Genomic DNA, 57671 nt, shown 5'->3' with positions numbered 1-57671 from the left:
CGCTCGACGCCAGCTACCGGGGCGCGGCCTACGACCTCATCAGCGCGCTGACCGGCCCGCCCGAGAACGGCCAGCCCACCATCGCCTACACCCTGGACACGCGGCGCGCGCGCACCGAGGTCCGCGCGCTGCAGGCCCAGGGCACGCTGCTGCGCGAATTGGTGCATGCCGCGTCCGACCACACCCGGCACGACGCCCGGATCGGCCGCACCCTGTTCAACCTGCTGGTGCCGGTGGAGATGGAGCCCTTCCTCGGCGGCACCAGCGAAATGATCATCGAGCTCGACGCCGGCACCGCCGTCATCCCCTGGGAATTGCTCGACACCGGCCAGACCGGCGAAGAACGCGGCGGGCACGGCACCGGCGAAGCACTGCCCTGGGCGATCCGCAGCAAGCTGCTGCGCAAGCTGCAGCTGGGCAGCCGGCAGTTCCGCGCCCAGCCGAGCGACGCCACGACCGAGGACCACGTGCTGGTCGTCGGCGAGCCATTGTGCGACGCGCCGTACCCCGCGCTGCCCGGCGCACGGTCCGAGGCACTCGCCGTGGCGGCACGGCTCGGCAGCGGTGCCAATGGCCTGACGGCCGACCGGCTCACGGTGCTGGCCAGCGGCCGCGACGATGCACGCAGCGTGGTCGGTGCCCTGTTCGCCCATCCGTACCGCGCATTGCACCTCGCAGGCCACGGCGCCCTGGCCCAGGCCGGCAACACGGGCGGCATGGTGCTTTCGGGACAGGCCTTTCTCGGTGCCGCCGAGGTCCAGGCCATGCGGGTCGTGCCCGAGCTGGTGTTCCTCAACTGCTGCCATCTCGCCGGTCGCACCGCCGAGACCGCGCTCGCCCCGTTCGACCGCGCGGGCTTCGCGGCCAACATCGCCGAGGCGCTGATCGGCGTCGGCGTCCGTTGCGTGATCGCCGCCGGCTGGGCCGTGGAGGACGGCCCGGCCGAAATCTTCGCCACCACGTTCTACGAGGTGCTGCTGCGCGGCGAACGGTTCATCGACGCCGTGGCCGCCGCGCGCAGCGCCGCCTGGCGCGCCAATCCACAAGGCAGCACCTGGGCCGCCTACCAGTGTTATGGCGATCCTGGCTGGACCTGGCGCCGCAGCGATGCCGGCACCGACACCCCGCGTGCGCCGCCGAGCCTGGCCGAGGAATTCGCCGGCGTGTCCTCGCCGGTGGCGCTGACGCTGGCGCTCGAGAACCTGGTGGTGCGCATGCGTTTCGGCGGTGGCGACCCGGCGCTGCAGCACGGCAAGGTGGCCTTCCTCGCCCAGCGCCACGGCGGCGAGGCCAGCTTGGAGGATGGGCTCGACTGGAGCAGCATGGGTGCCGTGGCCGAATCCTTCGGCTTGGCCTTCGCCGAGGCGCAGGACCTGGACCAGGCCATCGCCTGGTACCGCCGGGCCCTGGCCGCGCACGACGGCAGCGCCTCGCTGCGCGCCGCGGAGCAACTGGGCAACCTGCTCGCGCGGCGCGGCGAACTCAGTGTGGATCTCGACACCGCGCGCAAGGACATCGCCGAGGCCCTGCACCGGCTGCAGCAACTCGCCGCACTGCAGCCCACGCCCGAGCGGCACAACCTGCTCGGCTCGGCCTGCAAGCGGCAGGCCATGGTCGCCAACCGAGAACGCGACACCCAAGCTGAAATCAAGGCCCTGCGCGAGATGGTCAGGCACTACGGCCTGGCCGAAACCACGGCCGCACCGGGAAATGCCGGCTTTTACGCGGCACTCAATGGCATGGCGGGCGCACTTCGGTTGGCCCTGCTCGAAGGCCGGCCGGCCCGGATCGCGGCCGACCGGCTGACGCAGGTCCGCGCCGCGCTCCAGGATGCCGCTGAACGGCGGCCGGATTTCTGGAGCGTGGTCGGCGGCATAGAACTGCGGCTGCTGCAGGCGCTGACCGACCGGACGCTGGTCGAAGCTGCCGATGCGCTACGGCACGACCTGCAGGACCTGAAGACCCGTGTGAGCGCGCCGGCCATGTGGGCCTCGGTGTACGCGCAGGCGCGGTTCGTGCTCGGCCCCTACCGGGCACAGGCCGGAGCGCCGGACGCCAGGGCCGCCGACGACCTGCTGAGCTCGCTGGAGGCCATGGCCGCGGGTTGATGCCATGAGCGACATCGCCGACGTTTTCCTGAGCTACGCCCACGACGACCGGCCCACCGCGCGGCGGCTGGCCGAAGCCCTGCAGGCGCAAGGCGTCAAAGTGTGGTGGGACAGGCATCTGGCCGCCGGCTCGGAATTCGCGCAGGAGATCGAAAGCCGGCTGCAGACCGCGCGGGTGGTGATCGGACTTTGGTCGGCCGAGTCGGTGCGCTCGGCCTTCGTGCGCGACGAATGCGGCCGGGCCCTGCGTGCCGGCAAGCTGCTGCCACTGCGCATCGCGGCCGTCGACCTGCCGCTGGGCTTCGGCCAGAGCCATACGCTCGACCTGATCGACTGGGATGGCGACCTCGACGACGAAGCCTTCAGACAGCTGCTCGACGAAATTCGCCGGCACCTCGGGCAGGCGCAGGCGTCGCGGACCTTCGCGCCTCAGACGCGCGCATGGACCAGGCGTCGGTGGTCGCGCGGCGCCATCGCGCTGGCCGTGGCCCTGCTGACGGCGGGCGGCTGGTGGTCATGGCAGCAGCGCCAATCCGAACTGCAACGGATCGAAGCCGACCGCCATTTCCGCGCCGGGCTCGCGCACCAGTTCGCCAAGGAACCCGCGCTCGTGGGCGCGCTCAACGAATACCTGAGCACGCTGGAACTGCAACCCGGCCACGCGCGCGCACAGTACTACCTGGCACACGTCTACGTGCAGAACGGCCGCCCGGACGACGCGCTTGCCGCATTCAAACGGGCGCTGCTGCTGAAACAGGCGCCGCTGGATGCGAGCCTGCGCGCCGACGCTGAAAAACAGATCAAGGCACTCGCGCCCGACCCGGCCGAAAGCCAGGCCGTGGCCCGCAGGCCGGCCGCTGCGCCAAGCGCCATCGACAGGGTGCCGAAGACCGCCGCCACCAAGCCGCTCACCGTCGCTGCACCACCGCATCCGGCTCCAGAGCCCGCCCGGCTCGCCGCCCTGGCCGACCGGGTCGACGCCATCTTCGGCCGCGACCGGGACCAGCGGGTTTCCGCCACCACCGGCCTGATCGTGGACGCGCCCGCGCTGTCCGACGCGGTACCGCTGGCGCTGGACAAGGCCCTCGGCCTGCTGCAGGCCGGCACGCCGCTGGACAACGCGGCGTCATCGGGCATCGTCAACACCCTGGTGCTGCTGCAGAGTGCAAGCCCCGGTACGCTGACGGTGGAACGCGCCGGCGTGGAAGCCTTGCTCGCGGCCACCCGGCCCCTGGGCGAAACCACGCGCGCGCAGGCGGCTCGCGTGCAACTGCTGCTGAACCAGGCCGCAGATCGGCAGCCTGTGGCCTATCTGCAGATCGCCGACGAAGTTCAGCGTCCGCTGGCCGAAGCCCTTGCCGCCCGGCTGCGCAAGTTTGGCTACCAGGTCCCCGGCATCGAGATGGTGGGCGAGCGCGCGCCGGCGGCCACGGAAGTGCGTGCCCAGGGCAAGAGCGACCAGGGCTTCGCGCGCTGGATTTCGCGTGCGGTCGGCGAACTCGGGGGGCAGCCCGCCCGGCTCAGCACCCTGCGCAATGCCCGGCCGACGACCGACACCTACGAGGTCTGGCTCGGCCGCGGACTGTGTGCGCCGGGCACCCCGGCCGCGCCGGGCTGCAAGGGCACCGTGCAGTGAAACGCCGGGCCGGCGGCGTCAGCCGGGTTTCTTCAGGCCGGCCGTGTCGCGCGCGAGCTGCGTGATGCGGCCCCAGTCGCCAGCCTTGATCGCGTCGGCCGGCACGATCCACGAACCGCCGACACAGACGACGTTGGGCAACGCCAGGAATTCGGGCGCGTTTTGCAGCGTCACGCCGCCGGTGGGGCAGAACTTCACGTCGAAGAACGGGCCGCTCCAGGCCTTGAGCATGGCCGGGCCGCCGGCCTGCATCGCCGGGAAGAACTTGAGTTCGGTGAACCCGTCCTCCTGCGCCATCATGATTTCGCTGCCCGTCGCCACGCCGGGCAGCAAGGCCAGGCCGGCATCACGGCAGGCCTGGCCGACGCCGCGGGTGTAGCCCGGGCTCACGCCGAACAAGGCGCCGGCCTTGGCCGAGGCCTGGGCGTCGGCGGCATTGCGGATGGTGCCGGCACCGACCACGGCTTCGGGCACCTCACGGGCGATGCGCTCGATGCAGGCCAGCGCCTGCGGGGTGCGCAGCGTGACCTCGAGCATGCGGATGCCGCCGGCCACCAGCGCACGCGCCAGTGGCACGGCATGGGCCACGTCGTTCAGCACGATCACCGGGATCACCGGTGCGTCCTGCATCACCTGCAACGCGGTCCAGTGGCTGGCGGCCGTTGTGCTCTTGATTACATCCATGAAAGTGCTCCTTCTTCTGCGGTCTTGGCACTGCGTCGCATGCCGGTGAATAGTTCGCGCCCCATGCCGACCGCATTTGCGGCGCGCTGGGATTCGGGAATGGTGGCGAAGGGGCGCTCTGCCCACACGTCGTCGGCCACCAGGGCCTGGAGTGTGCCAGCCACGGCGTCCAGCCGGACCAGATCGCCGTCCACGATTTTCGCCAGCGGGCCGCCGGCCACGGCTTCGGGCGACACGTGGATCGCGGCCGGCACCTTGCCCGAGGCACCACTCATGCGGCCGTCGGTGACCAGCGCCACCTTGTAGCCCTTGCCCTGCAGCACGGCCAGCGGCGGCGTGAGCTTGTGCAGCTCGGGCATGCCGTTGGCCTGCGGGCCCTGCCAGCGCACCACGCACACCACGTCGCGGTTGAGTTCGCCGGCATTGAAGGCCACATGCAGCGCCTCCTGCGAATCGAAGACCCGCGCTGGCGCCTCGATCACGTGCCGGTCTTCAGGCACGGCCGAGACCTTGATCACGCTGCGGCCCAGGTTGCCCTGCAGCAGCTTCAGGCCGCCGGTGGCGCTGAACGGCGCGCCGGCAGGGCGCACGATGCCCTCGTCCTTCGATGCGCCGGCCACTTCCCAGCGCAGTACATCGCCGACCAGCGCCGGCTCGGCCGTGAATTCGCGCAGGCCGCCGGGGCGCACGGTGATCACGTCTTCGTGCATGAAGCCGGCGTCGAGCAGCTCGCGGATGATGTAGCCGGTGCCGCCCGCGGCCTGGAACTGGTTCACATCGGCACTGCCGTTGGGGTAGACCTTGGCCAGCGTCGGCACCACGTCGGAGAGTGCGCTGAAGTCGTCCCAGTCGATGACGATGCCCGCCGAATGCGCCACGGCCACCCAATGGATCAGGTGGTTCGTCGAGCCGCCGGTGGCCAGCAGCGCCACCATGGCGTTGACGATGGCGCGTTCGTCCACCACGCGGCCGATCGGTGCGAAGCGCTTTTTATAGGTAATGCCGAGCACGGTGCGCGCCGCCTCGCGCGTCAACTCATCGCGCAGCGCACCACCGGGCGCCACGAAGGCCGTGCCGGGCACGTGCAGGCCCATGGCCTCGAGCAGCATCTGGTTGCTGTTGGCCGTGCCGTAGAAGGTGCAGGTGCCGGCCGAGTGGTAGGCCGCGGATTCGGCCTCGAGCAGTTCGGGCCGACCGACCAGGCCCTGCGCCGCCTGCTCGCGGACCTTTGATTTGGCGTTGTTCGACAGGCCGGACGGCATCGGCCCGGCCGGCACGAAGACCGTCGGCAGGTGGCCGAACTGCAGCGCGCCGATCAGCAGGCCCGGCACGATCTTGTCGCACACGCCGAGCATCAGCGCGGCGTCGAACACGTCGTGGCTCAGGGCCACCGCCGTGGCCATGGCGATCACATCGCGGCTGAACAGGCTGAGCTCCATGCCCGGCGTGCCTTGTGTGACGCCGTCGCACATCGCCGGCACACCACCGGCTACCTGGGCCGTGGCGCCGAGCTTGCGCGCCTCGGCCTTGATCAGGTCCGGATAGGCCTGCATCGGCGTGTGCGCGGACAACATGTCGTTGTAGGCCGTGACGATGCCGATGTTGGGCGCCTTCTCGGCCACCACCTTGAACTTGTCGTTCGAAGGCATGCCGGCGAAGGCATGCGCGACGTTGGCGCAGCCCATGCGCTCGGCGCCGGGCTGGCGGCCTGCCATGGCATCGAGGCGAGCCAGGTAGGCAGAGCGGCTCTCGGCGCTGCGGGCACGGATGCGTTCGGTGACCGCCGTAACTGTCTCGTGGAGTTTCATCGCATTTTTGGTAACTTAATTACAACGACGCGATGGTACTCCTGAACCATGACCATGGCGCGGGTTCGGGTTACCAGTGGGTTACCAAAAGCACAAAGGCAGCCGCCGCGCGACCATGAAAAAAGCCCGGCGAACCGGGCTTCGGAGATGGCGCCGACCGGCTCAATGCACCGTGACTTCGACGCGACGGGCTTCAGCATTGCTGCCGCCGGCCTGGGTCTGTTCGGGTTTGCTGAGTTCGAGCTTTTCCTCGGCGGCGCCAAGCGCCTTGATCGCGTCGCGCACCGCGATGGCACGCTGCTTGGAGAGCTCGGCGTTCAGCGCCGCGTCGCCCGTGGCGTCGTGGTAGCCGCTGATCGAAGCCTGCTTGCCGGCGGCGATCGCCTTCACGACTTCGGCCAGGGCCTCGTTCGCGCCGGGCGCCAGATCAGCCTTGCCGCTGGCGAAATAGAAAGTGACCACGCCGTTCTCGACCTTGATGCTGGCGGCTTCCGGGTCGACCACGGCCACGGCAACAGGCACGCTGACGCTCACCACGGCCGGCGGCGCCTTGGTCACGGGACGCGACTTGTAGATGCCTATTCCGATAACGGATGCAACAACCAGCAACAAAATACCGAATACGAGCCCCAAAGCAACGCGCTGGTTGTCATCTTCGTCTTGTGAAAACATAATTTGTACTCCAAAAAAATTTGTCGCGATTGTAGAGTGCTCGCATGACGGAAATTGCCGCCCCCGCCGTTTCGCTTTCTCCCAGCCCCCACCCAGCGGCCGCGGCGGCCCCCGACGGCACGCGGTGCCCACAACGCATGCTGGAACTCGCCAAATTGCGCTGGGGCGGCGAGTCGGACCTGTGGGTGTTCGGCTACGCCTCGCTGATCTGGCGGCCCGAATTCGATTTCATCGAACAGCGCCGTGCCAAGGTGCACGGCTGGCACCGTTCGCTGAAGATGTGGAGCCGCATCAACCGTGGTACGCCGGACTGCCCCGGCCTGGTGTTCGCCCTGCTCTCTGGCGGCAGTTGCCAGGGGGTGGTGTTCCGCATCCCCCGCCATGATGTCGCCGAAGCCCTCCCGCGGCTTTGGCAGCGCGAGATGGCCACCGGCGTTTACGACCCCAAATGGCTGCGCTGCCAGACGGACGAGGGCGCGGTCAGCGCGCTCGCCTTCACGCTGTCCCGGCGCAGTCCGAACTACACGCGGGAACTCACCGAAGCGCAGGTACGGCGGGTGTTCTCCGAATCGTGCGGGCGCTACGGCACCTCGCTGGAATACGCACGCAACACCTTCGACGGCCTGCTGCAGCACAACATCCACGACCGCGCACTGGAGCGGCTGCTCAAACTCTCGCCGACGGCTGGCTGAACGCGCCCGGTCAGCCGTAGGCCGCGAGGCGGCGCGTCAGCAGTTGCTCGGCGGCGCAGAGGTCGTCCACGGTGTCGATGTCGGTGATCACGCCGATGTCGTTCAGCGCCAGGTCGACCACCATGTCCCGCTCGCGCTGGGCCTGCACGATGCGCGCCGCGCCTTCCTTGCCTTCGAGATCGAGCAAGGCGTGCATGCAGCTCGCGTCGAACCCCACCGGATGGCCGCGTTGGCCGTCGCAATGCGGCACCACCACCGGCGCGTGGGTCAGCGCCTGGGCCACGGCCAGCAGGCTCGCCGGGCGCACCAGCGGCAGGTCCGCCGGCAGCATCAGCCAGCCCGGCGCGTGCTGCGTGGCCAGCACCCCCGCGCGGATCGAGTCGCCCATGCCGCGCAGGCCCGGCGCGGCCTTGACCATCCACCACGGCAGTCCGCTGGCCCGCACGGCCGCGAGGGTGTGGTCGCGCACCCGCTTGCCGGCCAGCGGCGCCTCGAGCTTGTGGACCTGTCCACCGGACGCGGCAAACCGCTCGCCGCGGCCCGCCGCCAGCACGATGACGACGGGCAACAGGCGATCCTCGAGGTTCGAGAAGACGGAGATCGGTTCGATGCGCGGACTCCAGAATGGGTTGTGCCAAGCCGATTGTGCATCCATACCGCGCCCGGTTGCACAATGCATGCCATGAGCGCCACACCACCCTCCCCGACGACCCCAAATTCAACCCAGCTTGCCGATCTGCGAAAAAGCTATGAACGCGCCGAACTCGACGAAAACGCGTCGAATCCCTTGCCGCTGGCCCAATTCGGCCTCTGGCTCGGCGAAGCGCTCTCGGCGCAGTTGCCCGAGCCGAACGCCATGACGCTGGCCACCGTCGGCAGCGATCTGCGGCCATCGACGCGCATCGTGCTGATCAAGGGCTACGACGAGCGTGGCATCGTCTGGTACACGAACTACGAAAGCCGCAAGGGCCGGGAACTGGCCGGCAACCCCTTCGCCGCCCTGCAGTTCCACTGGGTGGAACTGGAACGGGTGGTGCGCATCGAAGGCGTGGTCGAGAAGGTCAGCGACGCCGAGAGCGACGCCTACTACAAGAGCCGGCCGCTGGATTCACGACTGGGTGCCTGGGCCAGCCCGCAGAGCGAGGTGATCTCGGGCCGCGGCGTGCTGGTGGCCAATGCCGCCAAATACGGCGCGCAGTTCCTGCTGAACCCGCCGCGGCCGCCGCACTGGGGCGGCTATCGGCTCGTGCCGGAGCGTTGGGAGTTCTGGCAGGGCCGCAAAAGCCGGCTGCACGACCGCCTGCGCTACAGCCGCGACGCGAAAGGCGGCTGGCTGCGCGAGCGGCTCGCGCCGTGATCCGGGCGGATCAGCCCATCCACAGCATGATAAGCGACAGCGTGGCGATGCCGATGCCGGTGGATACCGCCACGGCGGCGGTGATCAGGTCTTCGGCGGCCTTGTAGCGCTGCGAGAACAGGAACACGTTGGCGCCCATCGGCAAGGCGGCGGCCACCACCATCACCGTGAGCGGCAAGCCCGACAGGCCGAGCAGCCGCCCGATGCCGAACACCAGCACCGGGTGCAGCAGGTTCTTCACCACGGCCAGCAGCAATGCACCCTTGAAGTGCGTGCCGACGCGGGTATGCGCCAAAGTGACGCCGACCATCACCAGCGCTAGCGGCCCGAAGGCCTGGCCCAGCCACTGGATCGGCTTATCGATGACTTCCGGCATCTGCCAGCCGGTCTGTGCCCATAGCAGGCCGACGATGATCGGGATCGGCACCGGATGGATCACGGCATTGCGCACCGCCCGGCCGACCACGGCGACAATGTGACGTCGCGTGCCCTGCCCGCTCGCGGCCTGTTCACGCGCGAGTGCCAGTTCCACCGCCACGGTGGCCAGCGTGAGCAGCACCAGCGAATGCAGCGACACCAGGGTCAGCAGCGTGACCATGCCCGCCGGCCCGTAGGCCAGGCCGACCAGCGGGATCCCGATCATCGCGGTGTTGCTGTAGGTATTGGCGATGGCCGTGACCACGCTCGTGCGGTCGAAACCCATCACCAGCAGCGTGCCACCGAAAATCACACCTGCGCCCAGAAAGTACGAAGCCACGGGCCACAGGCTCAGTTGCTCGACCTTGACCGTGCTCATGGCATGGAACAGCAGCGCCGGCGACAGCACCAGGAACACCAGGTTGGCCAGATCCTTGACCGAGGTGTCACGAATCCAGCCGCGCTTGCCCACGACCAGCCCGAGGGCGATCAGCAGGATCACGGGCAGGAGGGAGGAGATGACGGTCTGGTTCACAAGGGTCTGGATGAGTGCTTCGACAAGCTCAGCACGGACGGTGGTGGATCAGCCCGACCCATTCCAGGACCACCGCGGAACGGGCCCTTCGACAAGCTCAGGAGAGCCTTCGCCCGGCCGCTGGTTGTGCCCCCTGCAAGCCTGTCCTGAGCTTGTCGAAGCGGGGCGTGGCAGCGACACGTCAGTGCGCGACCTGGAGGTGTTCCCAGCCTTTACTTCTTGTAGTTGGCGATGCCGTCCATGATTTCCTTCTTGGCCGCGTCGATGCCTTCCCAGCCCAGCACTTTGACCCATTTGCCCTTTTCGAGGTCCTTGTAGTGCTCGAAGAAGTGGGTGATGGCCTTCAGGCGCATCTGGTTCACGTCCTCGATCTTCTGCCAGTGGGTGTAGATCGGCAGGATCTTGTCGGTGGGCACGGCCAGCACCTTGCCGTCGATGCCGGCTTCGTCCTCCATCATCAGGATGCCGATCGGTCGGCAGGTCACCACCACGCCGGGAAACAGCGGGTAAGGCGTGATCACCAGCACGTCGACCGGATCGCCGTCGCCCGACAGGGTCTGCGGCACGTAGCCGTAGTTGGTCGGGTAGTGCATCGCCGTGGTCATGAAGCGGTCGACGAAGATCGCGCCGGACTCCTTGTCCACCTCGTACTTGATCGGGTCGGCATTCATCGGAATCTCGATGACCACGTTGAAGGCGTCGGGCGCGTTTTTACCGGGGGAAACTTGGTTCAGCGACATGGTGGTTCTGCTTTGCTGTAGTTGAATGAATCTGCGGTGTCGAATCCGGATGAATGATGGTTCGGCGGAATCAGCCCCCGATTTTGCCTCACAGCTTGACGCGCCCCTGACGCCCCATGAGGACAAACCCTGGTTTTGCGCCGATGCCACGCCCGCGGGCGAGCCGCGAGGTGACGCCGCGCGCGGTTTGCGCATATATTGCCGCTGTTGGCCATTCGTCTCCGTCACTCCAAGTGGCGCGGGAGCACGAGGAAGCAACGCAACGGGAGTGCCGTTTGCGTGGCGCTCGTTCCCGCGAAACAACACTGGAGACACATCTATGACTGGCAACTCAGCGCTGATTCTTGCGCTCGTCTGCGGGCTGATCGCCGTGGCTTACGGCTTTTGGGCGCGCAGCTGGATCCTTTCCCAGGACGCGGGCAACGCCCGCATGCAGGAGATCTCGGCCGCGATCCAGACCGGCGCCGCGGCCTACCTGGCCCGGCAGTACAAGACCATCGCCGTGGTCGGCATCGTGCTCACGGTGCTGATGGGCATCTTCCTGAATGCGGTCACGGCGGTGGGCTTCGTCATCGGCGCGGTGTTGTCGGGCGCCTGTGGCTTCATCGGCATGAACGTGTCGGTGCGCGCCAACGTGCGCACCGCGCAGGCGGCCACCCGTGGCATCGGCCCGGCGCTGGACGTGGCCTTTCGCGGTGGCGCCATCACCGGCATGCTGGTGGTGGGCCTCGGCCTGCTCGGCGTGACCGGCTTCTACTGGTTCCTGGTGGGCAGCGGCCCCACGGCCGAACGGCCCATGAGCGTGCTGCTGAACCCGCTGATCGGCTTCGCCTTCGGTTCCTCGCTGATCTCGATCTTCGCGCGCCTGGGCGGCGGCATCTTCACCAAGGGGGCCGACGTGGGCGCCGACCTGGTGGGCAAGGTCGAAGCCGGCATCCCCGAGGACGACCCGCGCAACCCGGCCGTGATCGCCGACAACGTGGGCGACAACGTGGGCGACTGCGCCGGCATGGCCGCCGACCTGTTCGAAACCTATGCCGTGACGCTGATCGCCACCATGGTGCTCGGCTCGCTGCTGCTGGCCGGCGCGGGCACGCATGCCGTGGTGTATCCGCTGGCGCTGGGTGCGGTCTCCATCGTCGCCTCCATCATCGGCTGCTTCTTCGTCAAGGCCTCGCCGGGCATGAAGAACGTGATGCCCGCGCTGTACAAGGGCCTGGCCGTGGCGGGCGTCCTGTCGCTGATCGCGTTCTACTTCGTCACCACCTGGCTCATGCCGGACGACGCCGTGCGCGCCAGCGGCAGCCAGCTGCGGCTGTTCGGCGCCTGCGCCGTCGGCCTGGTGCTGACGGCCGCACTGGTGTGGATCACCGAGTACTACACCGGCACGCAGTACCCGCCGGTGAAGCACATCGCCCAGGCCTCCACCACCGGCCACGGCACCAACATCATCGCCGGGCTCGGCGTGTCGATGCGCTCCACCGCCTGGCCGGTGATCTTCGTGTGCATCGCCATCTGGGTGTCGTTCGCGCTGGCCGGCCTGTACGGCATTGCCGTGGCGGCCACCGCCATGCTCAGCATGGCCGGCATCGTGGTGGCACTCGACGCCTACGGCCCGATCACCGACAACGCCGGCGGCATCGCCGAGATGGCCGAATTGCCCAGCAGCGTGCGCGACGTCACCGACCCGCTCGACGCCGTGGGCAATACCACCAAGGCCGTCACCAAGGGCTACGCCATCGGCTCGGCCGGCCTGGCCGCGCTGGTGCTGTTCGCCGACTACACCCACAAGCTCGAAGCCTACGGGCAGGCCATCACCTTCGACCTGAGCAACCCGATGGTGATCATCGGCCTGTTCATCGGCGGGCTGATCCCCTACCTCTTCGGCGCCATGGCCATGGAAGCCGTGGGCCGCGCGGCCGGCGCGGTGGTGGTCGAGGTGCGGCGCCAGTTCCGCGACATCCCGGGCATCATGGAAGGCACCGGCAAGCCCGAATACGGCCGCGCCGTGGACATGCTGACCAGCGCCGCCATCCGCGAGATGATGATCCCCTCGCTGCTGCCCGTGGTGGTGCCGATCGTCGTCGGCCTGCTGCTCGGCCCCGCGGCGCTGGGCGGCCTGCTGATGGGCACCATCGTCACCGGCCTGTTCGTCGCCATCTCGATGTGCACCGGCGGCGGCGCCTGGGACAACGCCAAGAAGTACATCGAGGATGGCCACCACGGCGGCAAGGGTTCGGAAACCCACAAGGCAGCCGTCACCGGCGACACGGTCGGCGACCCGTACAAGGACACCGCCGGCCCCGCCGTGAATCCGCTGATCAAGATCATCAACATCGTGGCCCTGTTGATCGTGCCGCTGGTGATGCAGATCCATGGCGGCAAGCCGGTGGCGGCCGCAGTACCGGCGGCCAGCGTGGCGGCGGACGCGGCATCGATCCGGGTCGAAGGCGGCGTGGTCAAGTTCTATTTCGCCACCGGCAAGGCCGAACTCGCCACCGGTGCCACCCAGGCATTGGCCGACGTCTTCACCGCCGTGAGCGCGGGCAAGCGCGCGGTGGTGAGCGGCTACACCGACGCCACGGGCGACCCGGCGAAGAACGAGGAACTCGCCAAGCAGCGCGCCCTGGCCGTGCGCGACGCGCTCAAGGCCGCGGGCGTGAACGAAGACCGGATCGAGTTGAAGAAACCCGAGCAGACCACGGCCGGCGGGCCCGCGGCCGAGGCGCGGCGGGTGGAAGTGACGGTGCTGTAGCGGCTCTTCCGCAGCGGATCAGGCCGCCGTGCGCAGCGCATGCCTGGAAAACATCGGCGACGCCGTACTGGCCGTCGCCAATTCCTTCGCTGTGGCGACCAGTTCGGGGCCCAGCGCCAGCATGCGCTCCTCCGTCATGCGCAGCATCGGGCCGGCCAGCGTCAACACGCCGATGGCTGGCTCGCCGGGCAATTGCACCGGCGCGCCCATGGAAGCCATGCCGGGCGCGTACATGTCGGAGATCATGCTGAAGCCACGCTTGCGGTCGGCCTGCAGGATCCTGGTCAGCGCCTTGATGGTGGTGGGCGCGTTGGGGCCGAAATCCTTCGGGTCGCCGAAACCCTGGCGCGAGACGATGGCGATGGCCTCCTCGTCGCTCAGCGTCATCAACCAGCCGTGGCCAGCCGCGCTGCAGGACAGGCAGACGTCGATGCCGGTATCGGGGTCGTAGCGCAGGCCGAAACGCGCGCCCTGCGCCTTGGCCACGAAGGTGAGGCGGTCGCCGTCGACCAGGGCCAGGCGGGCCAGCTCGCCGGCCACGTCGGCCACGCGGTCGATCAGCGGCTGAGCGATGTCGACGATGCCCGACTTGCTGAGGAAACTCAGGCCCAGTGCCGCCATCTTGGTGGTCAGCGCGTAGAGGCCATGGTCGCGCTGCTGGCGCACATAGCCGCAGCGGGTGAGCTCGGTGAGCAGGCGGTGCGTGGCGCTCAGCGGCAAGGCCAGGTCCTTGGCGACGGCCGCCAGGTTGGCGCCTTCGGGGCGCTGGGCCAGGTATTCGAGAAGGCCGAAGGATCGTTCGAGTGTGCTCATGGTTCTTATTTTCGGATAGCGTCCAGTGTACTTTCCAATGAAAATATTTTCCACATTGGAAATGTTTTCCACAAACTTGCTTATACTTCGCCGAAATCGAAAAGCCGCGAAGACGGCGTGCACCAGCCAACCGAATTGGAGAAGACAACCGTGAACCAGATCGACCTCGGCGGCAAGATTGTCGTGATCACCGGCGGCGCAGGCGGCATCGGCCAGGCCATCGCCCAACGCGCGCTGGCCAGTGGTGCCAGTGTCTGTTCGTGGGACAACGCGCCCACGGCCGCACAAGCCACCGCCGGCATCGCTTCGATGCAGGTCGACATCACCAGCGAAGCGGCCGTCACAGCCGCCTACGCCGACACCATCGCCAAGTTTGGCCGCATCGACGTGCTGGTGAATTCCGCCGGCATCACCGGCCCGACGCTTACCGTGCAGGACTACCCGCTCGATGCCTGGCTCAAGGTGATGGCCATCAACCTGACCGGCACCTTCCTGTGCAGCCGCGCCGTGGTCGGCGGCATGGTGCAAAACGGCTACGGGCGCATCGTCAACATGGCCTCGGTCGCGGGCAAGGAAGGCAACCCGCTGCAGTCGGCGTACTCGGCATCCAAGGCCGCGGTGATCGCACTCACCAAGTCCATGGGCAAGGAGCTGGCCAAGGTCGACGTGCGGGTCAACTGCATCGCGCCGGCCATGATCGAAAGCGCGCTGCTCGACCAGATGCCCGCCTCCAAGCGCGCCGAGAACCTGGCCAAGATCCCGATGGGCCGGGCCGGCACCGTGGACGAAATCGCCGCCATGGCGCTGTGGCTCGCGTCCGAGGAATGCTCTTTCACCACCGGCGCCACCTTCGACGCCTCCGGCGGCCGCGCAACGTATTGAGTCGCCCATGGATTACAAGTTCGACTACACCGCCGTCACCAGCCATGCCTGGGACCTGTTCGTCGGCTGCCTGCTGACGCTGCAGCTGTCGGCCGCAGCCATCGTGTTCTCGCTGGTGCTGGCCATCGGCCCGGCAATGCTGCTGCAGTCGCGGCCAAATTCGCTGGCCGCCGTGCCGATCAAGGTGTTCGTGGAGATGGTGCGCAACACGCCTTTCCTCGTGCAGATCTTCATCCTGTTCTTCGGCCTGCCGACCATCGGCATCCGTCTGTCGCCGAATGTCGCGGCCATCCTGGCGCTCACGGTCAACGGCTGTGCGTATGCGATCGAGATCATCCGCGGCGGGCTGGAGTCGATCAACAAGGGCCAGTTCGAGGCCGGCTTCGCGCTCGGCCTGAGCCGCTTCAAGGTGTTCCGCTACATCATCCTGAAGCCCGCCCTGCGCGCCATCTATCCGTCGCTCACCAGCCAGTTCATCTTCCTGATGCTGACCTCGAGCATTGCCTCGTCGATCACCGCCAACGAGCTCACCCACGTGGCGGCGCAGATCGAGGCGACCACCTTCCGCAGCTTCGAGGTGTATTTCACCGTGGCCGCGCTGTACCTGGTGATGTCGATCCTGTTGTCGGCCATTGCGAACGTGGTGTACCGCACCACACTGACTTACCCCAACCGTTAAGCCATGAGCACCACCCTCACCTGGTCCCATTTCGCCCTGTTCATGCAGGGTCTGCAGTGGACGCTGATCCTGACCGTCATCGGCTTCGCGGGCGGCGCCATCGGCGGCCTGCTGGTCGCGCTGGCGCGCACCGCGCCCTATGCGGCCATCCGCCGCTGCGCCTGGGCTTTCATCGAAATCTTCCGCGGCACGCCGCTGCTGATGCAGCTCTTCGTCGTGTACTACGGCATCGCCCTGCTCGACATCCCGCTGAATCCCTGGGCCGCCGTGGCCATGGGCCTGACCTTCCATGCCAGCGCCTTCCTCGGCGAGATCTGGCGCGGCGGCATCGAGTCGCTGCCCGGCGGCCAGACCGAAGCCGCCAAGGCGCTGGGCATCCACTGGTGGCCGCGCATGACGAGCGTGATCCTGCCGCAGGCCTTCAAGGTGTCGCTGCCCGCCACCGTGGGTTTCCTGGTGCAGTTGCTCAAGGGTACGTCGCTGGCGGCCATCATCGGCTTCACCGAGCTGGCCCGCACCGGCTCCATCGTGTCCAACCTCACCTACAAGCCGCTCCTGGTCTACGCCATCGTCGGCGGCATCTATTTCCTGTTGTGCTGGCCGCTGTCGGTATGCGGCCGGCGCCTTGAAAAACGCCTGGCGGGCAGCGCCCGCTAGTTCCAACGATTCCCCAACCACCTCATGGAGACAGACATGACCTTCAAGCTCAACCGCCGCACCGTCGTCGGCGCCGCGATCCTGGCCCTGGCCCCGGTGTTCTCGGCGCATGCCGACGCGCTGGACGACATCAAGAAACGCGGCACCATCCGCGTCGGCGTCCTGTCCGAGCTGCCGCCATGGGGTTTCGTCGACGCCTCGGGCAAGAACGTCGGCTACGACGTGGACGTGGCCGAGCTCATCGGCAAGAAACTCGGCGTGAAGGTCGAACTGGTGTCGATGAACGTGGCCGCGCGCATCGCCCAGGTGATGACCGGCAAGGTCGACGTGCTGGCCGCGACCATGGGCATGTATCCCGACCGCGCCAAGGTGGTGCAGTTCACCAAGCCGTATGCCGCGCTCAGCATCATCGTGATCGCCAAGAAGGCCGACAACATCAGCAAGCTCGAAGACCTGGCGGGCAAGAAGATCGGCGTGACGCGCGCCGCCGCACAGGACACGGCCATCACCCAGGCGGCCCCCGCCGGTGCCACGATCCAGCGCTTCGACGACGACGCCGCCGTGGTGCAGGCCCTGCTGGCCGGCCAGGTGGACGTGATCGGCGGCAACAACACCTACCTGCTCAACATCAAGAAGGCCATGCCCGACAGCACCTTCGAGCAGAAGGTGGTGATCAACCGGCAATACATGGGTGTCGCCATGAAGCCGGGTCAGAAGGAGTTCAACGCACGCCTCAACCAGATCATCGACGAGATCAAGGCCAGTGGCGAACTCAACGCCATCAGCAAGAAGTGGACGGGCCAGGACCTGCCCGAACTCGTCACCGAACTGCCTGGCGTGCCTTTCACCGTGCAATAACTGCCGCCCACTCCGCCACCGTTCGGGCTGAGCTGGTCGAAGCCGCTGCATTCATGCGTTGGGCGACGGGCTCAGCCCCTTCGAAGCGCTCAGGGCAATCGGATGTGCTTCGACAGGCTCAGCACGAACGGGGTTGGGTTTGACGTTCTGGAATTCAAAATGGCATCACAAAATACGAATCCGTCCGCTCCCATCATCTCGATGGCCGGCGTGCAGAAGTGGTACGGCGCGTACCACGCGCTGAAGAACATCAACTTCGAGGTGCAGGCCGGCCAGCGCATCGTGCTGTGCGGCCCGTCGGGCTCGGGCAAGTCGACGCTGGTGCGCTGCATCAACCACCTGGAAGCCTGCCAGGAAGGCAAGATCCTCGTCGACGGCATCGACGTCTCCGCCGGCCACGGCAAGGACATCGACAAGGTGCGCCAGGAAGTGGGCATGGTGTTCCAGCAGTTCAACCTGTTCCCGCACCTCACGGTGCTGGAGAACTGCATGCTCGCGCCGGTGAAGACCGGCAAGATGAACAAGGAGCAGGCCCGCGCCGCGGCCATGAAACACCTGCAGCGCGTGCGGGTGGCCGACCAGGCCGGCAAACATCCGGCGCAGCTCTCGGGCGGCCAGCAGCAGCGCGTGGCCATCGCCCGCGCCCTGTGCATGGACCCGAAGATCATGCTGTTCGACGAGCCCACGTCCGCGCTCGACCCGGAAATGGTCAAGGAAGTGCTCGACACCATGATTTCGCTGGCCGAAACCGGCGTGACCATGATCTGCGTGACGCACGAAATGGGCTTCGCCAAGGCCGTGGCCGACCGCGTGATCTTCATGGCCGAGGGCGAAATCGTCGAGGAAGCCGCGCCCGCCGAGTTCTTCGGCAACCCGCAGCACCAGCGCACCAAGACCTTCCTGGGCCAGATCCTGGCCCAGCACTGAACGAGACCCCCATGACCCAGACCGTCTTCATCCTCAACGGCCCGAACCTGAACCTGCTCGGCGAACGCGAGCCGCACATCTACGGCCACGACACGCTGGCCGACATCGAGCAGCGCTGCATCGCGCGCGGCAAGGAACACGGTTTCGAGATCGACTTCCGCCAATCGAACATCGAGGGCGAAATCATCAACAGCGTGCACGAGGCGCGCAAGAAGGCCGTGGCCATCATCATCAACCCGGCCGGTTTCTCGTTCACCTCCATCGCCCTGCTCGACTCCCTCAAGGCCTTCGACGGCGTGAAGTTCGAGGTGCACCTGTCCAACATCCACCAGCGCGAAGCCATCTACCACCATTCGCTGGTGTCGAAGACCGCGCATGCGGTGATCGCCGGCCTGGGCGCCGACGGCTACATCCTCGCGCTCGACGCGCTGCGCCGCCGTTTCGACGCGGCGTCAAAGTGAGGATGGACATGACCACCAAGCCCCCTTTGCGCATCGGCCTTCTCGGCGCCGGCCTGATCGGCCGGGAACATGCCACGCTGGTCCTCAAGCATCCCGGCACCGTGCTGGTGGCACTGGCCGATCCATCGCCCGAAGCCGTGGGCTATGCGGCCTCGCTCGGCGTGCCGCACTACGCCAGCTATCTTGAAATGCTCGACAAGGAGGCACTCGACGCGGTGATCGTCGCCCTGCCCAACGCCTTGCACGTGGAAGCCGGCCTGGCCTGCGTCGAACGCCAACTGCCGATGCTGATGGAAAAACCCATCGCCGAAAACGTGGCGGCCGCGATGCGCCTCGTCGACGCGGCAGAAGCCGCCGGCGTGCCGATGCTGGTCGGCCACCACCGGCGCCACAGCCCCGACATCCGCGAAGCCAGGCGCGCGGTCCAGGCCGGCGAGCTCGGCGACATCGTGGCCGTCAACGGCATGTGGCTGGTGAAGAAGCAGGACCGCTATTTCGACGCCGCATGGCGCCGCCAGCCCGGCGGCGGGCCGATGCTGATCAACCTGATCCACGACATCGACTGCCTGCGCTACATGTGCGGCGACATCGAGAGCGTGCAGGCCATCGCCTCGAGCCAGGCCCGCGGCTTCGCGGTCGAGGACACGGCGGCGGTGATCTTCCGCTTCACCAGCGGCGCGCTCGGCACCTTCATGATGAGCGACGTCGTGCCCTCGCCTTTCACCTACGACGTCACCTCCGGCCAGGCGCTGTACTTCCACCACGAACCCGAGAATTGTTATTACATCGGCGGACGCAAGGGCACGCTCGCGCTGCCGATGATGCACCTCTGGGGCCATGAGACCGCGGATGGCGACTGGCGCGACCGCACGGTGCGCCGCGGCCTGCAGCCGGTGTTTTCCAGCGCCTACGTGAACCAGTTGGAGAACTTCATCGCCGTCGCGAGGCGCGAGGCCGAACCCGTGGTGCCGGGCCGCGACGCGATGCAGACGCTGGCTGTGACGCTGGCCGTGGACCGCGCGGCGCGCGAAGGCCGTCCGGTGCCGGTGGCGGAGCTGTTCGCCGAAACCTGACACCACGCCGGTCGCTACACATTCAGTAGCGACCTTCGCAGACTGGGACTGCGCTGGCGGCCGATCAGGCTTGCAAGTGTGCGGCTGAAGCATGATTCACGCAGAATGGTGCGCATGCAGCTCAACTTCATCGCCAATGCCCGCGTGCCCTCCGCGTCCGGGCGCACCCTGTCCGTGATCGACCCGTCCGACGGCCAGCCCTTCGAGGACATCCAGCGCAGCAATGCGCAGGACGTCGATGACGCGGTGGCCGCCGCGCGCGACGGCTTCGACGGCGTGTGGAGCAAGGTCGATGCGGCCGAGCGCGGGCGCTTGCTGCAGCGCCTGTCGCAGGCGGTCGGCGAGCATGCGGGCGAGCTGGGCGCCATCGTGCAGCAGGAGGCCGGCAAAACCACACGCCAGGCCACCGCCGACGTGGCCGCCCTGGCCCGCAGTCTGGCGGGGCATGCGGCGGCATGTGCGCAGCCGCAGCCGGTTCCCGCGGCCACGCCGGGCGGTGGCCATTCGCTGCGCTGGCGCGAGCCGCGCGGCGTGACCGGCCACATCATCCCCTGGTACGAACCGCTGCGGATCTTCGGCGCGACCGTGGGCGCGGCACTGGCCGCCGGCAACGTGTGCGTGGTCAAGCCGGCCGATGAAACCAGCCTGGCGCTGCTGCGCGTGGCCCAGCTCGCGGCCGAGGCGGGCCTGCCGGCCGGTGCCCTCAACGTCCTCACCGGCTACGACCAGGAAGTTGCCGAAGCCCTGGCGCGCCACAAGGGCGTGGACCATCTCAGCCTGACCGGCAGCCCGCCACTGGTCACCCTGGTCCAGCAGGCCGCGGCGGAACGCCAATGCCCGGTGCTGATCGGCGGCAACGACCAGAGCCGAGGCACGGGCCCGCAGATCGTGTTCGCCGATGCCGACCTTGACACCGCCGTGCCCGCCATCGTGCAGGCGCTGCTGCAGGGCTGCGGCCAGGGCGGTGCGGCGGGCTCGCACCTGCTGGTGGAGCGGGCCATTTACGAGCCAATGCTCGACCGTCTGGCCGGCGCCTTCGAAGCCTTGCGCGTCGGCCCGGCCCACCATGATCTGGACATGGGCCCGCTGATCCGCCACGGCCAGCAGCAGCGCGTATGGGACTTCCTGTCGGACGCGGACGCGGCCGGCATGGTGGTGGTGGCGCAGGGTGTGGTGGTCGACGAAGCCCCCGAAACCGGCTTCTACCAGGCGCCGACGCTGCTGCGCGACCTGCCGCCGGACCGGTCCGGCGCGCTCGATGCCGTGGCGGGCCCGGTGCTGGCCGCCGCGCCGTTCGACAACGAGGAAGAACTGCTGGAACGCATCAACGGCGGCACGTCCGCCATCGCCGCCACCACCGCCCGCGCCACGCTCTGGACCGGCGACGCGGACCGCCCCCTGCGCCTGGCCAGGGGACTGCGCTGTGCCCACCTGACGGTGAACCACCATGGCGGGGTCGAAGCGGCCATGGCCGAAGGCCTGGACGGCACCCTCGCCTACACACGCTTGAAAACCTTGGTGACCCGGCGATGAGCCGGGATGCGCCGGATGCGCCGGCGCAGGTTTGCTCCTTTGCCACTGGCGGCGCCAAGGCTTAGCGCGCTCGGGCGACACCCGCGGGCCCAGTCGGGCAGAATCGGCCCATGTCCGCACGCATCATTCCCCTGGTCGACCAGCGCCGCATCCTCGGCAACGCGCCGATGGCTGGCGCGAACGCAGCGCTGCTGCCCAGCACCGGCCTGCTCGGCGACCGCCTCGGCCGGCCGCTGCACGACCTGCGCATCAGCGTCACCGACCGCTGCAACTTCCGCTGCAGCTACTGCATGCCCAAGGAAGTCTTCAACAAGGACTATCCCTACCTGCCGCACAGCGCACTGCTGAGCTTCGAGGAGATCACGCGGCTGGCCCGGGTCTTCCTGGCCCACGGCGTGCGCAAGATCCGGCTGACCGGCGGCGAGCCGCTGCTGCGCAAGAACCTGGAGCAACTCGTGGCCCAGCTGGCCGCGCTGCGCACGACCGACGGCACCGCGCCGGACCTCACGCTCACCACCAACGGCTCGCTGCTGGCGCGCAAGGCACAGGCGCTGAAAGACGCCGGCCTGCAGCGCGTGACGGTGAGCCTGGACGGCCTCGACGATGCGGTGTTCCGCAGCATGAACGACGTGGACTTCCCGGTGCGCGACGTGCTGGCCGGCATCGAAGCCGCGCAGCGCGCCGGGCTTGGCCAGATCAAGGTCAACATGGTCGTGAAGCGCGGCACCAACGACCAGCAGATCCTGCCGATGGCCCGGCATTTCAAAGGCAGCGGGGTCACGCTGCGCTTCATCGAATACATGGATGTGGGTGCCACCAACGGCTGGCGCATGGACGAGGTGCTGCCCTCGAGCGAGGTCGTGGCACGTCTGCATGCCGAGATGCCGCTGGTCGCGCTCAGTCCCTCGGCGCCCGGCGAGACCGCGGCGCGCTGGGGCTATGCGGACGCCGAAGGCCGGCACGACGCGGCGGCCGGCGAGATCGGCGTGATCAGCAGCGTGACCCAGGCCTTCTGCCACGACTGCAGCCGCGCCCGCCTGTCTACCGAGGGCCAGCTCTACCTCTGCCTGTTCGCCAGCCAGGGGCACGACCTGCGCTCGCTGCTGCGCAACGGTGCGTCGGACGCGGTGCTGGCCTCCGCCGTGGCCCACATCTGGCAGGGCCGCGACGACCGTTATTCGGCGCTGCGCAGTGCCCAGCCCGCCGACCAGGCGCCGGCAGCCCGGCGCGTCGAGATGAGCTACATCGGGGGATGAACCCGCTGCCGCTCGCGCACATCACCGGCCTGGTGCTGGCCGGTGGCCGTGGTTCCCGCATGGGCGGCGTCGACAAGGGCCTGCAACCCTTCAACGGCATGCCGCTGGCCCAACACAGCCTGCAACGCCTGCGGCCCCAGGTGGGCCAGGTGCTGCTCAATGCCAATCGCAACCTCGACGCCTATGCCGCGCTGGGGGCGCCGGTGGTCGCCGATGCCCATGGTGCGCGTGGCGGCGCGGCGGACGAGGCATTCGCCGGTCCGCTTGCCGGCTTCCTTGCCGGGCTGCAGCATTGCCGCACCCCCTATCTCGTCACCGTACCGTGCGACACGCCCCATTTCCCGCTGGACCTGGTGGCGCGGCTGGCCGCGGCGCTGGTGCGCGACGGGGCCGACATCGCCATGGCCGCGGCCTCCGAGCAAGACGACGCTTCGCGTGTGCTGCGCCCGCAACCGGTGTTCTGCCTGATCGACACCCGGCTGGCCGCAGACCTGGCGCGGTTCGTGGCCCAGGACGGCCGGCGGGTGTACGGCTGGGCGGCGCAACACGCCCTGGCGCTGGTGCCCTTCACGGCGGACCACGACGAGGCAACGGCGTTCTTCAACGCGAACACCCTGGCGGACTTGCAGCGGCTGCAGGCCGCCCCTGGCTCGGGCTAGCGGGGCAATCCCCCCATCGGAGGGGATGTGACGGCGCCGGCCCGCCCTAGAATCATTCACCGACCCAACGACCAGACGCCATGAAAGTCCTGCTGGTAGACGACCACGCATTGTTCAGGGCCGGCCTGCGCCTGTTGCTGTCGACCATCGCCCCCGACATGCAGGTGCTCGAAGCCGGCACGGTGGAACAGGTCGAGGCCCTGGCCGCCGCCCACACCGACCTGCAGTTGTGCCTGCTCGACCTCAAGCTCAAGGAACAGCACGGCCTGCTCGCGTTGAACCGCATCAAGCTGCTGGCGCCTTCGGTGGCTGTGGTGGTGGTGTCCGCCGCCGACGACCAGGCCAGCATCCGCGCCAGCCTGGACGCCGGTGCCATGAGCTACGTGCCCAAGAGCATGCCGCCCGAGATGCTGACCCTGGCCATGCGCCAGGTGCTGGCCGGGCGGATCTACCTGCCCGAGGACATGCTGCTCAGCGAAGCCGCCGCCTCGCCCGACACGACCGCGCCCGCGCTGTCGCCGCGCCAGGCCGACGTGCTGGCCGGCCTGTCGCGCGGCCTGCCGACCAAGATCATCGCGCGTGAACTCGGCCTGTCGGAACACACGGTCAAGGAATACATCGCCGCCCTCTTCCAGGCGCTCGGCGTCCACAACCGCACGGAAGCCGTGATCAAGGCCGCGCGCCTGGGCCTCGGGCCGAGTGCCGACCACTACTGATGGACCGTGCCACCATTCCGCTGGATCGCGCCGCCCCGGCGGTATCCCCCGGCGACGCGCAGCCGGCAGGCGCAACGCGCGAGGAAATGCTGCTCGAGCTCATCGGCCTGCATGCCGCCATGCTGCGGCTGAAGCCCGCCATGCAGGCGGCGCTGATCCTGGGCATGGGCCTGACCGTGGGCGGGCGCGCACCCGGCCATGCCTTCATCTCCTGGGCGGTGCTGACCATGCTGGTCGAACTCGGTCGCGCCTGGTACGCGCACCGGCTCATCCCCCGGCTGCCGCACATCGACGCGAAGCGGGTGTACCGGCAGATGGTCGCCATGGCGCTGCTCTCCGGCGCGACCCAGGGGCTGGCCGGCGTGCTGATGTTCCCCGTGCTATCGATCGAGGACCAGGCCATCCTGGCCGTGATCCAGATGGCCGTTGCCGCCTCCGGCGCGGCGACGTCGATGTCCTCGCGGACCATCGTCGGCGTGTTCTCGGTGGCGGTGGTGATCCCGACCGCCCTCAGCTGGGGCCTGCAGCACCCGCAACAGCTGGTGGGCCTGCTCGTGCTCTGCAGCCTGTACTGCGCGCTGCTGGTGGTGGTGGCGATCCATGCCGAGCGGCTGCTGCTGCGCTCCCTCAACATCCGCCACGAACGCGACAAGATGGTCCGCGACCTGGAGCGCAGCAATGCCGTGGTGCGCCAGGCCATGGCGCGCGCCGAGGAGTCGGCCCAGGCGCGCGCGCGGGTGCTGGCCTCCGCCAGCCATGACCTGCGCCAGCCGCTGCACGCGCTTTCCATCTACAGCGCCATCCTGGCCGCGCGGCCGACCCCCGAGACGCTGAAGGAGGTCGGCCAGAACATCGACCAGATCGTGCGTTCGCTCGGCAGCCTGCTGACCGGCCTGCTCGACATCTCCAAGCTCTCCGCCGGCAACTACGTCTCGCACAAGCAGGTGTTCTCGCTCGACGAATTGCTCGACGGCCTGTGCAGCGAACACGCCAACGCGGCGACGGCGAAGCAACTCGTGCTGCGCCGCCATTTGCGGCCGGTGGCGGTGTTTTCCGACGCGATGGCGGTGACACGCATCGCGCGCAACCTGCTCGATAACGCCCTGAAGTACACCGATGCCGGCGAGGTCTGCGTCAGCTGCGGCGCGGATGGCATCGACGGACGCGACGGATTCATCACGGTCAGCGACACCGGCAAGGGCATCCGCCTCGTGGAGCAGGAGCGGGTGTTCGAAGAGTTCTACCAGATCGACAACCCCGGCCGCGACCGCAGCCGTGGCGTCGGCCTGGGCCTGGCCATCGTGCAACGGCTCGCCGATCTTATCGGCGCCACCATCGCGTTGAACTCGGCGCCCGGCGTCGGCACCAGCTTCACGCTGCGCCTGCCCGCGGCGGTGACGCATCCGGCGCAGCGTGTGGTGCCGGCGCGCGTCGAGCCCGCCGCCGGCCTGGCCGGCCTGCGCGTGATGCTCATCGACGACGAGGACGACATCCTCAAGAGCATGACCACCTTGCTGAAGCTGTGGCAGATGCGGGTCTGCACCGCCAGCGACGGCGGCGAAGCCCACGCGCTGATGCTGGCCGACGGCGCGCCCGACCTGCTGGTCGCCGACCTGCGGCTGCGTGCAGGCGACCACGGCGCGCGCCTGGCTGAGCAGCTGCAGGCCCGCCATGGGCGCATGGCCGTGTTGATCATCACCGGCGACACCTCATCGGAGGCGCTGCGCGAGGCCGAGGCGGCCTATCCGGTGCTGCAGAAGCCCATCACCGCCGAGGCCCTGCACGCGAGCATCCTGAAGCTGCTCGGCCGCTGACGGTCAGCCGACCCAGCGGCGCGCGTTGTGCCAGAGCTGCATCCAGGGGCTCGGTGCACCGACGTCACCCGAAGTCCAGCTCATCTGCACGTTGCGGAACACGCGCTCGGGGTGCGGCATCATGGCCGTGAAGCGGCCGTCGGCCGTGGTCACCGCGGTCAGGCCGCCGGCGCTGCCGTTCGGGTTGAACGGATAGGCTTCGGTCGGCTGACCGAAGTTGTCCACGTAGCGCATGGCGGCGATGGCTCGGCTCGCGTCGCCGCGCGCGGCGAAGTTGGCATAACCCTCGCCGTGGGCCACGGCGATCGGCAACCGGCTGCCGGCCATGCCCTTGAAGAACAGGCTCGGTGAATCCAGCACCTCGACCATGGACAGCCGCGCCTCGAAGCGTTCGCTGCGGTTGGTGGTGAAACGCGGCCAGGCCTCGGCGCCGGGAATGATCTCGGCGAGTTCGGCGAACATCTGGCAGCCGTTGCACACGCCCAGGCCGAGCGTGTCCTGACGTGCGAAGAACGCGCGGAATTGCTCGGCCAGCGCCGGATTGAAGGTGATGGACCGCGCCCAGCCGATGCCCGCGCCCAGCGTGTCGCCGTAGCTGAAGCCGCCGCAGGCGACGATGCCCTTGAAGTCGGCCAGTTTGGCGCGGCCGGTCTGCAGGTCGGTCATGTGCACGTCGAAGGTCTCGAAGCCGGCCTCGTTGAAGGCATAGGCCATTTCCACGTGCGAATTCACGCCCTGCTCGCGCAGCACGGCCACCTTGGGGCGCGACAGCATCAGCGCAGGTGCCAGCGGCGCAGCCGGCGCCGATGGCAGGAACACGTGCATGCCCGGATCGTTTTCCGCACCGGCGGCCGCGTGTTCGGCATCGGCGTTGGCCGGGTTGTCGCGCTGCTGGCAGATCTTCCAGCTCACGCTGTCCCAGACCTGGTGCAGGTCGGCCAGTTTGGCGCTGAACACCACCTTGGTGTCGCGCCAGACCTGCACCTCGCCCACGCCGGCCTGCATCGCCGAGTTGGCAGGCCGGGTCTTGCCGACGAAGTGGCTGTATTTGCTGAGGCCGTGTTCGCGCAGCGTCTGCATCACGGCATTGCGCTCCTCGGTGCGCACCTGCAGCAGCACGCCGAGTTCTTCGTTGAACAGCGCCTTGAGCGTGAGTTCCTCACGGCGCGCGCCGACCTGGGTGGCCCAGTTCTTGGCGTCGCCGCTGTCCATGCGGCTGTCGGAAATGCCGTCGCCTTCGATGACCAGCATGTCCACGTTGAGCGACACGCCGACGTGGCCGGCGAAGGCCATTTCGCAGGCGGCGGCGAACAGGCCGCCGTCGCTGCGGTCGTGGTAGGCCAGGATGCGGCCCTGGGCGCGCAGGGTGTTGACCGCATTGACCAGGTTCACCAGGTCCTGCGGATCGTCGAGGTCGGGCGCAGCGTCGCCCACCTGGTTCAGCACCTGCGCCAGGATGCTGCCGGCCATGCGGTGCTGGCCGCGGCCGAGGTCGACCAACACCAGCGTGGTATCGGTCTCCTCGGTGTTCAACTGGGGCGTGAGGGTGCCGCGCACGTCCGGCAAGGTGGCGAAGGCGGTGACGATCAGGCTCACCGGCGAGGTGACTTTCTTCTTGTCATCCCCTTCCGTCCACTGGGTGCGCATCGACAGGCTGTCCTTGCCGACCGGAATCGAGATGCCGAGCGCCGGGCACAGTTCCATGCCCACGGCGCGCACCGTGGCATACAGCGCCGCGTCTTCGCCGGGTTCGCCGCAGGCGGCCATCCAGTTGGCGGAAAGCTTCACGCGCGGCAGTTCGATGGGCGCGGCCAGCAGGTTGGTGATGGCTTCGCCCACGGCCATGCGGCCCGAGGCCGGCGCATCGATCGCGGCCAGCGGCGTGCGCTCGCCCAGGCTCATGGCCTCGCCGCCGAAGCCGGCGTAGTCGGCCAGCGTCACGGCGCAGTCGGCCACCGGCACCTGCCACGGACCGACCATCTGGTCGCGGTGCGACAGGCCACCCACGGTGCGGTCGCCGATGGTGATGAGGAAACGCTTGGAAGCCACGGTCGGGTGCGCCAGCACGTCGATCGCGGCCTGCTGCAGCGACACGCCGGTGAGTTCAAGCGGCGCGAACTGGCGGGCCACCGTCTTCACGTCGCGGTGCATCTTCGGCGGCTTGCCGAGGAGGACGTTCATCGGCATGTTCACCGGTTCCGTTCGGGCTGAGCTTGTCGAAGCCTGCCCTTCGACAAGCTCAGGGCGAACGGGGGAATCAGGTTGCACGGCAGAGTCGGCCAGCACCAGTTGCCGTTCCTCTGTTGCCACGCCGACCACCGCGAACGGGCAACGCTCGCGTTCGCAGAACGCGGTGAACTGCGCCAGCGACTCGGGCGCGATGGCCAGCACGTAGCGTTCCTGGCTCTCGTTGCTCCAGATTTCCTTGGGGCTCATGCCGCTTTCCTCGAGCGGCACGGCGCGCAGGTCGAAACGTGCGCCGCGGCCGGCGTCGTTGGTGAGCTCAGGGAAAGCATTGGACAAACCGCCCGCGCCCACGTCGTGGATGGCCAGGATGGGGTTGTTCGCACCCTGCTGCCAGCAGCGGTTGATGACCTCCTGCGCGCGGCGTTCGATCTCGGGGTTGCCGCGCTGCACCGAATCGAAGTCGAGTTCGGCCGCGTTCGCGCCGGTCGCCATCGAACTCGCAGCGCTGCCGCCCATGCCGATGCGCATGCCGGGGCCGCCGAGCTGGATCAGCAGCGAGCCGGCGGGGAATTCGATCTTCTTGGTCTGCCCCGCGTCGATCGCGCCCAGGCCGCCGGCGATCATGATGGGCTTGTGGTAGCCGCGGCGGATGCTGTCCACGTCGGAGGCGACGGTCTGCTCGTATTCGCGGAAGTAGCCGAGCAGGTTGGGCCGGCCGAATTCGTTGTTGAACGCGGCGCCGCCGAGCGGGCCTTCGATCATGATCTGCAGCGGGCTGGCGATATGTTCGGGCTTGCCGTAGTCGGCATCGCCGGGCGCGGGCCAGAGCTTGGAGACCGTGAAGCCGGTCAGGCCGGCCTTGGGGCGCGAGCCGCGGCCGGTGGCGCCTTCGTCGCGGATCTCGCCGCCCGCGCCGGTGGACGCACCGGGGAACGGCGAAATCGCGGTCGGATGGTTGTGCGTCTCGACCTTCATCAGCACATGGCTCAAGGCGCTCTGCTTTTCATAGCAGCCCACGCTGGACTCGCCTGCGCCAGCGGCCGAATTGGCCACAAACCGTTCGACTGGCAGGCCTTCCATCACCGAGGCGTTGTCGGAGTACGCCACAACCGTGTGCGCGGGCGCCAGCTGGTGGGTGTTGCGGATCATGCCGAACAGGCTCTTGTCCTGCGCCGCACCGTCGATGGTGAACTGGGCGTTGAAGATCTTGTGGCGGCAGTGTTCGCTGTTGGCCTGGGCGAACATCATGAGCTCGACGTCGCTCGGGTTGCGCTGGAGTTGCGTGAAGGCCTTGGCCAGGTAGTCGATCTCGTCCTCGGCCAGCGCCAGGCCGAAACGCTGGTTGGCCTCGCGCAGCGCGGCTTCGCCGCCGCCGAGCACGTCGATGGTGGCCAGCGGCGCGGCTTCCAGGCTCTCGAACAGGCGGTTGGCCTCGGCGCGGTCGAACATCACGCTCTCGGTCATGCGGTCGTGCAGCAGGGCCGCCACCTGGGCGCGCTGGGCTTCGCTCAGGCTGGCCTTGCCGAGCAGGCCTGATTTGAGCGTGACGCGGTATTCGGTGAGCCGCTCGATGCGTTTCACAGCCAGGCCGCAGTTGTGGGCGATGTCGGTGGCCTTGGAGGCCCAGGGCGACACGGTGCCCAGCCGCGGGCTGACCAGGAAAGCCGCGCCGTCCGACGGCCCGGCATAGGCGTCGCCGTAGGTCAGCAGCGCCTGCCAGCCGGCCTTTTCCTCGGCCGACGGCAGGTGGTCGGAGGCCACCAGGTGCACGAAACGCGCGGAGATGCCGCTGATCCGGTCGTGGATCTTCTGCAGGCGGGGCAGGAGTTGCTGGGCGCGGAAATCGCTGAGGGCGTTGCCGCCTTCGAACTGGGTCACTTGGTACGGAGCGGTGTGCAAGGTCACGTTGGCGGCCTGGTTGACTTGGAAGCTGTGGCTGAGCTTGGAATCCGGGTTTCCTGATCCTGCCGCTGAATGGGGCTGGACGGATCTGCCGAACGGGGCGTACGGGAAAACCCAGGATTTTAACTTGGCTTGCGGGTGCCAAGTACACCCGGTTACCGGCAGTGGGATAATTCCGCCCATGAGCATTACCTACAAAGACGCAGCCGGCATCGCGGGCATGCGCGAGGCCTGCCGCCTGGCCTCCGAAGTCCTGGACTACCTCACGCCGCATGTCGCGGTCGGCGTCACCACGAAGGAAATCGACCGCCTCGCGGCCGAATACATGCAGCAGCAGGGCACACGTTCGGCCACCATCGGCTACCAGCCGCCAGGCTACCCGCCCTACCCCGGCCACCTGTGCACGTCGCTGAACCACGTGGTCTGCCACGGCATCCCGAACGAGAAGCCGCTCAAGAAGGGCGACATCATGAACGTCGATGTCACCGTGATCACCAAGGACGGCTGGTTCGGCGACAACAGCCGCATGTACATCCTGGGCGAGGCCTCTATCGCCGCCAAGCGCCTGTGCGCGATCACCTATGACGCCATGTGGCACGGCATCCTGCAGGTCAAGCCCGGCGCCAGGCTCGGCGACGTGGGCCATGCGATCCAGAAGTTCGCCGAGGCCCAGGGGTATTCGGTCGTGCGCGAATTCTGCGGCCACGGCATCGGCAAGGTGTTCCACGAGGAGCCGCAGGTGCTGCATTACGGCAAGCCCGGCACGCATGAGGAGCTCAAGCCGGGCATGACCTTCACCATCGAGCCGATGATCAACGCCGGCCGGCGCGAGATCAAGGAATTCGGCAACGACGGCTGGACCATCGTCACCAAGGACCACTCCCTGTCCGCCCAGTGGGAACACACGGTGCTGGTCACCGAAACCGGCTACGAGGTGCTGACGCTGTCCGCCGGCAGCCCGCCGCCGCCGGCCTTCGTGCCCCAGCCCCTCGCGGCCACCACGGCGACCGCGGCCGCCTGACCCGGCGCGGCGCACCTTGCCCGAATTGATCGCCTCCACGCCGTCCATGGCCGAAGTCCAGACGCTGCGCGCCCGGTACCAGGAACAGAAAAGCCTTCTCCTGCAAAACGTGCGCGACAGCGGCGCCAGCACGCGCGGCGTGCACAGCGCGTTGCAGAACCTGTCGAACCTGGCCGACCAGACCTTGCGCACCCTGTGGGCCGAGGCCGGCTTCACGCCTTCGTTCGCGCTGGTGGCCGTGGGCGGCTTCGGCCGTGGCGAGCTGTTTCCCTATTCCGACGTCGACGTGCTGCTGATGCTGCCCGAGGGCGTCTCGCCCGAGCACGACGAGGATTTGCGCTCGCGCATCGAGGGCTTCATCGGCAGTTGCTGGGACACCGGCCTGGAGATCGGCTCCAGCGTGCGCAACGTCGCCGAGTGCGTGGCCGAATCGGCCAAGGACGTGACAGTGCAGACCTCGCTGCTCGAGTCGCGCCTCATCGCCGGCGATGCACGGCTTTTCGCCGATTTTCAGCGCCGCTTCGCCGAGACCCTCGATCCGAAGGCGTTTTTCGTCGCCAAGACCCTGGAGCTGCGCCAGCGCCATACCAAGTTCGAGAACACGCCGTATTCGCTGGAGCCCAACTGCAAGGAATCGCCTGGCGGGCTGCGCGACCTTCAGGCCATCCTGTGGGTGGCCAAGGCCGCCCGGCTCGGCAACAGCTGGGACGACCTGGTACGGACGGGCCTGGCCACGCCCTTCGAGGCCCGCCAGATCAAGCGCAACGAGTCGCTGCTGACCCTGATCCGCGCGCGGCTGCACCTGATCGCGCGCCGCCGCGAAGACCGGCTGGTGTTCGACCTGCAGACCGCCGTGGCCGAATCCTTTGGCTACACCTCCGAGTCGTCCGACGGCGTGGGCTTGCCCGCGCGGGCCAGCGAATCGCTGATGCGGCGCTACTACTGGGCGGCCAAGGCCGTGACGCAGCTCAACCAGATCCTGCTGCTCAACATCGAGGAACGGCTCAACCCGTCCACCCACGCGCCGCGGCCGATCAACGAGCGCTTCAACGAGAAGGCCGGCATGATCGACGTGGCCAGCGACGACCTGTACCACCGGCATCCGCACGCGATCCTCGAGACCTTCCTGCTGTACGAGACCAACGTGGGCCTGCGCGGCCTGTCGGCGCGCACGCTGCGCGCGCTGTACAACGCCCGCGGGCTGATGGACGCGAAGTTCCGCAGCGACCCGGTGAACCGCGACACCTTCCGCCGCATCCTGCAGCAGCCCGTGGGCATCACCCACGCCATGCGGCTGATGAACGAGACCTCGGTGCTGGGCCGCTACCTGTGGGTGTTTCGCAAGATCGTGGGCCAGATGCAGCACGACCTGTTCCACGTCTATACCGTGGACCAGCACATCCTGATGGTGCTGCGCAACATGCGCCGGTTCTTCATGGCCGAGCATGCACACGAATACCCCAGCTGTTCGCAGCTCGCCGCCGGCTGGGACAAGCCGTGGATCCTGTACACGGCCGCGCTGTTCCACGACATCGCCAAAGGCCGCGGCGGCGACCATTCCGAACTCGGCGCCAAGGACGTGCGCCGCTTCTGCGCGCAGCACGGCATCGAACGCGAGGACGCCCAGCTCATCGAATTCCTGGTGATCGAACACCTGACGATGAGCCGCATCGCGCAGAAGGCCGACCTCAGCAACCCCGACGTCATCGCCGATTTCGCCAAGCGCGTGGGCAACGAGCGTTACCTCACCGCGCTCTACCTGCTCACCGTGGCCGACATCCGCGGCACCAGCCCCAAGGTGTGGAACGCGTGGAAGGGCAAGCTGCTGGAAGACCTGTACCGCTACACCATCCGTGTGCTCGGGGGCCGCGCGCCCGATCCGGACGCCGAAGTCGAAGGCCGCAAGCGCGACGCGCTGGTGCTGCTGGCCCTGCACGCCGAGCCCTTCGAATCGCAGAAGGCGCTGTGGGACACGCTGGACGTGGGCTACTTCATGCGCCACGACGCCTCCGACATCGCCTGGCACACGCGCCAGCTCTCACGCCACATCGCCTTGGCCAGGAACCTGGCCGGCACGCCGAACGCCAAGCCGATCCAGGCCATCGTGCGTGCGCGGCTGTCGCCGGTGGGCGAAGGCCTGCAGGTGATGGTCTACACGCCCGACCAACCCGACCTGTTCGCACGCATCTGCGGCTTCTTCGACCAGGCAGGCTTCTCCATCGTCGACGCCAAGGTGCACACCACCACCAACGGCTATGCGCTCGACACCTTCCAGGTCGTCACCTCCATGCTGCCCGAGCACTACCGCGAACTCACCAGCATGGTCGAAACCGACCTCGACCGCACCTTGGTACAGCAAGGCCCGTTGCCGTCGCCAAGCCGCGGCCGCGTGTCACGCCGCGTGAAGAGCTTCCCGATCGCCCCGCGCGTGGATCTGCGCCCCGACGAGAAGGCCCAACGATGGCTGCTCACCATCTCCGCGAGCGACCGCCTCGGCCTGCTGTACATGGTGGCCCGCGTGCTTGCCAAATACCACCTGAGCGTGCAACTGGCCAAGGTCAGCACGCTCGGCGAACGGGTGGAAGACAGCTTTTTGATCCAGGGGGCGGAACTGCAGTACAACCGCAAGCGGATCGAGATCGAGACGGAGCTGATTCAGGCGCTGGCCGCCTGAATCCGGCCACCCTGCCCCGTTCGCCCTGAGTCTGTCGAAGGGCCTGGTTCAGATACTCTGTCCATCGTTGTCACGCCTGCTCGGCCCGTCGATAGCTCAACAGCCGTCCTTTGTAAGCCCCACCTTCGCCCGGCAGTTGCGTGAGCCGCGTCTGCACATGGCTGTACCCCAGCACCCCCATCTTGCGCGTGAAACTCGCGCGGTTGCCGCGATCGGGATCGACGATCAGGACTTCCGCCGTGGGCGAGGCATGGCGTTCGATGAACTGCGACAGCGCTTCCGGCTGCCCCCGGTCGTACAACACGTCGCTGCCGATGATCAGGTCGAAACGCTCCAGCGGTGGGCTGGGCAGGGACCAGTCGGCGGTCTGGTACTTCATCACCGGCAGCAGGTTCAGCAGCAGGTTCTGGCGCATGAACTCGCCCGCCAGCGGATGGTTGTCGCTGGCCGTGATGTCCCCGCCGCGCCGGTGCACCACCAGGCTCGCCAGGCCCAGGCCGCAGCCGAGTTCCAGGATGTGCTTGCCTTCGAGGTCGAAGCTTTGCATCACGTGCGCCAGCATGCGGCCGGACGGCCAGAGCAGGCCGAACAGCGGCCAGGCGGCCGAAGAAATACCGGCGCGTTCGGCCTCGCCGAGCGGGTCGAAGTACTGCTGCCGGTCGAGCAGCGACCGCATCTGCAGGTCGGCGCCGCTGCCGCGCACGGTCTCGAGCTTGGTGAGGTAACCGAGGCCGGCGTCGGCGATGGCCAGGGGGGACGGCACCGCGGTGGGTGCGCTGGGCGTGGCGGGCATGCGGAAGAACTTCCTGCGTGCGACACGCTCAGAGAAAACGGATGGGCGGGCCAGGATGGCCTGCCCCATTGTAGGCCTGACCCTCTTCCGTTCAGTCGTCGTCGGTCGCCGCCAGCCCCGGGAATAAGACTTCCGTGAAGCCGAGTTGGGTCAGGTCACGCATGCGCGTGGGATACAGGCGGCCGATCAGGTGGTCGCATTCGTGCTGCACCACGCGCGCATGGAAGCCGTCCACCGTGCGGTCGATCGGGTCGCCATAGGGGTCGAAGCCGGTGTAGCGGATCCGGGCCGCGCGCGGCACCAGGCCGCGCAGGCCGGGCACCGAAAGGCAGCCCTCCCAGTCCTCTTCCTCCGCGTCGCCAAGCACGGTGATCACCGGGTTGATCAACACCGTGGGCGGCACCAGCGGACGGTCGGGGTAACGCGGGTTCACGTCGCGCGTGCCGAAGATCACCAGTTGCAGGTCGACACCGATCTGCGGCGCGGCCAGACCGGCCCCATTGACGGCCCGCATGGTGTCGGCCATGTCGGCGATCAGCAGGTGCAGCGCATCGGTATCGAATTCGGTGACGGGCTGAGCGATGCGCAGCAGGCGCGGGTCGCCCATCTTGAGGATTTCGCGGATGGTCATGGGAGGCTCTTACAGGATAGGAAAAGTGGATACAGGCAGAGGAACGCGCGAGGCCCTAGCCCAACAAAGCCAGCATCGCCGCCTCATCGATCACCGCCACCCCCAGCGCCAGCGCCTTGTCCAGCTTGCTGCCGGCCTCTTCACCGGCGACGACGTAGCTCGTCTTCTTGCTCACCGAGCCGGCCACCTTGGCGCCGGCGTTTTCCAGCCGTTCCTTGGCTTCTTCGCGGGTCAGCGTGGGGAAGGTGCCGGTGAGCACGAAGGTCTGTCCGGCCAGCGGCTTCGGCGCCACGGCGGCGGGCTCGCCCTCTTCCCAGGTGACGCCGGCCGCGCGCAGTTGCTCGACGACCTCGCGGTTGTGCGGCTGGGCAAAGAAGGTGACGATGCTCTGCGCGACGATCGGGCCGACGTCGGCCACTTCGAGCAACTGCTCGACGCTGGCGTCCATCACCGCGTCGAGTTTGCCGAAATGCCGCGCCAGTTCCTTCGCCGTGGCCTCGCCCACATGGCGGATGCCCAGGCCGAACAGGAAGCGCGGCAGCGTGGTGTGCTTGGATTTTTCGAGCGCGGCGACGATGTTCTGCGCCGACTTGTCGGCCATGCGGTCGAGCGCGGCCAGGGCGGTGAAGCCGAGTTTGTAGAGGTCGGGCAAGGTGCGGATCAGGCCGCCTTCGACGAGCTGGTCGACGAGTTTGTCACCCAGGCCTTCGACCTCGACCGCGCGCCGCTGCGCGAAATGCAGGATGGCCTCCTTGCGCTGCGCCGCGCAGAACAGGCCGCCGGTGCAGCGGTGGTTGACTTCGCCCGGCTCGCGCACCACGGCACTGCCGCAGACCGGGCATTGGCGCGGCATGCGGAAGTTGGGCACGTAATGAGGTCGCGGCGTCGGCACCACACCGACGACCTCGGGGATCACGTCGCCGGCGCGCCGCACGATGGCCGTGTCTCCCACCCGCACGCCCTTGCGGCGGATCTCGAACAGGTTGTGCAGCGTGGCATTGGTCACCGTCACGCCGCCGACGAAGACCGGCGCCAGCCGTGCCACCGGCGTGAGCTTGCCGGTGCGACCGACCTGGATGTCGATGCCCTGCACCGGCGTCATCTGTTCCTGCGCGGGGTATTTGTGGGCCACGGCCCAGCGCGGCTCGCGCGAGACGAAGCCAAGCTGGCGCTGCAGTGCCAGGCTGTCGACCTTGTAGACGACACCGTCGATGTCGTACGGCAGCTGGTCGCGCTCGGCGCCGATCTTCTGGTGGTATGCTATCAATTCAGAAGCACCCTGCGCCGTCTCCACCTGCGCTGCCACCGGAAATCCCCATGATTTCAGCGTGAGCAGCAACTGGAAATGGCTCTGGAAGTCGGGGCCGCCCTGCTCGGCCGGCGTGATCTCGCCCAGGCCATAGGCGAAGAAACTCAGCGGGCGCTGCGCCGCGATGGCCGGGTCGAGTTGCCGCACAGCGCCGGCCGCGGCGTTGCGCGGGTTGACGAAGGTCTTCTCGCCCTTTTCGCGCTGCTTCTCGTTGAGCGCATCGAAGGCCGCGCGCTTCATGTAGACCTCGCCGCGCACCTCGAGCACGGCTGGCGCGTCCTTCGGCAACCTGAGTGGGATTTGCCGGATGGTCTTGATGTTCTGCGTGACGTCTTCGCCCACGCTGCCGTCGCCGCGCGTCGCAGCCTGCACCAGCAGGCCGCGCTCGTAGCGCAGGTTCATCGCCAGGCCGTCGAACTTGAGTTCGGCTACGTAGCCCACGGCCGGCGCGTCCGGCGCCAGGCCGAGCTCCTTGCGCACCCGCGTGTCGAACGCCTGCGCGCCCGTGGCCTCGGTGTCGGTCTCGGTGCGGATGCTGAGCATGGGCACGGCGTGACGCACCGGGGTGAAGAAAGGCAGCGGCTGGCCACCCACGCGCTGGGTCGGCGAGTCGGGCGTGAGCAGCTCGGGATGCGCGGCCTCCAGGGCCTGCAACGCGCGGAACACGCGGTCGTATTCGGCATCGGGCACGCTGGGCGCGTCGAGCACGTAGTAGGCGTGGGACCAGGCGTCGAGCTGGGTGCGAAACGCTTCGATTTCGATAGCAGCTTGCGCCGGATTCATCTGCGCTTCAGGGCTTTTTTGATCAGAGGAACTCATGGCTTGGATGGTTTGACCCCTCTCCCCCCGCGCGCGGGAGAAAGACAGGGCGTCGCGCGCCGTCGACTCAGCTAAAAAGCCGCCGTGCCAGCGCGGAGCCGGCCGACAGGTCGCGCGCGTCGAGCGTGTCGTACAGTTTTTCCAGCTCGGAGCCGATCTGGTCCATGGCGTCGCGTTGCAGCGGGCGGCCATCGTCGTCGGTGACCATGCCGTCCATGGCCTCGGCCAGCGCGACGGCGGTCTCGCGCATGCGCACGAAGGGCTGCTCGGCGCGGTCGACCTGCGGCACGTCCAGGCTCAGCGAGACTTCGCGGATGGCGGACTGGTCCGGGTCTTCGGCGAGTGCGGCCTGGGAATCGAAGCTCAGGCCGAGGATCGGCGGCAGGCCCGGCGTGCTGCTGGGCAAGACCATGCGGCCGGGGATCAGGCCGGGCACGAAGCCCAGCCGCGCGGCGTTCTGCTGCACGTAGCCGGGGCTCCAGGCGGTGCGCATGGCGCGCAGGGTGAAGCCGAGCTGGGCATCGTGGTCGTTGGCGAACTGGTCGAGTTCGCGGCCGCGCGCCACCTCCTCGCGCATCTCGGGAAATTCGGGCGCGCCACCCAGGGCATCGGCGAAGGCCTGGGCCTTCATCACGAATTCGGAGTACTCGATTTCGTTGAGCGCGCCGGTGCGGTTGGCCAGTTGCACGCCGGCTTGCAGCACACCGTAACGCTGGCCGGCCACCGGGGCCTCCCATTGCTGGCTGACATTGTTGAGGCCCTCCACCGCAAAGGGCTTGCTGCCGACGCGGCGCGTGGGCGGCAAGGCGGCCAGCACGGCATCGCCCGAGACTTCGGACTCCAGTGCGATCGGCGCGATCACGTCGATCAGCGGGTCCATGCCGGGCCGGCGCTCGGGCAGCGGGATCGGCATCGCCGTCATCGCGGCCATGGGGTCGTGGAAGGAAGGCTCCTGGCGCTCGGCGCCGGAAGGCACGTCGCCGTGTGCGCCGTCCAGGCGCGGCTCCATCGGCTGGGTGTCCTGCGGCTCGGGTTCGGCCTGGCGCGGCGCGTTGCGCCGCGAGGTCCAGGCGCCATGGGCCACCACCGCGGCCAGTACCAGGCCACCCGCCGCCGCCAGACCGATCTGTAGAGAACTGCTCATGGCTTAAGCCTCCGCCATGGAAAGCGCCGACTCCATGTCGACCGCAACGATGCGCGACACGCCCTGCTCCTGCATGGTCACGCCGATGAGTTGTTCGGCCATTTCCATCGCGATCTTGTTGTGGCTGATGAAGAGAAATTGGGTTTGTTTGCTCATGCTGGCCACCAGTTTGGCATAACGCTCGGTATTGGCATCGTCGAGCGGGGCATCGACCTCGTCGAGCAGGCAGAACGGTGCGGGATTGAGCTGGAAAATCGCGAACACCAGCGCGATCGCGGTGAGCGCCTTCTCGCCGCCCGACAGCAGGTGGATGGTCTGGTTCTTCTTGCCCGGCGGCTGCGCCACCACCTGCACGCCCGAGTCGAGGATTTCGTCGCCGGTGATCACCAGCCGCGCGTTACCGCCGCCAAAGAGTTCGGGGAACATCTTGCCGAAATGCGCGTTCACGGTGTTGAAGGTGCCCGACAGCAGTTCGCGGGTTTCGCCGTCGATCTTCCTGATCGCGTCTTCCAGCGTGGTCATGGCTTCCACCAGGTCGGCTGTCTGCGCATCGAGGAACTGCTTGCGCTCGCGCGCCACGGTGAGCTCGTCCAGTGCGGCCAGGTTCACGGCGCCGAGCGCGGCGATCTCGCGGTTGAGCCGGTCGATCTCGCTCTGCAAGCCCGTGAGCCGCACATTGCCGTCGGCGATCGACTGGGCCACGGCTGCGAGGTCGGCCTTGGCGTCCTCGAGCAGCTGCGCGTATTGCTCGAAGCCGAGCCGCGCGGCCTGTTCCTTGAGCTGGAATTCGGTGATCCGCTGGCGCAGCGGATCGAGTTCACGCTCCAGCTTGAGCCGGCGTTCGTCGCTGGCGCGCAGCTTGGCCGTGAGGTCGTCGTAATGGCTGCGCTTGGCCCCCAGGGCGGCCTCGCGTTCGGACTTGAGTTCGAGCGCGTTCTGCAGCCCGGCCTGGGCCGCGGCGTCGGACAGGCGCGACAGCTCGTCGCGCGCGCGCTGTTCCTCGTCGGCCAGCGCGCCGGCCTGCTGCGCCGCCACCTCGATCGAGCGGCTGAGTTCGGCGCGCCGCGCACCCAGGCTGCGGTGCGCGAACGTGGCTTCCTGCGCCTGGCGCTCCAGGCTGCGCTGCTGCTCGCGTGCTTCGCCTAGCTTGCGCTGCAGTTCGATCACGCGTTCGTCGAGCTGCGCATGCCGCTCCTGGGCGTCGGCGAGCTGCATGTCGAGCTCTTCGAAACGCGCCTCGGCGGTGACGCGCCGCTCCTGCAGCTCGTCGAGCTGCGCGTCGACCTCGGCCAGGTCGCCCGCCAGCTGCTGGCTGCGTGCGCGTGTCTGCTCGGCCAATTGGGTGAGGCGCAGGGTCTCGACCTGCAGCTCGTGCGCCCGGCCCTGGGTTTCCGTGGCCTCGCGGCGTGCCGTCACCAGGCGCTGCGAGGCGTCGGCATAGGCGGCCTCGGCCCGCACCAGCGCGCTGCGCGACTCGTCGGCGATGAGCGTCTGCGCGCGCAATTCCTTTTCGAGGTTCTCGATCTCCTGGGCGCGCGCCAGCAGGCCGGCCTGCTCCGAATCCTGCGCGTAGAAGCTCACGCCGTGGGCGCTGACCGCATGCCCGGTCTTCACGTACAGGACCTCGCCCGGCTTCAGCTGACCACGTTGCGCCAGCGCCTCTTCGAAACTGGCCGCGGTGAAGCAGCCGTGCAGCCAGTCGCCGAGCAGCGCGGAGAGTCCGGCGTCGTTGACCCGCAGCAGGTCGGCCAGGCGCGGCAGCGCGGTGGATGCCGCAGGCGCGCCGGCCTGCGGCGGGCTGTAGAACGCGAGTTTGGCCGGCGGCGCGTCGGCGCCGGTGCTGCCGAGGAAACCGCGCACCATGTCGAGCCGGGAGACTTCCAGTGCGCCCATGCGTTCGCGCAAGGCGGCTTCGAGCGCGCTCTCCCAGCCTTGCTCGATGTGCAGCTTGGTCCACAGGCCCTGCATGCCGTCCAGGCCATGCTTGGCCAGCCAGGGCGCGAGCTTGCCGTCGGTCTTGACCTTTTCCTGCAGCGCCTTCAGGGCTTCGAGGCGCGCCGACAGGTCGGCCTTGCGCGCGGAATCGGCATTCACCGCCTGTTGTTTGCTGCGCCGGTCTTCGTCGAGCTGGGGCACGCTGTCCTGCAGCTCCGCCAGCCGCGCCTCGGCCACACCGGCGGATTCCTGCGCGGCGTCGAGCTGGCGCTGCATGTCGAGCAGCTTCGCCTCGTCGGGCGCGGCCAGGGCCTTCTGGTCGGTGGTCAGGCGTTCGCGCCGCTGGTTGAACTGGCGCGACTGTTCCTCGATGCCGCGCTGGTCGGCGGCCAGCACCTGGATCTGCTGCTGCACCTGGTTTACGCTCGTGCGTTGTTCGTTGGCCGTCTGCTGGGCACGCCGCAAGGCCTCTTCCACATCGGGCAGCTGCTGCGCCTGCTCTTCCACCTGTGCCGCCAGCAGCTCGGCCTGTTCCTCGGCCTGCATGCCCTGGGCCTCGAGGTTCTCGATCTCGAACGTGGCTTCCTCGCGGCGCGTGGACCACTGCGCGACCTGTTCCTTGAGCGTGACCAGGCGCTGCTCGACACGTTGCCGGCCCTCGACCACGAAACGGATCTCGCCCTCGAGCCGGCCGACCTCGGCGCTGGCCTCGTACAGCTTGCCCTGGAACTGGTTCACTTCGTCGCCCGCCGCGTAATGCGCCTGGCGGATGGTTTCCAGCTCGGCCTCGACATGGCGCAGGTCGGCCACGCGCGATTCGAGGTCGTTCACCGCCTGGGCCGCGTCCATCTTCACCTTGGCCTGGTCGGCCTCGCTCTCGGTCTTCTTCATGAACCAGAGCTGGTGCTGCTTCAGCGTGGCGCCGGCCTGCAGCTGGTTGTAGCGGTTCGCGACCTCGGCCTGCTTCTCCAGCCGGTCGAGGTTGGCGTTGAGTTCGCGCAGGATGTCTTCGACCCGCGTGAGGTTCTCGCGCGTGTCGGAGAGGCGGTTCTCCGTCTCGCGGCGGCGTTCCTTGTATTTGGACACACCCGCCGCCTCTTCCAGGAACAGCCGCAGCTCTTCGGGGCGCGACTCGATGATGCGGCTGATCGTGCCCTGGCCGATGATGGCGTAGGCGCGTGGGCCCAGGCCGGTGCCGAGGAACACGTCCTGCACATCGCGCCGGCGCACCGGCTGGTTGTTGATGTAGTAGCTGCTGGTGCCGTCGCGCGTGAGCACGCGCTTCACGGCCACCTCGGCGAACTGCGCCCATTGCCCGCCAGCGCGGTGGTCGGGGTTGTCGAACACCAGTTCCACGCTGGAGCGGCTGGCCGGCTTGCGGGTGTTCGTGCCGTTGAAGATCACGTCCTGCATCGACTCGCCGCGCAACTCCGAGGCCTTGCTCTCGCCCAGCACCCAGCGCACCGCATCCATGATGTTGGACTTGCCGCAACCGTTCGGCCCGACCACGCCGACCAGTTGGCCGGGCAGATGGAAGGTCGTGGGCTCGGCGAAGGATTTGAAGCCGGATAACTTGATCGAACTTAGACGCACCGCACACCCTGTGTTTCGCGAGCCAGGACCCGCTGACGCGGCCAGGCTAACTGTTTGATTTGTAACGTACTTTTACATTGTGTGGGAGCCACCGCTGGCAGCGCACAGGGGCGCGATTTTAACTGAGGCGCGGGGCCGTCGAATGCCCTGCCGCGCACCGCCCGGCCGCCGGATCTCGACCGTGGCGGACCGTGATAATGCGCGCGACACCCGATCCAAAACAAAGGCCCCGAGACAACATGCCGCAAGTGATCGAATGCCCGATTTCCGGCGAGGCGATGGCGCACGCATTCAGCGAAACGCTGCTCGGCAAATACCAGGTGGCGTACTACCACTGCGCCGGCTGCGGGCTGCTCAAGACCGAGCCGCCCTACTGGCTTGACGAAGCCTACCGCGACGCCATCAACGACTGCGACACTGGCATCCTGGCGCGCAACCACGCCAATGCCGAGCTCGTGGAGATCATCCTCGAGGCGCTTGCGCTGGAAAACGGCCGCGTGCTGGACATCGCCGGCGGCTATGGCCTGTTGACCCGGCTGCTGCGCGACAAGGGCTTCGACGCCTACAGCACCGACAAATACTGCAGCAACCTGTTCGCCAAGCGCTTCGAGCCCACGGCCGGCTTCAAGGCCGATGCGCTGCTGGCCTTCGAGGTGCTGGAACACGTGGAAGACCCGGTCGCCTTCGTGCAGGAAGCCTTCTCGCGCTACCAGTGCCGCACACTGGTGTTCTCCACGCTCACCTTCAGCGGTGCCGTGCCGCCGAGGAAGTGGTGGTACTACCTTTTCGGCACCGGCCAGCACATCACGTTCTACCAGTCCCGCACGCTGGCCGCGCTGGCCCGCCGCCTGGGCTGCAGCTACTACATGGTCTCCAACGACCTGCACGTGTTTACCGGCGAGCCCGTGCCGCTGCCGCGGCGCTGGCTGTTCCTGCGCGAATCCCTGCGCACGGTGTACGGCCGCTACCTGCGCCACAAGCGGCGCGGCCTGAGCAAGACCTGGAGCGACCACCTGGAAGCCTGAGCACCTCGCCCACACCCCCGCAGCCTATTCCACCTTCACGCCACCCTTCTCGATCACCGTGCGCCAGCGCGCAATCTCGCTCACGATCAGGTCGGCAAACACCTTGGGCGGATTCGGCGTGGCCTCGGCACCTTCGCTGGCCAGACGCTCGGCGATCTCGGGCGAGGCCAGCGCCCTGTTGATCTGCTGGTTCAATTTGGCGGTGACATCGGGCGGCGTATTGGCCGGCGCCACCACGCCGTACCACTGGTCGGCCTCGAAGCCCGCATAACCGCTCTCGGCCACGGTCGGTAGTTCGGGCACGGCCTTCACGCGGTGCGGGGACGACACGGCCAGCGCACGCAGTTGCCCGGCCTTCACCTGGGCCATGACCGCCGGCACGCCGGTGAACATCAGCTGGATCTGGCCGCCCACGAGGTCGGTCACCGCCGGCGCCGTGCCCTTGTACGGCACGTGCTGCATCTGCGTGCCGGTCTGCAGCTTGAAGTATTCGGTGGCGATGTGCGCGGCGCTGCCGTTGCCGCCCGAGCCGTAGTTGATCTTGCCCGGATTGGCCTTGGCATAGGCCACGAGTTCCTGCACCGACTTCACCGGCACGGAAGGATGGACCACCAGCACGTTGGGCACGCGCGCGACCCAGGCCACGGCGGCGAAACTCTTCACCGGGTCGTACGGCAGCTTGGGGTACAGCGACGGCGTGACGGCCAGCGTGCCGATGTGGCCCATCAAGAGTGTGTAGCCGTCGGCCGGCGCCTTGGCCACCTTGTCCGCGCCGATGCTGCCGCCCGCGCCGGGCAGGTTGTCGATCACCACCGGCTGGCCCCAGGCCTGCGTGAGCTGCTGGCCGATGGTGCGGCCCATGATGTCGGTGGAGCCGCCGGGCGTGAACGGCACGACCATGCGGATCGCCTTGTTCGGATAGGTGTTCGCGGACTGCGCGGCGGCGGCCAATGGCAAGGCGGGCAAGGTGGCCGCGGCCAGCAGGGCCAGATTGAATCTGCGGCGCGAGGCCGAGGCGTGGTGGGTGTTCATGTCTTGTCTCCTTCTGGTTTTTGTAGGCTGGCCGCTTGGGCCTTCAGCCTTCCGACCGGCAATGCCCCGCGTGCGCGATGAGCCGGTCCGCATAGTCCTGCCATTTCGCCTTCGGGCCGATGCCGTCGAACACGCCTTCGCGCGCGAGGCCGGCCACCCAGTCCTGCTTCTCGGCGATGGCGCTGGCCATCACCGGCGCGAAGCCGCCCTCCTGCACGGTGTTGGCCGACTCGCGCATCTCCTCTGCGCGGCGTTTGCCGTGTTGCACCACGCGGCTGAAGAAGTAGGCGCCCTGCGCGTCCCAATCGATCTGCGGAAAGGTTTCCTTCAGCGTCGGCAACACGTGGTCTTCCACGCCGTAGCGCCTGGCGTTGGTGTAGCTTTCCACCACCAGCGCCTCCAGGCCCTTGATCATGATGCTGCGGCTCATCTTGATGGCGGATGCCACGCCGAGCTGCTCGGACACCACCTTGGCGTCCATGCCCCAGGCCACGAGCTGGTCGGCCAACGCGGCCGCATGCCGGCCGCCGAGCAGCATCGGCACGCGGATGCCGTAAGGCGGCACCGAAGTCATCACGCCGGCCTCGACATACCGCGCGCCTGCGGCCTCCAACGCCTCGGCCGCACGCTGCTTGCTGCCGGGCGACGCCGAGTTGAGGTCGAGGAACACTGTGCCCGGCCGCACATGGCGCGACGCCTCTTCGGCCACGGCCAGCGTGTTCGAAGCCGTCACGGCCGAGACCAGCAGGTTGGCGGCGGCACATAGCCCCGCCATGTCGGGAGCAGCCTGAATGCCGGCTTCCTTCGCGGCGGCGCGCGCCGGTTCGCCAGCCGTGCCGGCGAACTTCAAGTCCCAGGCGTGAACGGCCGTGACGCCGGGTTTTTCGCGCAGGCCGCGGCCGAAAATGCCGCCGACCTCGCCGAAGCCGATGATCCCGAGAATGCTGCCCATGTTTGTCTCCTGTTGATTGAATGCCGTCGCCGTGCCTGGATTGTGCGCAGGCCGGGTACCAGCACGGTTGCCTTATCGCGCCGCCACCGTTCGAATCTGTTGATGCCCTGGTCCAGGCCAGACCGCTGAACGTGGCAGGATGTGGCCTTTGGCAGGGCAACGATTCCATGCTTTCACTGCACAGGCTGCGCACGCTGGGCGCGGTCGTCCGCCTCGGCGGCATCCGGCCGTCGTCGGATGCGCTGCTGCGCGCCGCCTCGGCGGTGAGCCGTTCCATCGGCCTGCTGGAGCAGGCGCTCGGCATGCCACTGTTCGAACGCCGTGGCCGCGGCATGTTGCTCACGCCGGCGGGTGAACTCGCCCATGCGCGCTTCCTGCGCATCGAACACGAGCTCGACGCCGTGCTCGATGAAGCCGCGGCGGGCCAGGCCGCGCTGCCGGCCACGGCGGCCGATGTGCTGTTCGACGAGCGGCGCCTGCTCGCGGCCTCGCTGCTGGCCGAGGTGCACCACATGCCGACCGTGGGCCGCCACCTCGGCATCTCGCAGCCGGCCGTGAGCGCCGCGGTGGCGCGGCTGGAGAACGCGCTGGGCCAGCGGCTCTTCCTGCGCACGGCCCGCGGCCTGATGCCAACCGACGCCGGCGCACGCTGGGTGCCACGCTTCGACCGCGCGCTGGCCGAGCTGCGCTACCTCGAAGACGACCTGGCCGCCGCCGCCGGCCGCATGGAGGGCGTGATCACCGTCGGCAGCCTGCCGCTGGTGCGCACCAGCGTGCTGCCCCAGGCGATCAGCGCCCTGCTGGCGCGGCATCCGCGCGTGCGTGTATTCGCTCGAAAGCCCTTACGAACAGCTCTGCGCGGGCCTGCTCAGCGGCAAGGTGGACTTCATCCTCGGGGCGCTGCGGCCGCTGGCCGACAAGGCATTGACCAGCGAGCCGCTGTTCGCCGACCGGCTCGGCCTGATGGCCGCGGCCAGCCACCCGTTGGCCAAACGCCGCCGCGTGCGCTTCGACGACCTGAAGGACTACCCCTGGGTGCTGTCGCGGCCGGGCACGCCGCTGCGCGCATCGCTGGCCGAGTTCTTCGCATCGCATGGCGAGCCGGTGCCGCTGGCCTCGGTGGAGACCGGGGACCTGGCGCTGGTGCGCGGCCTGCTGCTGCAGGGGAACATGCTCACCGTGCTGTCCACCCATCAACTGCGCTACGAGGTCGCGTCGGGCAACCTGCGCGTGCTGCGCTTCCCGATGGACGGCCTGAGCCGCCACATCGGCGTGACCACGCGCGCCGGCGCGCAGCTCTCGGCCGCGGCCTCGGCGCTGCTGGCCGAGATACGGCTGGCGAGCTCGGCGGCCTAGAACGCGCTCTTCGTGCAGCCGCCATCCACCCGCAACGCAGCGCCCGTGGTGCCCGAGGACAGCGGGCTGGCGACGTAGGCGACCATGCTGGCGATTTCCTCGGGCGCTTCGAAGCGCTTGATCAGGGAGGTGGGCCGTGCGGTCTTGAAGAATTCCGTTTCGAAGGCCTCGATCGACTTGCCGTCGGCCTTGGCCAGCGCCTCGACGAAGTCGCCCACGCCGCGCGATTTCGTGGGGCCGGGCAACACGCTGTTGACGGTGATGCCAGTGCCGGCCACGGACTCGGCCAGGCCGCGCGAGACGGCAAGCTGCGCCGTCTTGGTCATGCCGTAATGCACCATCTCGGCCGGGATCTGGATCGCGCTTTCGCTGGAGATGAAAATGATGCGGCCCCAGTTGGCGGCCCGCATGGCGGGCAGGCATAGCCGCGCCAGGCGCACGCCGCTGAGCACGTTGACATCGAAGAAACGCGTCCAGTCTTCGTCGGGAATGTCCTCGAAGGCCTTGGGCTCGAAGATGCCGAGGTTGTTGACCAGGATCTCGATGCCGGGGTATTGCTTCACCAGCGCCTCGGCCGCCGCCGCGGTGCTGAGGTCGCCCGCGAAGCCGAGCACCTCGCCGCCGGGGCCGGCCTTGATCTGCGCCACGGCGGCATCCACCGAGGCCTGCGAGCGGCCGTTGACGATGACGCGCGCGCCTTCGGCCGCGAGCGCCGTGGCGATGGCGTGGCCGATGCCCGCCGTGCTGCCCGAAACCAGGGCGAGTTTGCCTTTGAGTTGGAGATCCATGGCTGTCCTTTGCATTGAATGGGGGCCGCCGTGGCGCGGCCGGGAGGCCATTGTGGCGTCTTGCCACGTCCTCTGCACTAGGCGGCGGCGATGTCCTGGACGGCCGAGCGGCGCAGGCGCACGGGCACGGATTTATAGGAAGGCGTGCCGCTGTGCGGGTCGCGGTGCGCGGCGGGGATCAGCACGTTGGCTTCGGGGTAGTAGGCGGCGGCCGAGCCCTTGGGGATGGCGTAGGCCACGGCCGTGAGCTGGCCGAGCACGGCCTCGGTGCCGGCGCCTTCGGCCGAAGCGGCCACCACATCGACGCGGTCGCCCGCCGCCAGGCCGCGCTCGGCCAGGTCGTCGGCGTTGAGGAAGACCACGTCGCGCCGGCCGAAGATGCCGCGGTAACGGTCGTCGAAGCCGTAGATGGTGGTGTTGTACTGGTCGTGGCTGCGCAGCGTGGCCAGCGTGAGCACCGAAGGATCGGCACCGGCCGGGTCTTCCAGCACGCCCGGCATCACCAGGAATTCCGCCTTGCCCGAAGCCGTGTGCCACACGCGTTCCGCCGGCCCAATGGGCAGGCGGAAGCCGCCCGGCACACGGATGCGCTGGTTGTAGCCGGTGAACGCGGGCAGCACGGCCTCGATCGCGTCGCGGATACGGTCGTAGTCGGCCACCATGCCGGCCCAGTCGATGCCGTGCCTGGCGCCGAGCACCGCCTGGGCGATGCCGGCCACAATGGCGGGCTCGGAGCGCACGAACTCGGAAGGCGGCGGCAGCCGCCCGGTCGAGGCATGCACCATGGACATCGAATCCTCCACCGTCACCGACTGCGGGCCGCCGGCCTGGAGATCGAGCTCGGTGCGGCCGAGACACGGCAGCACGATGCTCTGCCGCGCCGTGAGCAGATGAGAGCGGTTGGGCTTGGTGGCGATGTGCACGGCCAATTCCAGCCCGCGCATGGCCGCGAAGGTGCGCACCGGGTCGGGCATGGCCACGGCCAGGTTGCCACCGAGGCAGACCAGCGCCTTGGCGCGGCCTTCGAAGATCGCGTCGATGGCTTCGGCCGCGTCATGGCCCTTGGCCACCGGCGGCACGAAGCCGAACACGCGCTGCAGGCCTTCGCGCAGCGCCTGCGGCGCCTTCTCGTCGATGCCCACCGTGCGGTCGCCCTGCACGTTCGAATGGCCGCGCAATGGGCAGATGCCGGCACCGGGCCGGCCGAAGTTGCCGCGCAGCAGCAAGAGGTTGGCGATCTGCTGCACGTTCTCGGTGCCGTGGCGGTGCTGCGTCACGCCCATGCCGAAACACACGATCGTCGACTTGGCCTGGCAGTAGAGGCGCGCCACGTTCTCCAGGGCGGCGCGCGACAGGCCCGAGGCGGATTCGATCTGCGCCCAGCCGGTGGCCTCCAGATCCGCCACCAGCGCATCGAAACCGTTCGTATGCTCGGCGATGAACGCGCGGTCGAGCGTGCCCGCCCCGCCGCTCGCCAGGTCGGCCGCATCGAGCGCCAGCACGCCCTTCATCACGCCCTTGAGCGCCGCCGCGTCGCCGCCCACCTTCACCTGCAGGTAGTCGCTGGCGATCGCCGTGGCGCCGAAGGTCGCCATTTCCAGCGGGTCTTGCGGCGCCGTGAAGCGTTCGAGCGCGCGCTCGCGCAGCGGGTTCAGCACCACGATGGGCGCGCCGCGACGGGCCGCCGCATGCAGCGTCGTCATCATGCGCGGATGGTTGGTGCCGGGGTTGTGCCCGATGGAGATGATCAGCTCAGCGTGGTCGAAGTCTTCCAGCGACACCGTGCCCTTGCCGATGCCGATGGCCTTGGGCAGGCCCACGCTCGTGGCCTCGTGGCACATGTTGGAGCAGTCGGGGAAGTTGTTGGTGCCGTAGGCGCGCACGAACAGCTGGTAGAGGAAAGCCGCCTCGTTGGACGCCCGGCCCGAGGTGTAGAACTCCGCCATGTTCGGATCGGGCAAGGCATTCAGGCCCGCCGCGATGCGCGCGAAGGCCTCGTCCCAGCCGATGGCGAGGTAGCGGTCCGATGCCGCGTCATAGGCCATGGGATGCGTCAGCCGGCCGAGGTTCTCGATGTCGTGGTCGTTCCAGGCCAGCAACTCGGTGACCGTGTGCGCCGCGAACACCTCGGGCGTCGCGCGCTTGTCGGTCGCCTCCCAGGACACGGCCTTCGCGCCGTTCTCGCAGAACTCGAAGGCCGAGGTGTGCTTCGGGTCGGGCCAGGCGCAGCCCGGGCAGTCGAAGCCATCGGGCTGGTTGTTGCGCAACATGATCTTCGCGCCCGCCACCGCGTTCATCTGGCCCTTGATGGCGCGCGCCACGGCGCCTAGTGCGTCCCAGCCGCCGGCGGCGTGGGTGTAGGTGCGGATTCCGTTGTCGGTCATACCGGGTCCTCTGTCGGTTGAGTTCAGGTGGCGACATCATGCCCGGATGGTCGGGGGCGCGTCGATGTTTAGGTTGTGCTCAACGGAAAAATGGGAGGCTTTGAGTGTCCGGATACGTGGTCCCCAGCGACAGCGTGTTCAAAATGGTTCAAGGCTGGCTTGTGGGCATCTACGCCAAGACGGTCATTAAACGGTCGTTTTTGGACTATGCGTGCTTGAAAGACACTTACTCTTTCCGCGATGTTTTCGCCACGGTCAACCCAGCTACGCGAGCCCACGCTCTGAACTTCGTCCCGGCCATCGATACAGTAGCGGGGGCCCACGTGGCACCGTAGCCTTCGCGAAGAAGCGCACCTACCGCCTCTGCCCGCATGGTGGGCTCAATTTCTAGCCGAGCCAAGGCGGCGGCGACAGCCGGAAGGCTGCGAAGTAAGGGAATAAGTTCGATCACTTGAGGTTGCCCCGCCGTTAGTGCCGCGTGGCATTCCAGGTCCTTTACGGTTAGATCTTCCCTGATCACGCCAAGCACTTGTAGATCGCTAATGGCTTTACTTTGTGACGACTCCGGCAATGAAGGTAATCCGACAGCTTGGTCTTGCAGGTACTTAATTGCAATGTCCGGGCTGCCCTGAGGAAATGTGCGTCGTCTGTTGCGGCCATCTTCATCAAGCAATCGCATTTTGCTCCCCGCAGAAGGAGGGCAAAGCAACTGTCCACGCATGTGAATCAGCCCAGCATAATCAAGCCAGTGGGCGAAGGCATCGGCGTATGTGCGCCACGTCTTTTCCGTCGCTTCAATCGCTGGAAAAACTGGCGGCAGCTTCGCTGCAAAATCGTCAATGCTCACGGTCGATGACTGAAGAAGTTGTTGCACAACGCCGAACAGGCGATGTCTTTTAAGAGACCTTGCGACCCGCTCTTGGAGTTTCGCCTCATTAATTGGGGCCCGTAACTGCTCCACTAATACCAACATACCTTGTCTCGGCGAGAGCACGCCAAGCTGGCGCAACTCTCTGGAAATGTTGAAAACAACGTTTTGCGAGGTCTTAAGAGCTTTCACCGCATCGGACGTAGCCAACTCACCACCGTTGGCAACGACCAGTTGCATCAACCTCGCCGTTGAAGCGGGACGCGCCCTGAGAATGTATGTATCTTCGACAGCGATTTTCCCCGTTATCAGGAACTCCCTAAACGTGTCCCAATAAATGTCGAGTCTTTCGCCCACACGCACCAACAAGCGCCTATCAACGAGCGATTGAATCATGTCGGCGCTAACGCGCTCGACAACATCCACCACTGCAACAGGAGCTTCGCGAGCAATGGCCTTCAACGCATCCAGTTCCGACGCCTCCAGAGCCATGATGTCCTGCTCAAACAATCGCTCCACATTGAGTGAGTCAGCGAGAAGCTCCTCCTCCGAGGTTCCTGCTTTTAGCTGGGCCAAGATATGACTTGCTAGTTTTTTAAGCAACCACGGTAGGCCTTGCGAGTATTCACGGATACGTTGACGCAAATCCAACGACAATTTCGCCCCCGCCGCCTTGGCAAGACGCCCAAGTAGAGTCCCGACTTCATTTGGACCAAACGGTTCTACGTTCAACACCAACGCAGTCCCGCGTATCTCATCGCGCAAACGGTAAGGGTAGTTTTCAGTCAAGCTGACAAGGTCAGTTTTCCATGAGAAACCGATTGAAACCGGTGCACTAAGTTCTCGTACCGATAATGCCAAGTCTCGAAACTCAAGGGTCAGACGTGGGTCTCTGAAAACATTCTCGAATTGGTCAAAGAAGATAAGCAGCGGTGCTGCGGGCGTTTTCCAACTTGCCAACTCCAAAGTCTGAATTGCGCTCTGCAGTGAGGCGAAAGAGAAGTTCGGTTGCAGAGTGAGCAAGCCGTCGTTAACGGCAACCATGGTGGCACGTTGAAGGGCGGCTGCAACGTAAGAGAAACTTGAAGCTGTCCGGGTATCAAAAACCAGCGCGGCACCGCCAGCTTTCCGCACTTGATCGGCGATCCGAAGCGCAAGGGAGCTTTTGCCCCAACCTGATTGGGCATTCAGAACGATAACCTGACCCGTACCGTCGAACTTGGTAACTCCTTGGACATCCCTTAGCAACGCTTCTCGCCCGACAAAGAATTGCGGCGCGGCAGGAAACTGATACTCAAAATCTTCAGTGCTACCAACCACCGTAACTAGGGTAGGTGCTTCCACGTGGGTACGGTTTACAGCAGCGGGTACCGTAGTTGCACTAACATCGAACACTGGCAGTGCGCCGGCGTAGTCACTAGCCGCAAGCAACGATTTCTCCGTCTCGCTTATTGCGCCGTGCGCACGCCTAACAAGAATACGAGTCGGCAGCCGCGTGTCTGCGTCGAGTTCCTTTGCGATGGCGCAGATTCCAGCAGCTGTCAGCAACAAGCCTTGATCTGAGATAGGGCTCGCTTCCGCCTTGATCGGATCAGCCCAGCCCTTCTGCTTAACGAGTTCGTACACCTCGACAGCCGTAAGCAAACGGAAACCGCTGTCTTTGGTCTCAAGCTTCTTGGCCAGTTGATGACCGTCACCAGTCATCCCGGGAATTGCAACAAACCAACCTTTCGTAGTGGGCGATTCGAGTCGTTCCGTACATAACTGCCCATAAAACGCCTTCAAAGCAGTTATTGCAAGCGGCGAACTGTAGGCCTTGCATTCCGCAATGGCTGGTTCTCCAGACAGTGTCGTCTTAGTCGATATATCCAGCTCGTATCCGTTCGAGCGGACATTCATCGATGCCCGACTGGGGGCTTCATAACCGTAGGCTTCAAAAACTCGGGCAATAAACCGTTCGAAGAGGTGGCCTCGGGCATTCCCCTGGGCTGCTGGCGTGTCGCCGTCTGCAATGATGACCAGCGGAGGCGCGGCAATGTCGAGCGATTGAAATTTGTCTGCCATCAGGTGTTCCGTGCGCCTTAAGTTCTCAAGCTAATGTACTTCACCACCTGCGGCTGTCGGCCAACGCTAGACGGTGAATGACCGTTCCCGAGATGGGCTATGCTTCAGACACTTGGGCAAATCCGTGTCCAAGTTTTGTCCCAATGCGTTGGGGCGAGACACAGTTTTCTAGCTGGCCTAGACGCTGTGGCGAAGCTAAGTCCTTGATTTTCAAGGACACCAGATCGCCTTGCTGACCATCTACGACATGTGCAAGGCCCTAGACCATAGGATGTCTCCGGGGTGTATGTGACCTACTCTTTTCAAGCCGGACCAACTTAATGGCAGTGAAGTTCGTCAATCTAGAGATTGGTCCCCATCTGGCAGCAAACGGGAATTAAAAAAGCACTTGGCATATCTCTACGCCAAGTGCTTGCTTTAACTGAAATCCTGGTGGGACGTGCGGGGGTCGAACCCACGACAAACGGATTAAAAGTCCGCTGCTCTACCAACTGAGCTAACGTCCCATCTCACTGCCAAAACTCAACAGAGCGCTCAGCAGCAAAGCCTTGAATTATAGCGTGCTTTTTTGGCGATTCCGGTCTGCGGAGGCCAGTTGGTCCAAAACCCAACCCGCCGCGCACTGGCCGAACGTGGCCGTGACGCTGACCACCGAGCCGTAGCCGTGGCAGTTGAGGGAGCCATCGCCTTCCACGGCGCAGGAGGCGTCGGGCGGCATCACGGCTTCGCGGCTGAAGACGCAGGGGATGCCGATCTTCTTGCCTTCGCGCGACGCGCCATGGCCCTTGCGCAGGCGGTAGCGCAGTTGCGCCAGCAGCGGGTCGTGGGTGGTGTTGGCCAGGTCGTCGATGTCGACCTTGTGCGCCAGGCGTTTGCCGCCGGCCGCGCCCACGCTGATGAAGCAGGCCCGTGTGGCGATGGCCCAGGCGGCCATGGCGGTCTTGGCCTTGACCTGGTCGCAGGCGTCGATCACGGCGTCGATGCCCGCGGGCAGCAAGGCCGGCCAGTTCTCGGGCTCGACGAAATCCTCGATGCCGGTCACCTCGCAGGCCGGGTTGATCTGTGCGATGCGGTCGCGCATGGCCAGCACCTTGGCCTGGCCGATGGTGCTTTCCAGTGCGTGGATCTGGCGGTTGATGTTGGACTCGGACACGTGGTCCAGGTCGATCAGCGTAAGCCGGCCGACGCCGCTGCGCGCGAGCGCCTCCGCCGTCCACGAGCCCACGCCGCCGATGCCGACCACGGCCACGTGCGCATTGCGGATGCGCGCCGCGCCGGGCACGCCGTACAGCCGCTCCAGGCCGCCGAAGCGGCGCGCCAGGTCGGCTGCCGGCTCCAGGCTTGCCACTTCGCTCATGCGCCCTGCTCCGCCATCAGCTCTTGATCTTGCCCAGCCGGTCCTTCGCGGCCACGGCCGCTTCGGATTGCGGATAGACCTTGATCAGATCCTCGAGCGTCTTGCGCGCGGCCTTGGTGTCCTTCAGTTCCACCTGGCAGTTGGCGATGGACAGCGCCGCTTCAGCCGCGCGCGGATGCGTGGGCGCCAGCGACAGCATCTGACGGAAGTTCGCCACGGCTTCCTTGTAGGCCCGCGTGGCGTACTGCGCGTTGCCAAGCCAGAACAGGGCCGACGGCCCGTAGCCGCTTTGCGGGTAGCGTTTCACGAATTCGAAGAAGCCGGTCTGCGCGCCCGGAAAGTCGCCCTTGCGGAACGTGGCCAGCGCGGCTTCGTAGTCACGCGTCTCAGTCGGGTCGGCCGTGAATTCCTGGCCGTCGACCGTGACCTTGGTCGGCTCGATCTTCTTCAGCCGGTCTTCCACGCCCTGCGTCAGGTCCTTTTGCTTGCGCTGCAGATCGGCCACGTCGCGCTGCAGCTGTTCGTCCAGGCCGCGTTGCCGGGCCAGGTCGGAGCGCACGCTGTCGATCTGGCCTTGCAGATCGAGCAGGCTGCGGCGGAGCTGCGCGTTCTCGTCGGTCAGCTTGCTCAGGTCGATGGCCTGCTTGTCGAAGGCCTGGCGCGTGGCATCCACCCGCTGGCGCAGTTCGAGGATGGCCCGGCGGGCCTCCTCGTCTTCGAACAGCGCGGCATGCGCCGGGGCGGCGGCCAGCCACAGGCTGCCCAGCACCAGGGCGAGCAGGCGCATGGGCACGGGAACGACGCTTGACATCGCCCGCATGCTCGCCTGCGTGCTCATCGGTAGGTGATCTCGGCGCGGCGGTTCTTCGCCATCGAGGCTTCATCGCTGCCGGTGGCGGCAGGCTTTTCCTTGCCGAAGCTCACGGCTTCAACCTGCGCATCGGACACGCCGAGCAGCGTCAGCGAACGGCGCACGGCTTCGGAGCGCTTCTGGCCGAGGGCCAGGTTGTACTCGCGGCCGCCGCGTTCGTCGGTGTGGCCTTCGACCACGGCCTTGCGTGCGCTGTTGGCCTTGAGATAGCGCGCATTGGCGTCGATGACGGCCTGGTCGTCCGGGCGCACGCTGTAGCTGTCGAAGTCGAAGTACACGATGCGGCCGCTGTTGGGGCCGGCAGCGGATTGGTTCTGCGCCGACAGGTCGACGGAAGTCACCGCGCTTTGCGTGGAGCCGGCAGCGCCCGCGCCACCGGCGCCGACGGAGGTACCGCTTTTATCCACGACCGGCACATCGTCCAGCTTCACGCCGGAAGCACAACCGGCCAACACGGCCGTCATCGAGAGAGCCCACACGAAACGTTTCATTTTCAACCTCCTGATAAAACTCACAAAAGTGCGGATTAAACCGCGCCTACGTTAACCTTTGACGAACCTCGATCAACCCTTGATGAACGGGCCCCAATCGGGTTCGCGAATATCGCCGGCCTGGCCCGCCAGCCGGGCCTTGATCTTGCCGTCCAGCGTGGTCGTCATCAGCGCCTCGCGCCCGCCCTGCTGCGTCGCGTAGACCAGCAGCTTGCTGTTGGGTGCGAAGCTCGGACTCTCGTCGGACGAGGTGTCGGTGATGCTGTTGACGGTGCCGGAGGCCAGTTCCATGACCTGCAACTTGAACGCACCGCCGATGCGCGAGATGTAGGCCAACCACCTGCCGTCAGGGCTCAAAGCCGGCGAAATGTTGTAGGTGCCGGCGAAGGTCACGCGTTCCGGGTTGCCGCCGCTGGCCGGCATGCGGTAGATCTGCGGCGAGCCGCCGCGGTCGCTCACGAAGTAGATGCTGCGGCCGTCGGGCGAGAACACAGGCTCGGTATCGATGCCGCTGGACTGGATCAGCCGGCGCGGTTCGCCGCCGCCGGCGTCGATGGTGTAGAGCTGCGAGCCGCCGTCGCGGCTCAGCGTCACGGCCAGGCTGCGGCCGTCCGGCGCCCAGGCCGGCGCGCTGTTGGAGCCGCGGAAGTTGGCGATCAGCCGGCGCTTGCCGGTGGCCACGTCGTGCACGTAGATCACCGGCTTGCGCGACTCGAAGGACACGTAGGCGATCTGCAGGCCGTTGGGCGACCAGGTCGGCGAGATGATCGGCTCGGGGCTGGCCAGCGCGGTCTGGCTGTTTTCGCCATCGGAATCGGCCACCCACAGCGTGTAGCGGCTGCCGGCCTTGGTGACGTAGACCAGGCGCGTCGAGAACACGCCGCGCTCGCCGGTGAGTTTTTCGTAGATGAAGTCGGCGATGCGGTGCGCCGACAGCCGCAGGTCGCCCTGGGTCACGGTATAGCTCTGGCCGCCGAGGTCCTGGCCGCGCACCACGTCCCACAGGCGGAAGCGCACGTCGTAACGGCCGTCGGCCAGGCGCGTCACGCTGCCCGTGACCAGCGAGTCGGCGGTGCGCTGGCGCCACATGGCGACGTCGGGCCGCGAGGTTTCGTCGAGCGAGACGCCCGAGGCGTCCACCGCACGGAACTGCCCGCTGCGCTCCAGGTCGGCCTGCACGATGGCGCCGATCTTCTGCGGCGACTGGTCGTCGCCCCGGAAGGCGGCCACCGCGATCGGCAATTGCGTCAGGCCCACGCCGGAGACTTCCACGCGGAACTGCGCCAGCGCCGAAGCCATCGGCAACGCGCCCAGTCCCACCACCCCTGCCAGTCCGACCAGTTGGCGTCGGCTCCATTGAAAAGATGCACTCATTGGCTTTTGTCTACCCTTTGTCCGTTTAGTTCAGTGACGATGACATCGCCGGCCCTGGCCGCATCGGCCAGACCGACGCTCGCCTGCACGATGGCCTGCTGCATGCGTTCGGTCACGCGGCGGCGGTTGATGTCTTCGCGATCACGCTTGTTTTCGGCATGCCACAGGTGAAACACCTCGGTCGCCCAGAAGCCATTCTTGCGCGCCAGCCCGTGCCGCTGCAGCCGCAGCACCAGGTCCGCGTCTTCATGGCCCCAGCCCTGAAAACTCTCGTCGAAGCCGTTCACCGCAGCCAGATCACGATACCAGATTGCAAAATTGCAAGACCGAATCCCTTTCCAGCGAAACCGCGTTTCTACACGACCCGGCATGTTCGGCAGAAACAGAAACTGCGACAGTTTGTTAACTTCCCCGCGAAGCCGCAATCCCACCCAGTCGAGCACCGACACACTTGAAAGTTCCACTTGCCGGCGCCGCACGCGCTCGCTCAGCGCGGGCCCGAGCAGGATGCGGCTGCCGTTGACGAAATGACCGGGCTGCGCCAGCGCGAGGTGCGCGCGCACGAAATGCGGCGTGGGCACGCAATCGCCGTCCATGAAGACGATGTAGTCGGCCTGGGCATGTTGAGCGGCGTGCAGGGCACCGAGGTTGCGCGCACGGCTCGCGGTGAAGCCCACGTCGGGATGCCAGACATGGTGGACCGGGCAGGCGAACGCGGGCAACCCGCGGCGCAAGGCCTCCACCTGGTCGGGCCGCGAACCATCGTCGGCCACCACCACCACCGCGTCGCGCGGGCATTGCGGCGCCAGGCCGCGCAGCACGGCCAGCAGCGCATCGGCGCTGTTGTAGCTCAACACCACGAACGCGACTTTCATGCGCGCTGCTTCAACCACAGCTTCATGTAACGGTAATAAGTGCCTTCGGCGTTCGACACCGCCAGCGCCAAGCCGAGCTGGCCGTCGAGAAAGCCGCGCTTGAGCACATAGGTGCGAAAGAACGCCCACAGGCCATGGGCCACGGCCTTGGGCACGGAGCCACGTTTGCCGCGCTCGGCCAGGGCGGCGGCGCTGGCGGTGGAATAACGGTTGACCTTGTCGAGCACGGTCTCGAAATCGGCGAAGCTCTGGTGCAGCAGATCGGCCTCGAGCCGGCCGACCGGTCCCTGCGCCTGCAGCGACTCGTGCACGGCCGCCTCGGAAAAGCGCGCCTGGCCGCGGCGGAACAGGCGCAGCACGCGGTCCGGGTACCAGCCCGAATGCCGCATGTAGCGGCCGCAATAACTCGAGCTGCGGTTGACGGTGTAGGCCACGCAATCGCTCGAAGGCCCCGCGATGACCGACAGGATCTGCGCCTTCAGCTCCGGCGTGAC

The 57671-nt window shown here is 67.3% G+C and carries 45 protein-coding genes, 1 tRNA gene and 1 pseudogene (2 of these 47 only partly in view); 22 read left to right on the top strand and 25 right to left on the bottom strand.

Annotated features, from left to right (window positions below; genetic code table 11):
* Positions 1-2108 carry the final stretch of a DUF7379 domain-containing protein gene (locus RD110_RS13165; protein ID WP_076199905.1) on the top strand. It extends 3421 nt beyond the left edge of the window, so 2108 of the gene's 5529 nt are visible here — the last part of the coding sequence; its start codon lies off the left edge, out of view; it ends in the stop codon at positions 2106-2108.
* Between the two features lie 4 nt (positions 2109-2112).
* Positions 2113-3744, top strand: a complete 1632-nt coding sequence (locus RD110_RS13160) for a TIR domain-containing protein (RefSeq protein ID WP_076199904.1) — start codon at positions 2113-2115, stop codon at positions 3742-3744.
* 18 nt (positions 3745-3762) lie between these two features.
* Here the strand turns inward: RD110_RS13160 and eda are convergent, their stop codons facing one another.
* From eda to RD110_RS13145, 3 genes are all read right to left on the bottom strand, one after another.
* Positions 3763-4428, bottom strand: coding sequence for a bifunctional 4-hydroxy-2-oxoglutarate aldolase/2-dehydro-3-deoxy-phosphogluconate aldolase (gene eda, locus RD110_RS13155; protein WP_076199903.1), 666 nt, complete (start codon positions 4426-4428; stop codon positions 3763-3765).
* Entirely contained in the window at positions 4419-6236 is a 1818-nt protein-coding gene (gene edd / locus RD110_RS13150) for a phosphogluconate dehydratase (RefSeq protein ID WP_076199902.1), read from the bottom strand. Before edd ends, eda begins: the two co-directional genes overlap by 10 nt.
* 162 nt (positions 6237-6398) lie before the next feature.
* Entirely contained in the window at positions 6399-6908 is a 510-nt protein-coding gene (locus RD110_RS13145; protein ID WP_076199901.1) for an OmpA family protein, read from the bottom strand.
* A 44-nt stretch (positions 6909-6952) separates the two neighbouring features.
* Between RD110_RS13145 and RD110_RS13140 the strand changes: the two genes are divergently transcribed.
* Positions 6953-7600 carry a gamma-glutamylcyclotransferase gene (locus tag RD110_RS13140; protein ID WP_157900176.1) on the top strand — a complete coding sequence of 216 codons (648 nt, stop codon included), beginning with the start codon at positions 6953-6955 and terminating at the stop codon, positions 7598-7600.
* Positions 7601-7610: 10 nt separating this feature from the next.
* On the opposite strand, the gene RD110_RS13135 is transcribed toward RD110_RS13140, so the two are convergent.
* Positions 7611-8168, bottom strand: a complete 558-nt coding sequence (locus tag RD110_RS13135; protein WP_239467232.1) for a nucleotidyltransferase family protein — start codon at positions 8166-8168, stop codon at positions 7611-7613.
* Positions 8169-8282: 114 nt separating this feature from the next.
* Here RD110_RS13135 and pdxH point away from each other — a divergent pair, with 114 nt between their 5' ends.
* A complete protein-coding gene (gene pdxH, locus RD110_RS13130) occupies positions 8283-8957 on the top strand; it encodes a pyridoxamine 5'-phosphate oxidase (RefSeq protein ID WP_157900175.1) in 675 nt (224 codons plus the stop codon).
* Positions 8958-8967: 10 nt separating this feature from the next.
* On the opposite strand, the gene RD110_RS13125 is transcribed toward pdxH, so the two are convergent.
* Together RD110_RS13125 and ppa are read right to left on the bottom strand one after the other, a co-directional pair.
* Complete coding sequence (locus RD110_RS13125) at positions 8968-9909, bottom strand: AEC family transporter (RefSeq protein ID WP_076199898.1); 942 nt, start codon at positions 9907-9909, stop codon at positions 8968-8970.
* Between the two features lie 212 nt (positions 9910-10121).
* Positions 10122-10649: an inorganic diphosphatase gene (gene ppa, locus RD110_RS13120; protein ID WP_076199897.1), complete on the bottom strand. Its 528-nt coding sequence runs from the start codon at positions 10647-10649 to the stop codon at positions 10122-10124.
* Positions 10650-10968: 319 nt separating this feature from the next.
* Here ppa and RD110_RS13115 point away from each other — a divergent pair, with 319 nt between their 5' ends.
* Complete coding sequence (locus RD110_RS13115; protein ID WP_076199896.1) at positions 10969-13404, top strand: sodium-translocating pyrophosphatase; 2436 nt, start codon at positions 10969-10971, stop codon at positions 13402-13404.
* An 18-nt stretch (positions 13405-13422) separates the two neighbouring features.
* Here RD110_RS13115 and RD110_RS13110 read toward each other — a convergent pair whose 3' ends face one another.
* The gene (locus tag RD110_RS13110; protein ID WP_076199895.1) at positions 13423-14217 is read right to left on the bottom strand and encodes an IclR family transcriptional regulator; all 795 of its coding nucleotides are present in this window, start codon (positions 14215-14217) and stop codon (positions 13423-13425) included.
* A gap of 150 nt (positions 14218-14367) precedes the next feature.
* Here RD110_RS13110 and RD110_RS13105 point away from each other — a divergent pair, with 150 nt between their 5' ends.
* The 12 genes from RD110_RS13105 (at position 14368) to RD110_RS13050 (ending at position 25732) form a co-directional block, all read left to right on the top strand.
* A complete protein-coding gene (locus tag RD110_RS13105) occupies positions 14368-15099 on the top strand; it encodes an SDR family NAD(P)-dependent oxidoreductase (RefSeq protein ID WP_076204922.1) in 732 nt (243 codons plus the stop codon).
* Positions 15100-15106: 7 nt separating this feature from the next.
* Positions 15107-15778, top strand: a complete 672-nt coding sequence (locus RD110_RS13100; RefSeq protein WP_076199894.1) for an amino acid ABC transporter permease — start codon at positions 15107-15109, stop codon at positions 15776-15778.
* A gap of 3 nt (positions 15779-15781) precedes the next feature.
* Positions 15782-16435, top strand: coding sequence for an amino acid ABC transporter permease (locus RD110_RS13095; RefSeq protein WP_083686253.1), 654 nt, complete (start codon positions 15782-15784; stop codon positions 16433-16435).
* 36 nt (positions 16436-16471) lie between these two features.
* On the top strand, positions 16472-17293 hold the full coding sequence (locus RD110_RS13090; protein WP_076199893.1) for a transporter substrate-binding domain-containing protein: 822 nt from the start codon (positions 16472-16474) through the stop codon (positions 17291-17293).
* A 159-nt stretch (positions 17294-17452) separates the two neighbouring features.
* Entirely contained in the window at positions 17453-18220 is a 768-nt protein-coding gene (locus tag RD110_RS13085; protein ID WP_076199892.1) for an amino acid ABC transporter ATP-binding protein, read from the top strand.
* An 11-nt stretch (positions 18221-18231) separates the two neighbouring features.
* Entirely contained in the window at positions 18232-18681 is a 450-nt protein-coding gene (locus tag RD110_RS13080) for a type II 3-dehydroquinate dehydratase (protein ID WP_076199891.1), read from the top strand.
* A gap of 8 nt (positions 18682-18689) precedes the next feature.
* Positions 18690-19754 carry a Gfo/Idh/MocA family protein gene (locus tag RD110_RS13075; protein ID WP_076204918.1) on the top strand — a complete coding sequence of 355 codons (1065 nt, stop codon included), beginning with the start codon at positions 18690-18692 and terminating at the stop codon, positions 19752-19754.
* 114 nt (positions 19755-19868) lie between these two features.
* On the top strand, positions 19869-21287 hold the full coding sequence (locus tag RD110_RS13070) for an aldehyde dehydrogenase family protein (protein ID WP_239467231.1): 1419 nt from the start codon (positions 19869-19871) through the stop codon (positions 21285-21287).
* 110 nt (positions 21288-21397) lie between these two features.
* On the top strand, positions 21398-22543 hold the full coding sequence (gene moaA / locus RD110_RS13065) for a GTP 3',8-cyclase MoaA (RefSeq protein ID WP_076199889.1): 1146 nt from the start codon (positions 21398-21400) through the stop codon (positions 22541-22543).
* Positions 22540-23202 (top strand): molybdenum cofactor guanylyltransferase MobA, encoded by a 663-nt coding sequence (mobA, locus tag RD110_RS13060; protein WP_076199888.1) that lies wholly within the window; start codon positions 22540-22542, stop codon positions 23200-23202. Before moaA ends, mobA begins: the two co-directional genes overlap by 4 nt.
* Positions 23203-23282: 80 nt before the next feature.
* Positions 23283-23918 (top strand): response regulator, encoded by a 636-nt coding sequence (locus RD110_RS13055; protein WP_076199887.1) that lies wholly within the window; start codon positions 23283-23285, stop codon positions 23916-23918.
* Positions 23918-25732 (top strand): hybrid sensor histidine kinase/response regulator, encoded by a 1815-nt coding sequence (locus RD110_RS13050; protein ID WP_076199886.1) that lies wholly within the window; start codon positions 23918-23920, stop codon positions 25730-25732. Before RD110_RS13055 ends, RD110_RS13050 begins: the two co-directional genes overlap by 1 nt.
* A gap of 3 nt (positions 25733-25735) precedes the next feature.
* On the opposite strand, the gene purL is transcribed toward RD110_RS13050, so the two are convergent.
* A complete protein-coding gene (gene purL / locus RD110_RS13045) occupies positions 25736-29818 on the bottom strand; it encodes a phosphoribosylformylglycinamidine synthase (protein WP_394329455.1) in 4083 nt (1360 codons plus the stop codon).
* Positions 29819-30002: 184 nt separating this feature from the next.
* Between purL and map the strand changes: the two genes are divergently transcribed.
* Both map and RD110_RS13035 read left to right on the top strand, forming a co-directional pair.
* Positions 30003-30842, top strand: coding sequence for a type I methionyl aminopeptidase (gene map, locus RD110_RS13040; RefSeq protein ID WP_076199884.1), 840 nt, complete (start codon positions 30003-30005; stop codon positions 30840-30842).
* A 46-nt stretch (positions 30843-30888) separates the two neighbouring features.
* Positions 30889-33516 (top strand): [protein-PII] uridylyltransferase, encoded by a 2628-nt coding sequence (locus RD110_RS13035; RefSeq protein WP_076199883.1) that lies wholly within the window; start codon positions 30889-30891, stop codon positions 33514-33516.
* A 70-nt stretch (positions 33517-33586) separates the two neighbouring features.
* Here the strand turns inward: RD110_RS13035 and RD110_RS13030 are convergent, their stop codons facing one another.
* From RD110_RS13030 to smc, 5 genes are all read right to left on the bottom strand, one after another.
* Complete coding sequence (locus tag RD110_RS13030; RefSeq protein ID WP_083686251.1) at positions 33587-34309, bottom strand: class I SAM-dependent methyltransferase; 723 nt, start codon at positions 34307-34309, stop codon at positions 33587-33589.
* 91 nt (positions 34310-34400) lie between these two features.
* Positions 34401-34940 (bottom strand): peptide deformylase, encoded by a 540-nt coding sequence (gene def / locus RD110_RS13025; RefSeq protein WP_076199882.1) that lies wholly within the window; start codon positions 34938-34940, stop codon positions 34401-34403.
* 55 nt (positions 34941-34995) lie between these two features.
* The gene (gene ligA / locus RD110_RS13020) at positions 34996-37068 is read right to left on the bottom strand and encodes an NAD-dependent DNA ligase LigA (protein ID WP_076199881.1); all 2073 of its coding nucleotides are present in this window, start codon (positions 37066-37068) and stop codon (positions 34996-34998) included.
* 67 nt (positions 37069-37135) lie between these two features.
* Positions 37136-38212, bottom strand: coding sequence for a cell division protein ZipA C-terminal FtsZ-binding domain-containing protein (locus tag RD110_RS13015; RefSeq protein WP_076199880.1), 1077 nt, complete (start codon positions 38210-38212; stop codon positions 37136-37138).
* A 3-nt stretch (positions 38213-38215) separates the two neighbouring features.
* Positions 38216-41740 (bottom strand): chromosome segregation protein SMC, encoded by a 3525-nt coding sequence (smc, locus tag RD110_RS13010; protein ID WP_076199879.1) that lies wholly within the window; start codon positions 41738-41740, stop codon positions 38216-38218.
* A 239-nt stretch (positions 41741-41979) separates the two neighbouring features.
* Between smc and RD110_RS13005 the strand changes: the two genes are divergently transcribed.
* Positions 41980-42765 (top strand): class I SAM-dependent methyltransferase, encoded by a 786-nt coding sequence (locus RD110_RS13005; protein ID WP_076199878.1) that lies wholly within the window; start codon positions 41980-41982, stop codon positions 42763-42765.
* 24 nt (positions 42766-42789) lie between these two features.
* Here RD110_RS13005 and RD110_RS13000 read toward each other — a convergent pair whose 3' ends face one another.
* Positions 42790-43797 carry a Bug family tripartite tricarboxylate transporter substrate binding protein gene (locus RD110_RS13000; RefSeq protein WP_076199877.1) on the bottom strand — a complete coding sequence of 336 codons (1008 nt, stop codon included), beginning with the start codon at positions 43795-43797 and terminating at the stop codon, positions 42790-42792.
* A 43-nt stretch (positions 43798-43840) separates the two neighbouring features.
* Entirely contained in the window at positions 43841-44749 is a 909-nt protein-coding gene (locus RD110_RS12995; protein WP_076199876.1) for an NAD(P)-dependent oxidoreductase, read from the bottom strand.
* A gap of 20 nt (positions 44750-44769) precedes the next feature.
* Here RD110_RS12995 and RD110_RS28590 point away from each other — a divergent pair.
* Both RD110_RS28590 and RD110_RS28585 read left to right on the top strand, forming a co-directional pair.
* Positions 44770-45333 (top strand): annotated as a pseudogene (locus RD110_RS28590) (LysR family transcriptional regulator); the annotation flags it as partial.
* 238 nt (positions 45334-45571) lie between these two features.
* On the top strand, positions 45572-46105 hold the full coding sequence (locus tag RD110_RS28585; RefSeq protein ID WP_239467230.1) for a LysR substrate-binding domain-containing protein: 534 nt from the start codon (positions 45572-45574) through the stop codon (positions 46103-46105).
* Here RD110_RS28585 and RD110_RS12985 read toward each other — a convergent pair.
* From RD110_RS12985 to RD110_RS12940, 10 genes are all read right to left on the bottom strand, one after another.
* Entirely contained in the window at positions 46102-46893 is a 792-nt protein-coding gene (locus RD110_RS12985) for an SDR family NAD(P)-dependent oxidoreductase (RefSeq protein WP_076199875.1), read from the bottom strand. The genes RD110_RS28585 and RD110_RS12985 overlap by 4 nt on opposite strands.
* A gap of 77 nt (positions 46894-46970) precedes the next feature.
* The gene (locus RD110_RS12980) at positions 46971-49277 is read right to left on the bottom strand and encodes an FdhF/YdeP family oxidoreductase (protein ID WP_076199874.1); all 2307 of its coding nucleotides are present in this window, start codon (positions 49275-49277) and stop codon (positions 46971-46973) included.
* 226 nt (positions 49278-49503) lie between these two features.
* Positions 49504-52209, bottom strand: coding sequence for an nSTAND1 domain-containing NTPase (locus RD110_RS12975; protein ID WP_076199873.1), 2706 nt, complete (start codon positions 52207-52209; stop codon positions 49504-49506).
* Between the two features lie 430 nt (positions 52210-52639).
* Positions 52640-52715, bottom strand: a tRNA-Lys gene (locus tag RD110_RS12970).
* 47 nt (positions 52716-52762) lie between these two features.
* Positions 52763-53566 (bottom strand): tRNA threonylcarbamoyladenosine dehydratase, encoded by an 804-nt coding sequence (locus tag RD110_RS12965; RefSeq protein WP_076199872.1) that lies wholly within the window; start codon positions 53564-53566, stop codon positions 52763-52765.
* Positions 53567-53582: 16 nt separating this feature from the next.
* Entirely contained in the window at positions 53583-54377 is a 795-nt protein-coding gene (gene ybgF, locus RD110_RS12960; RefSeq protein WP_157900174.1) for a tol-pal system protein YbgF, read from the bottom strand.
* A gap of 23 nt (positions 54378-54400) precedes the next feature.
* Positions 54401-54928, bottom strand: coding sequence for a peptidoglycan-associated lipoprotein Pal (gene pal, locus RD110_RS12955; protein ID WP_076199870.1), 528 nt, complete (start codon positions 54926-54928; stop codon positions 54401-54403).
* 72 nt (positions 54929-55000) lie between these two features.
* The gene (tolB, locus tag RD110_RS12950; RefSeq protein ID WP_239467282.1) at positions 55001-56227 is read right to left on the bottom strand and encodes a Tol-Pal system beta propeller repeat protein TolB; all 1227 of its coding nucleotides are present in this window, start codon (positions 56225-56227) and stop codon (positions 55001-55003) included.
* Positions 56228-56298: 71 nt separating this feature from the next.
* Positions 56299-57177: a glycosyltransferase gene (locus tag RD110_RS12945; protein WP_076199868.1), complete on the bottom strand. Its 879-nt coding sequence runs from the start codon at positions 57175-57177 to the stop codon at positions 56299-56301.
* On the bottom strand, positions 57174-57671 hold the 3' portion of the coding sequence (locus RD110_RS12940; RefSeq protein WP_076199867.1) for a glycosyltransferase family 2 protein. Its footprint extends 252 nt past the window's final position; the window shows 498 of its 750 coding nt (coding positions 253-750); its start codon lies off the right edge, out of view; its stop codon occupies positions 57174-57176. Before RD110_RS12940 ends, RD110_RS12945 begins: the two co-directional genes overlap by 4 nt.

The organism is Rhodoferax koreense (genome assembly GCF_001955695.1).
Classification (GTDB): domain Bacteria; phylum Pseudomonadota; class Gammaproteobacteria; order Burkholderiales; family Burkholderiaceae_C; genus Rhodoferax_B; species Rhodoferax_B koreensis.
The sequence above is the reverse complement of the archived record's forward strand: the minus strand, read 5'-3'. Positions and strand labels throughout refer to the sequence as shown.

Coding starts and splice junctions, on each gene's coding strand:
- RD110_RS13115 (WP_076199896.1), top strand. CDS start 10,969: ATGACTGGCAACTCAGCGCTGATTCTTGCGCTCGTCTGCGGGCTGATC.
- RD110_RS13075 (WP_076204918.1), top strand. CDS start 18,690: ATGACCACCAAGCCCCCTTTGCGCATCGGCCTTCTCGGCGCCGGCCTG.
- RD110_RS12995 (WP_076199876.1), bottom strand. CDS start 44,749: ATGGGCAGCATTCTCGGGATCATCGGCTTCGGCGAGGTCGGCGGCATT.
- RD110_RS13035 (WP_076199883.1), top strand. CDS start 30,889: ATGGCCGAAGTCCAGACGCTGCGCGCCCGGTACCAGGAACAGAAAAGC.
- RD110_RS13100 (WP_076199894.1), top strand. CDS start 15,107: ATGGATTACAAGTTCGACTACACCGCCGTCACCAGCCATGCCTGGGAC.
- RD110_RS13085 (WP_076199892.1), top strand. CDS start 17,453: ATGGCATCACAAAATACGAATCCGTCCGCTCCCATCATCTCGATGGCC.
- RD110_RS13005 (WP_076199878.1), top strand. CDS start 41,980: ATGCCGCAAGTGATCGAATGCCCGATTTCCGGCGAGGCGATGGCGCAC.
- RD110_RS12965 (WP_076199872.1), bottom strand. CDS start 53,566: ATGAGCGAAGTGGCAAGCCTGGAGCCGGCAGCCGACCTGGCGCGCCGC.
- RD110_RS13000 (WP_076199877.1), bottom strand. CDS start 43,797: ATGAACACCCACCACGCCTCGGCCTCGCGCCGCAGATTCAATCTGGCC.
- RD110_RS13090 (WP_076199893.1), top strand. CDS start 16,472: ATGACCTTCAAGCTCAACCGCCGCACCGTCGTCGGCGCCGCGATCCTG.
- RD110_RS13160 (WP_076199904.1), top strand. CDS start 2,113: ATGAGCGACATCGCCGACGTTTTCCTGAGCTACGCCCACGACGACCGG.
- RD110_RS13055 (WP_076199887.1), top strand. CDS start 23,283: ATGAAAGTCCTGCTGGTAGACGACCACGCATTGTTCAGGGCCGGCCTG.
- RD110_RS13140 (WP_157900176.1), top strand. CDS start 6,953: ATGACGGAAATTGCCGCCCCCGCCGTTTCGCTTTCTCCCAGCCCCCAC.
- RD110_RS13070 (WP_239467231.1), top strand. CDS start 19,869: ATGCAGCTCAACTTCATCGCCAATGCCCGCGTGCCCTCCGCGTCCGGG.
- RD110_RS13110 (WP_076199895.1), bottom strand. CDS start 14,217: ATGAGCACACTCGAACGATCCTTCGGCCTTCTCGAATACCTGGCCCAG.
- pal (WP_076199870.1), bottom strand. CDS start 54,928: ATGAAACGTTTCGTGTGGGCTCTCTCGATGACGGCCGTGTTGGCCGGT.
- RD110_RS12975 (WP_076199873.1), bottom strand. CDS start 52,209: ATGGCAGACAAATTTCAATCGCTCGACATTGCCGCGCCTCCGCTGGTC.
- RD110_RS13015 (WP_076199880.1), bottom strand. CDS start 38,212: ATGAGCAGTTCTCTACAGATCGGTCTGGCGGCGGCGGGTGGCCTGGTA.
- RD110_RS13050 (WP_076199886.1), top strand. CDS start 23,918: ATGGACCGTGCCACCATTCCGCTGGATCGCGCCGCCCCGGCGGTATCC.
- eda (WP_076199903.1), bottom strand. CDS start 4,428: ATGGATGTAATCAAGAGCACAACGGCCGCCAGCCACTGGACCGCGTTG.
- ppa (WP_076199897.1), bottom strand. CDS start 10,649: ATGTCGCTGAACCAAGTTTCCCCCGGTAAAAACGCGCCCGACGCCTTC.
- map (WP_076199884.1), top strand. CDS start 30,003: ATGAGCATTACCTACAAAGACGCAGCCGGCATCGCGGGCATGCGCGAG.
- RD110_RS13080 (WP_076199891.1), top strand. CDS start 18,232: ATGACCCAGACCGTCTTCATCCTCAACGGCCCGAACCTGAACCTGCTC.
- RD110_RS12985 (WP_076199875.1), bottom strand. CDS start 46,893: ATGGATCTCCAACTCAAAGGCAAACTCGCCCTGGTTTCGGGCAGCACG.
- mobA (WP_076199888.1), top strand. CDS start 22,540: ATGAACCCGCTGCCGCTCGCGCACATCACCGGCCTGGTGCTGGCCGGT.
- pdxH (WP_157900175.1), top strand. CDS start 8,283: ATGAGCGCCACACCACCCTCCCCGACGACCCCAAATTCAACCCAGCTT.
- RD110_RS12980 (WP_076199874.1), bottom strand. CDS start 49,277: ATGACCGACAACGGAATCCGCACCTACACCCACGCCGCCGGCGGCTGG.
- RD110_RS13145 (WP_076199901.1), bottom strand. CDS start 6,908: ATGTTTTCACAAGACGAAGATGACAACCAGCGCGTTGCTTTGGGGCTC.
- RD110_RS12945 (WP_076199868.1), bottom strand. CDS start 57,177: ATGAAAGTCGCGTTCGTGGTGTTGAGCTACAACAGCGCCGATGCGCTG.
- ligA (WP_076199881.1), bottom strand. CDS start 37,068: ATGAGTTCCTCTGATCAAAAAAGCCCTGAAGCGCAGATGAATCCGGCG.
- tolB (WP_239467282.1), bottom strand. CDS start 56,227: ATGGCTTCGGCGCTGGCGCAGTTCCGCGTGGAAGTCTCCGGCGTGGGC.
- ybgF (WP_157900174.1), bottom strand. CDS start 54,377: ATGTCAAGCGTCGTTCCCGTGCCCATGCGCCTGCTCGCCCTGGTGCTG.
- edd (WP_076199902.1), bottom strand. CDS start 6,236: ATGAAACTCCACGAGACAGTTACGGCGGTCACCGAACGCATCCGTGCC.
- RD110_RS13095 (WP_083686253.1), top strand. CDS start 15,782: ATGAGCACCACCCTCACCTGGTCCCATTTCGCCCTGTTCATGCAGGGT.
- RD110_RS13030 (WP_083686251.1), bottom strand. CDS start 34,309: ATGCCCGCCACGCCCAGCGCACCCACCGCGGTGCCGTCCCCCCTGGCC.
- moaA (WP_076199889.1), top strand. CDS start 21,398: ATGTCCGCACGCATCATTCCCCTGGTCGACCAGCGCCGCATCCTCGGC.
- def (WP_076199882.1), bottom strand. CDS start 34,940: ATGACCATCCGCGAAATCCTCAAGATGGGCGACCCGCGCCTGCTGCGC.